Origin of the sequence: Jeotgalicoccus marinus DSM 19772, assembly GCF_000425825.1 — a bacterium.
Classification (GTDB): domain Bacteria; phylum Bacillota; class Bacilli; order Staphylococcales; family Salinicoccaceae; genus Jeotgalicoccus; species Jeotgalicoccus marinus.
In genome coordinates, this window is sequence record NZ_AUEE01000009.1 from 57,672 (window position 1) to 101,474 (window position 43,803).

At 38.2% G+C, this 43,803-nt stretch carries 42 protein-coding genes and 1 tRNA gene (1 of these 43 cut by a window edge); 39 read left to right on the forward strand and 4 right to left on the reverse strand.

What is annotated here, in order from left to right; translation table 11 throughout:
• From pyk to H624_RS0106625, 38 genes are all read left to right on the forward strand, one after another.
• On the forward strand, positions 1 to 530 hold the 3' portion of the coding sequence (gene pyk, locus H624_RS0106440; protein ID WP_026866860.1) for a pyruvate kinase. Its footprint begins 1,231 nt before the window's first position; only the last 530 of its 1,761 coding nucleotides appear in the window; the start codon falls outside the window, past its left edge; it ends in the stop codon at positions 528 to 530.
• A gap of 18 nt (positions 531 to 548) precedes the next feature.
• Positions 549 to 1,298: a putative periplasmic lipoprotein gene (locus H624_RS0106445; protein WP_026866861.1), complete on the forward strand. Its 750-nt coding sequence runs from the start codon at positions 549 to 551 to the stop codon at positions 1,296 to 1,298.
• A 419-nt stretch (positions 1,299 to 1,717) separates the two neighbouring features.
• The gene (citZ, locus tag H624_RS0106450; protein WP_026866862.1) at positions 1,718 to 2,833 is read left to right on the forward strand and encodes a citrate synthase; all 1,116 of its coding nucleotides are present in this window, start codon (positions 1,718 to 1,720) and stop codon (positions 2,831 to 2,833) included.
• Between the two features lie 17 nt (positions 2,834 to 2,850).
• Positions 2,851 to 4,116, forward strand: a complete 1,266-nt coding sequence (gene icd / locus H624_RS0106455) for an NADP-dependent isocitrate dehydrogenase (protein WP_026866863.1) — start codon at positions 2,851 to 2,853, stop codon at positions 4,114 to 4,116.
• A 97-nt stretch (positions 4,117 to 4,213) separates the two neighbouring features.
• Positions 4,214 to 5,788 carry an AbgT family transporter gene (locus tag H624_RS0106460; protein ID WP_026866864.1) on the forward strand — a complete coding sequence of 525 codons (1,575 nt, stop codon included), beginning with the start codon at positions 4,214 to 4,216 and terminating at the stop codon, positions 5,786 to 5,788.
• A gap of 132 nt (positions 5,789 to 5,920) precedes the next feature.
• Entirely contained in the window at positions 5,921 to 8,524 is a 2,604-nt protein-coding gene (gene polA, locus H624_RS0106465; protein ID WP_026866865.1) for a DNA polymerase I, read from the forward strand.
• 9 nt (positions 8,525 to 8,533) lie between these two features.
• Entirely contained in the window at positions 8,534 to 9,397 is an 864-nt protein-coding gene (gene mutM / locus H624_RS0106470; RefSeq protein WP_026866866.1) for a bifunctional DNA-formamidopyrimidine glycosylase/DNA-(apurinic or apyrimidinic site) lyase, read from the forward strand.
• 5 nt (positions 9,398 to 9,402) lie between these two features.
• Positions 9,403 to 9,996, forward strand: a complete 594-nt coding sequence (gene coaE, locus H624_RS0106475) for a dephospho-CoA kinase (protein WP_026866867.1) — start codon at positions 9,403 to 9,405, stop codon at positions 9,994 to 9,996.
• Positions 9,997 to 10,065: 69 nt separating this feature from the next.
• Positions 10,066 to 11,073, forward strand: a complete 1,008-nt coding sequence (gap, locus tag H624_RS0106480) for a type I glyceraldehyde-3-phosphate dehydrogenase (RefSeq protein ID WP_156889157.1) — start codon at positions 10,066 to 10,068, stop codon at positions 11,071 to 11,073.
• 80 nt (positions 11,074 to 11,153) lie between these two features.
• Positions 11,154 to 11,573 carry an antibiotic biosynthesis monooxygenase family protein gene (locus tag H624_RS0106485; protein ID WP_026866869.1) on the forward strand — a complete coding sequence of 140 codons (420 nt, stop codon included), beginning with the start codon at positions 11,154 to 11,156 and terminating at the stop codon, positions 11,571 to 11,573.
• 120 nt (positions 11,574 to 11,693) lie between these two features.
• The gene (nrdR, locus tag H624_RS0106490; protein WP_026866870.1) at positions 11,694 to 12,164 is read left to right on the forward strand and encodes a transcriptional regulator NrdR; all 471 of its coding nucleotides are present in this window, start codon (positions 11,694 to 11,696) and stop codon (positions 12,162 to 12,164) included.
• Entirely contained in the window at positions 12,154 to 13,476 is a 1,323-nt protein-coding gene (locus tag H624_RS0106495; RefSeq protein ID WP_026866871.1) for a replication initiation and membrane attachment family protein, read from the forward strand. Before nrdR ends, H624_RS0106495 begins: the two co-directional genes overlap by 11 nt.
• 8 nt (positions 13,477 to 13,484) lie before the next feature.
• Positions 13,485 to 14,405 (forward strand): primosomal protein DnaI, encoded by a 921-nt coding sequence (gene dnaI, locus H624_RS0106500; protein ID WP_026866872.1) that lies wholly within the window; start codon positions 13,485 to 13,487, stop codon positions 14,403 to 14,405.
• A gap of 293 nt (positions 14,406 to 14,698) precedes the next feature.
• Complete coding sequence (thrS, locus tag H624_RS0106505; protein ID WP_035856299.1) at positions 14,699 to 16,630, forward strand: threonine--tRNA ligase; 1,932 nt, start codon at positions 14,699 to 14,701, stop codon at positions 16,628 to 16,630.
• A gap of 196 nt (positions 16,631 to 16,826) precedes the next feature.
• Positions 16,827 to 17,357, forward strand: a complete 531-nt coding sequence (infC, locus tag H624_RS0106510) for a translation initiation factor IF-3 (RefSeq protein ID WP_156889158.1) — start codon at positions 16,827 to 16,829, stop codon at positions 17,355 to 17,357.
• A 22-nt stretch (positions 17,358 to 17,379) separates the two neighbouring features.
• A complete protein-coding gene (gene rpmI, locus H624_RS0106515) occupies positions 17,380 to 17,583 on the forward strand; it encodes a 50S ribosomal protein L35 (RefSeq protein WP_026866875.1) in 204 nt (67 codons plus the stop codon).
• 23 nt (positions 17,584 to 17,606) lie between these two features.
• Positions 17,607 to 17,963: a 50S ribosomal protein L20 gene (gene rplT / locus H624_RS0106520; protein WP_026866876.1), complete on the forward strand. Its 357-nt coding sequence runs from the start codon at positions 17,607 to 17,609 to the stop codon at positions 17,961 to 17,963.
• Between the two features lie 62 nt (positions 17,964 to 18,025).
• Complete coding sequence (locus tag H624_RS0106525) at positions 18,026 to 18,805, forward strand: YhfC family intramembrane metalloprotease (protein WP_026866877.1); 780 nt, start codon at positions 18,026 to 18,028, stop codon at positions 18,803 to 18,805.
• A 246-nt stretch (positions 18,806 to 19,051) separates the two neighbouring features.
• A complete protein-coding gene (locus H624_RS0106530; protein ID WP_026866878.1) occupies positions 19,052 to 20,611 on the forward strand; it encodes an alanine/glycine:cation symporter family protein in 1,560 nt (519 codons plus the stop codon).
• Between the two features lie 90 nt (positions 20,612 to 20,701).
• On the forward strand, positions 20,702 to 21,778 hold the full coding sequence (locus H624_RS0106535; RefSeq protein ID WP_026866879.1) for a M42 family metallopeptidase: 1,077 nt from the start codon (positions 20,702 to 20,704) through the stop codon (positions 21,776 to 21,778).
• Positions 21,772 to 22,515 carry a TrmH family RNA methyltransferase gene (locus tag H624_RS0106540; RefSeq protein WP_026866880.1) on the forward strand — a complete coding sequence of 248 codons (744 nt, stop codon included), beginning with the start codon at positions 21,772 to 21,774 and terminating at the stop codon, positions 22,513 to 22,515. Before H624_RS0106535 ends, H624_RS0106540 begins: the two co-directional genes overlap by 7 nt.
• A gap of 287 nt (positions 22,516 to 22,802) precedes the next feature.
• The gene (gene pheS, locus H624_RS0106545) at positions 22,803 to 23,867 is read left to right on the forward strand and encodes a phenylalanine--tRNA ligase subunit alpha (protein ID WP_035856301.1); all 1,065 of its coding nucleotides are present in this window, start codon (positions 22,803 to 22,805) and stop codon (positions 23,865 to 23,867) included.
• Positions 23,854 to 26,253, forward strand: coding sequence for a phenylalanine--tRNA ligase subunit beta (gene pheT / locus H624_RS0106550; RefSeq protein ID WP_026866882.1), 2,400 nt, complete (start codon positions 23,854 to 23,856; stop codon positions 26,251 to 26,253). The genes pheS and pheT overlap by 14 nt, the downstream gene beginning before the upstream one ends.
• 139 nt (positions 26,254 to 26,392) lie before the next feature.
• Complete coding sequence (gene zapA / locus H624_RS0106555) at positions 26,393 to 26,656, forward strand: cell division protein ZapA (RefSeq protein ID WP_026866883.1); 264 nt, start codon at positions 26,393 to 26,395, stop codon at positions 26,654 to 26,656.
• A gap of 3 nt (positions 26,657 to 26,659) precedes the next feature.
• Positions 26,660 to 27,187, forward strand: a complete 528-nt coding sequence (locus H624_RS0106560; protein WP_026866884.1) for a CvpA family protein — start codon at positions 26,660 to 26,662, stop codon at positions 27,185 to 27,187.
• A 28-nt stretch (positions 27,188 to 27,215) separates the two neighbouring features.
• Entirely contained in the window at positions 27,216 to 28,928 is a 1,713-nt protein-coding gene (polX, locus tag H624_RS0106565; protein ID WP_026866885.1) for a DNA polymerase/3'-5' exonuclease PolX, read from the forward strand.
• Entirely contained in the window at positions 28,921 to 31,248 is a 2,328-nt protein-coding gene (locus H624_RS0106570) for an endonuclease MutS2 (protein WP_026866886.1), read from the forward strand. Before polX ends, H624_RS0106570 begins: the two co-directional genes overlap by 8 nt.
• A gap of 176 nt (positions 31,249 to 31,424) precedes the next feature.
• On the forward strand, positions 31,425 to 31,739 hold the full coding sequence (gene trxA, locus H624_RS0106575) for a thioredoxin (protein WP_026866887.1): 315 nt from the start codon (positions 31,425 to 31,427) through the stop codon (positions 31,737 to 31,739).
• Positions 31,740 to 31,780: 41 nt separating this feature from the next.
• A complete protein-coding gene (gene uvrC / locus H624_RS0106580) occupies positions 31,781 to 33,550 on the forward strand; it encodes an excinuclease ABC subunit UvrC (RefSeq protein WP_026866888.1) in 1,770 nt (589 codons plus the stop codon).
• Positions 33,551 to 33,669: 119 nt separating this feature from the next.
• On the forward strand, positions 33,670 to 34,281 hold the full coding sequence (locus H624_RS0106585; protein ID WP_026866889.1) for a succinate dehydrogenase cytochrome b558 subunit: 612 nt from the start codon (positions 33,670 to 33,672) through the stop codon (positions 34,279 to 34,281).
• Between the two features lie 14 nt (positions 34,282 to 34,295).
• On the forward strand, positions 34,296 to 36,047 hold the full coding sequence (sdhA, locus tag H624_RS0106590) for a succinate dehydrogenase flavoprotein subunit (protein ID WP_026866890.1): 1,752 nt from the start codon (positions 34,296 to 34,298) through the stop codon (positions 36,045 to 36,047).
• Positions 36,048 to 36,064: 17 nt separating this feature from the next.
• A complete protein-coding gene (gene sdhB / locus H624_RS0106595) occupies positions 36,065 to 36,841 on the forward strand; it encodes a succinate dehydrogenase iron-sulfur subunit (protein ID WP_051220509.1) in 777 nt (258 codons plus the stop codon).
• 178 nt (positions 36,842 to 37,019) lie between these two features.
• Entirely contained in the window at positions 37,020 to 37,463 is a 444-nt protein-coding gene (locus tag H624_RS0106600; RefSeq protein WP_026866892.1) for a MarR family winged helix-turn-helix transcriptional regulator, read from the forward strand.
• Positions 37,456 to 38,274: a glutamate racemase gene (gene murI, locus H624_RS0106605; protein ID WP_026866893.1), complete on the forward strand. Its 819-nt coding sequence runs from the start codon at positions 37,456 to 37,458 to the stop codon at positions 38,272 to 38,274. Before H624_RS0106600 ends, murI begins: the two co-directional genes overlap by 8 nt.
• Positions 38,267 to 38,857: an XTP/dITP diphosphatase gene (locus H624_RS0106610; RefSeq protein ID WP_026866894.1), complete on the forward strand. Its 591-nt coding sequence runs from the start codon at positions 38,267 to 38,269 to the stop codon at positions 38,855 to 38,857. Before murI ends, H624_RS0106610 begins: the two co-directional genes overlap by 8 nt.
• Positions 38,858 to 38,870: 13 nt before the next feature.
• Positions 38,871 to 39,356, forward strand: coding sequence for a metallophosphoesterase family protein (locus H624_RS0106615; protein ID WP_026866895.1), 486 nt, complete (start codon positions 38,871 to 38,873; stop codon positions 39,354 to 39,356).
• A gap of 11 nt (positions 39,357 to 39,367) precedes the next feature.
• Positions 39,368 to 39,913 carry a GNAT family N-acetyltransferase gene (locus H624_RS0106620; protein WP_026866896.1) on the forward strand — a complete coding sequence of 182 codons (546 nt, stop codon included), beginning with the start codon at positions 39,368 to 39,370 and terminating at the stop codon, positions 39,911 to 39,913.
• A gap of 81 nt (positions 39,914 to 39,994) precedes the next feature.
• Positions 39,995 to 40,068 (forward strand) — tRNA-Arg (locus H624_RS0106625).
• 134 nt (positions 40,069 to 40,202) lie between these two features.
• On the opposite strand, the gene H624_RS0106630 is transcribed toward H624_RS0106625, so the two are convergent.
• From H624_RS0106630 to H624_RS0106645, 4 genes are all read right to left on the reverse strand, one after another.
• A complete protein-coding gene (locus H624_RS0106630) occupies positions 40,203 to 41,243 on the reverse strand; it encodes a tyrosine-type recombinase/integrase (protein WP_026866897.1) in 1,041 nt (346 codons plus the stop codon).
• Between the two features lie 10 nt (positions 41,244 to 41,253).
• Positions 41,254 to 41,703 carry an ImmA/IrrE family metallo-endopeptidase gene (locus H624_RS0106635; protein WP_026866898.1) on the reverse strand — a complete coding sequence of 150 codons (450 nt, stop codon included), beginning with the start codon at positions 41,701 to 41,703 and terminating at the stop codon, positions 41,254 to 41,256.
• An 88-nt stretch (positions 41,704 to 41,791) separates the two neighbouring features.
• Positions 41,792 to 42,178: a hypothetical protein gene (locus H624_RS11725; RefSeq protein WP_235678882.1), complete on the reverse strand. Its 387-nt coding sequence runs from the start codon at positions 42,176 to 42,178 to the stop codon at positions 41,792 to 41,794.
• An 8-nt stretch (positions 42,179 to 42,186) separates the two neighbouring features.
• On the reverse strand, positions 42,187 to 42,534 hold the full coding sequence (locus H624_RS0106645) for a helix-turn-helix domain-containing protein (protein WP_026866899.1): 348 nt from the start codon (positions 42,532 to 42,534) through the stop codon (positions 42,187 to 42,189).
• A gap of 184 nt (positions 42,535 to 42,718) precedes the next feature.
• Here H624_RS0106645 and H624_RS12860 point away from each other — a divergent pair, with 184 nt between their 5' ends.
• Complete coding sequence (locus tag H624_RS12860) at positions 42,719 to 43,420, forward strand: SH3 domain-containing protein (RefSeq protein WP_051220510.1); 702 nt, start codon at positions 42,719 to 42,721, stop codon at positions 43,418 to 43,420.
• The last annotated feature ends 383 nt before the right edge of the window (positions 43,421 to 43,803 follow it).

Sequence of the window (43,803 nt, forward strand, 5' to 3'; positions counted from 1 at the left end):
TAAACTTAGTATGGGGTGTGCATCCAATTGTTAAGGTGGGTCAAAAGAATACAGATGATCTATTAAATACTTCAGTAACTGCTACGCTTGAAAAAGGTTATGCAAATGAAGGTGATTTAATTATTATTACTGCAGGCGTACCAGCAGGTCGAGCAGGTACAACTAACTTAATGAAACTTCACGTCGTTGGTGATACATTGATTAAAGCACAAGGTATTGGTACGAAAAGCGCAGTAGGAGAAGTTGTTACAGCTCGTAATTTCAGTGAATTAGAGAAGAAAGATACGACAGATAAGATTGTCGTTGTTCAATCTGTCGATGCATTGATGACACCGCTGTTAATTAAAGCAGCAGGGCTTGTAACTATAGAAGGTGGACTGACAAGTCAAGGTGCAATCGTTGGCTTGAACCTAGAATTACCAACTATTGTCGGTGCGACTGATGCCTTTGATGTCTTACAAGATGGAATGCTTGTGACACTTGATAGTGAACAAAGCGTCGTCTATAGTGGACATGCACACGTGTTATAAAGATTAGAGGTGTAAGAGATGAAGAAGACGCTCAGTATATTATTTCTTAGCATGTTCCTTTTAGCTGGATGTAATGCAGGTGGGAATAATGGAGAACAAGAGAACAGTGAACAAGATGAATCAGCAAATGATGCTGAACAAACAGAAGAATCCGCTGGCAATGACGGTGAGATAACAGCAGACCAACTGATTCAAAATGCCGTCAGTAACAGTGAAGGTGTTTTATCTTACACTGGGAATCAGGAATTCACTGTAGAACAAGGTGAAGAGACTACAAGTTTTCAAAGTGTCATCAATTATGATGATCAAAATGAGATGAAACTATCGGTTGATCATGATGGACAAGTGACATCTCACTACATGATTGACGGTTCACATTATATTTATGACAACAATCAATTAAACGAAATGGACAGTACAGATTCATTAGAAGCGAATAGCTACGAGGCGGTAGTCAGCAGTTTATCTGACTATCCAGCTGGGGAGTTAAGCAGTCTAGAAGAAGGCTATGCGATTACTGTCAACATTGATGATATGTCTACCATAGAACCACTTTTAAACGAAAGTACGAGTGAAATCGCATCATCATTTGACAGTGTTAATGGGACACTGCAGTTGTACTTTGATGCAGAAGAACGCTTTACCGGTAGTCAGTTAGAAGCGACCGTTACAGGAGAAGGCGAAGAAGCGACAATTCAAGCAGCTGCTGATTATACAAATATTGGCGGCATCGAGGCAATCGAAATTCCACAAAATTTAAATGAATAGGTTATTTGATAGGTAGGACTCTTTTGAGCTCTACCTTTTTTGTGTTTAGGTGATTATCGAGAGTATCGGGTCGCTGTGGTATTGACAGCGGACCGCTAGCGAAATATCGGCTCGTTGTAGTACTGACAGCGGTCTGTTAGCTGAGTATCGGGTCGCTCTGATATTGACAGTGGACCGCTACAAAATAACAACTTCAAAATATAAACTTATTCTTATTTATTATTATAAGATAATTAATTTCAACTTATGGATGTGTTAAATTAAATATAATGGGTATAGAAAACAAGAAGTGATAAGTGTTGACGAGTATTTTTGAATATTATTTCACAAAAATGATTGAAATTACTCGAATATCATAACTGTCACAATTTTGTTATACTTGCCTTAAACATTCTGTTGCATATATAGGAGGGGGATTTATGACTGGAAACAGCGGTTTAGAAGGTGTTGTAATTGGTGAATCTAGAATCAGTTCAATTATCGGCACACAGCTGACTTATTGCGGTTATGAAATTGATGATTTAGCAGAAAATGCAGAATTTGAAGAGGTTGTCTACTTATTGTGGCATGATAAGCTACCAAATTCTGAAGAGTTATCAAACTTTAAGAAGGAATTGTTTAATCATGCACATCTTACGGATGATGCAAAAAACTTCTACAAAACTTTTGTAGATAAATCAGTCCATCCGATGAGTGCTTTACGTACGGCAGTTTCATTATTATCTCATACGGATGAACGTGCAGAAGAACAAGTTGAGGAAGCGACTTTACTTAAAGCAATTCGCATTCAAGCGAAGATTCCTTCAATTGTTGCGGCTATCGCACGTACGCGTCAAGGGTTAGGTGTAATTGATCCGAATCCGGATTATGGTTATGCAAAAAACTTCTTGTACATGTTAAATGGAGAAGAGCCGACTGAAGTACAAATTGAAGCGATGAACAAAGCGCTAATATTACATGCAGACCATGAAATTAATGCATCAACATTTGCAGCTCGTGTCATCGTTGCTACACTATCAGATATGTACTCAGGTGTCACTGGTGCAATTGGTGCACTTAAAGGACCATTGCATGGTGGAGCCAATGAGAAAGTGATGGCGATGCTTGAGGAAATCGGTTCTCTAGATAAGGTCGATGACTATATCGAGGAAAAATTAGCAAACAAAGAAAAAATTATGGGTATTGGTCACCGTGTTTATAAAGATGGTGACCCACGTGCGAAGTATCTAGAGGATATGGCACGCCGTCTTACTGAAGAAAATGGAGAACCTGAACTTTACGAAATGTCAGTTAAAATTGCAGAAATTATCGAACGTGAAAAAGGGCTCTTACCAAATGTGGACTTCTTTAGTGCTTCGGTTTACCACTCTTTAGGTATCGAACATGAATTGTTCACACCAATCTTTGCGGTAAGTAGAACTTCAGGTTGGATTGCTCACATTTTTGAGCAGTATGAAAACAATCGTTTAATCCGTCCACGTGCGGAATACAACGGTCATACAGATAGAAAATACGAACCAATCGAAAACAGATAAGATACGGGGGTAAAAAAATGGCAGGAAAAAAGATTGAAACTAAAAATGGTGTATTAAATGTACCAAATGAACCGATTATACCTTTCATCGAAGGTGATGGAATTGGACCAGATATCTGGGCAGCAGCAAGTCGTGTAATCGATGCAGCTGTTGAAAAAGCTTATAATGGTGAAAAGAAAATAGAATGGACAGAAGTACTTGCTGGACAAAAGGCATTTGACCAAACTGGTGAATGGCTACCTCAAGAAACTTTAGATAAAATCGATGAGTACCTCATCGCAATTAAAGGACCGTTAACTACACCAATCGGTGGTGGTTTCCGTTCTCTAAACGTAACATTACGTCAGGAGTTAGACTTATTCGCTTGTCTACGACCAGTTAGACATTACAGTGGTGTACCATCTCCGGTTAAACACCCTGAACACTGTGATATGCAAATCTTTAGAGAAAATACTGAAGATATTTACGCAGGTATAGAATTTAAAGAAGGTACGCCAGAAGTTAAAAAAGTTATCGACTTCTTACAAGATGAAATGGCTGTTGAAAATATTCGTTTCCCAGAATCATCTTCAATCGCAATTAAACCAGTATCAAAAGAAGGTACTGAGCGCTTAGTACGTTCTGCTATTAACTATGCGATTGAGCATAACAAACCATCTGTTACACTTGTTCATAAAGGTAACATCATGAAATTCACAGAAGGCGGATTTAAGAACTGGGGTTATGAACTCGCACGTACTGAATTCAAAGATCAGACATTTACTTGGGCTGAATATGATGAAATTGTAGAAAAAGAAGGTAAAGATAAGGCGAACGAAGTTCAAGACCAAGCGGTTGCTGACGGCAAGATTATCATTAAAGATTCAATTGCCGACATCTTCTTACAACAGATTTTAACGCGCCCTAAAGAGTTCGATGTTGTTGCAACAATGAACTTAAACGGGGACTACATTTCTGATGCACTTGCTGCACAGGTAGGTGGTATCGGTATTGCACCTGGTGCAAACATTAACTATGAATCAGGTCACGCAATCTTTGAAGCGACTCACGGTACTGCACCGAAGTATGCTGGACAAGATAAAGTAAACCCATCATCTGTTTTACTTTCAGGTGTGTTGATGTTAGAACACTTAGGTTGGCAGGAAGCTGCTGACTTAGTGAACAAAGCCATTGAAAAAACGATAGCTAAAAAAGTTGTAACTTACGACTTTGCTCGTCTAATGGACGGCGCAACAGAAGTTAAGACTTCTGAATTCGGTGATGCATTAATTGAAAATATGTAATCTTCATTGAATTGTATAGAACTTCATATTATACTTGAAAGGGCTGTCATGGGATGACAGCCCTTAATTTATTTTATCAAATGGGAGGATTATTCTCGTGGAAGATTCAAACAAGAAACATGGATTGTTTCAGAAATTCCTAGATTTTGTCGAGTGGCTCGGTAATAAATTACCACATCCAGTGACTTTATTTATCTTGCTTGCTTTACTTACTTTAGTCGCTTCGACATTATTTTCTGTCCTAGGTGTATCTGTTACACACCCAGGAGAAGGTAACGAGACGGTTACTGTTAACAACTTATTAAACGCTGAGGGTATCAGTTACATATTTGAAACGATGACTGATAATTTCATAAATTTCGCACCGCTTGGTGTAGTATTAATGACGATGCTTGGTATTGGTGTTGCTGAGCGTTCTGGTTTAATCGGTGCCGCTTTAAAAGGTTTTGTGTTATCGATTCCAAAAAACTTAATTACTGCAGGTCTAGTGTTTGCAGGTATTATGTCGTCAGTAGCGTCTGATGCTGGTTATGTTGTTTTACCACCACTTGGTGCACTACTCTACCTTGCTTTAGGTAGACACCCACTAGCAGGCTTAGCAGCTGCATTCGCCGGTGTATCTGCAGGATTCTCTGCAAACTTACTCTTAAGTGGTACAGATGTAATGCTCGCAGAAATTACTGTTGCAGCAGCATCAGTAATAGATCCAGCATACGCAGATACGATTAATGTCGCGATGAACTGGTACTTCATTGCTTTAAGTGTGTTCTTACTGACATTAGTCGGTTGGTTTGTATCTGCTAGAATTGTTGAACCACGTTTAGGTTCATTCAAAATGACTAAGGAACAAGAAGAAGAGTTAATGGGTGAAGAAACTGATGATATGCAGACACTTAAACCGGTTGAGAAAAAAGGTTTAATCTGGGCTGGAGTATCAGTAGTTATCAGTTTTGCCTTAGCCTTACTATTAGTTGTTCTACCAAACTCACCAATGCGTGGATCAGATGACTTAGGTAACTACATGGATACGATTATCCAATCACCATTCATGAGTTCACTTGTACCAATTATTGCGATACTTTTCTTCGTTCCAGGTGTCGTGTACGGTATCGTAACGAAGAGTATTAAAAACGATAAGGACGTAGCCGGTCAAATGAGTGATACGATGGCGTCTATGGGTATGTTTATTGTTTTAGCATTTGCAGCAGGTCAGTTTGTTGCATACTTCACAGAATCTAACCTTGGAATCGTAATTGGTGTTTACGGTGCTGAATTATTAGAAAGTATGAACTTAACGGGTATTCCACTCTTAGTTGGCTTTATGTTAATTACAGCACTAATTAACCTGTTCATTGGTAGTGCAAGTGCGAAATGGGCTATGATGGCACCAATCTTCGTACCAATTCTAATGCAATTGGGTTACTCACCAGAGATGACGACGATGGCATATCGTGTTGCAGACTCTAGTACAAACATCATTACACCATTGATGACGTACTTTGCAATTATTATTGCCTTTGCTCAAAAATACGATAAGAATATCGGTATCGGTACATTGATTTCAGTGATGTTACCATACTCAATTTTCTTCTTTGTATTCTGGGCAATCATGTTGATAGTATGGAGCCTACTTGGTATGCCACTCGGTCCAGATTCACCAATACTTTACTAACATAAATATGTTACTTATAGTAGATGTTATGAATGCACCTCTTGTTTAATACAGGAGGTGTATTTTTATTTGGCTAAACCCTATAATGAACGGTATACTTTAAAGTAAGAATGCAATTCAAAGGAGACTATTATGGCGAAATTAATTCTCATGGACGGTAACAGTATCGCATTCCGTGCATTTTACGGATTGCCACTGTTAACGAATAAAAGTGGCTTGCATACCAACGCTGTATTTGGCTATGCACGCCTCTTAGAAAAAGTAATCAAAGAAGAGAATCCAGACTATTTCTTAGTGGCATTTGATGCCGGTAAGTCTACTTTTCGACATAAGCAATACGAGGAATATAAGGGTGGCAGACAGAAGACACCACCTGAATTAGGGGAACAGTTTGCGCCGATTAGAAAGTTAATTGATGCATATGGTATAAAACGTTTTGAACATGAAGACTATGAGGCCGATGATATTATTGGTTCATGGACCAAACTTGCAGATGAAGCAGGCTTTGAAACGATTGTCATAACAGGTGATAAGGACTTAACTCAACTCGCATCTGATCATACTAAAGTTTACATTACTAAAAAAGGTGTCACGGACATTGAAGTATATACACCTGAACAAGTTGCGGAAGTGTATGATGGTTTAAAGCCAGAGCAAATCATAGACTTAAAAGGATTGATGGGAGATAAGTCAGACAATATCCCAGGTGTGCCAGGTGTAGGGGAGAAGACAGCAGTCAAACTCTTGAAAGAACACGGTAGTGTTGAAAATGTAATAGAAAATTTAGATCAGGTCACTGCTAAAAAGTTAAATGAAAATTTAAGCAACAACAAAGATATCGCCTTATTAAGTAAGGAACTTGCTACAATATATCGTGAGATGACTTTTGACTTTAACCTTGAAAGTCTGAAATTTAAAAATGAAGATTCAGAAGAGAAATATGACTTGTTTAAAGAGATGGAGTTCAATTCGCTCTTAGATAATATGGAAGCGACAGAAGTCGATGAAGTTGAAGCTTTTACTGCAAAAGAAACAGATCATCTTAATGACTTTTCAAAAGATATCAGTGTATTTTTAGAAGTTCATGGTGATAATTATATTAAATTAAAACCGGAATTTATCAGTATTACAGATGGTGAACATGTATTTGTAAAAGCTATTTCAGAAATCGATAACAAAGCTTTGGCTGAGTTTTTACATTCTAGGGAATCCGTAAATACCTATGATTTAAAAAGACAAATCGCACTTTTACATCACTTAGATATTGATTTTGAGGACTTTACTGAAGACATAATGCTCGCTAGTTTTCTCATTAATCCATCTAAGAAAATCATCGATGTTGCTGAAACAGTTGCGGACTTTAACATTTCTATCAATAGCGATGACTTCCACTACGGTAAGGGCCGTAAGAAAAAGACACCGACAGAAGAAGAAACGCTTAACTTTTTAGCGGATAAGGTCCAAGCCATTCATCAAGTTAAAAATGTAATGACTGATAAGTTAAAAGCTGATGAGATGTATGATTTATGGCATGATCTTGAAATTCCGCTATCTAAAGTATTAGTTCAGATGGAATTAAAAGGTATAAAGGTAGAAAAAGAGCGCCTAGAAAAAATGGAGGCAGAACTTGCCGGTCAGCTAGAGGAAATTGAAGCTAAAATATATGAACTTGCTGGTGAGACTTTCAATATTAATTCTCCAAAACAACTCGGTGTTATTCTATTTGAGAAGCTCGAATTACCTGTAATTAAAAAGACAAAGACCGGTTATTCAACGGCAGTGGATGTACTTGAACAACTACAAGATAAGCATGAAATCATTGAATACATCTTACACTACAGAACGATTTCCAAGCTACAGTCTACCTATGTTATTGGTCTGCAGAGTGAAGTTTCTGAGGACGGTCGCATTCATACGCGTTTTAACCAGACCTTAGCTCAGACTGGACGCTTATCTAGTATTGAACCAAACCTACAAAACATACCGATTCGTTTAGAAGAAGGTAGAAAAATTAGACAAGCCTTTGTGCCAAAACAGGAAGGTAATGTCTTACTCGGACTCGACTACTCGCAAATTGAGTTGCGTGTACTTGCCGCAATTACTAAAGATGAATCAATGATGGAAGCCTTTACCAATGACATTGATATCCATACGAAGACTGCCATGGAGGTCTACGGCGTTGATTTAGATGATGTTACGCCTCTCATGAGAAGAAATGCTAAAGCAGTAAACTTTGGGATTGTTTACGGTATTAGTGACTATGGACTGAGTCAAAATCTTGGTATTACAAGAAAAGAAGCTGGGCAGTTTATTGAGACATATTTGAATTCATTTAAAGAAGTGAAGACCTTCATGCATGATGTGGTTCAAGATGCGAAAAGAGATGGTTATGTAACGACTCTCTTACACAGACGCCGCTATTTACCTGATATAAATAGCCGTAATTTTAACGCGCGGTCATTTGCTGAAAGAACAGCAATGAATTCACCGATTCAAGGGTCAGCTGCTGATATTATTAAACTTGCAATGGTCAAGTTTGCTAATAGTGAAGCAGCGAAGGACTTTGATGTTGAATTGCTCTTACAAATCCATGATGAATTGATCTTTGATATTCCAGAAGACCAAGTTGAAGCATTCATACCAATAATTACTGAAATTATGGAAGATGCTTTAGATATTGGTGTACCACTGAAAGTGGATGCGGGCTATGGTAAAGATTGGTACGAAGTAAAGTAGGTGTAGCAAATGCCGGAATTACCGGAAGTTGAATTGGTAAAAAGAGAATTAGACCCCATACGTAGTCTAAAGATTAATGATGTAGAATTATCTCAGTATATTTATAATGGATACGTGAGTGGAAAGCGGACGATTGTTAAAGAGGACTTAGATCACTTTATAAACAAAGTAAAAGGTAAGACGATTATTCATACTGGTCGGCGTGGTAAATATCTGTACTTTTTATTATCAGATGAATATGAGACGACCCATCTGGTCAGCCATTTGGGAATGTCAGGTGCCTATTTTGTAGTGAATCAGCTTGATGATATTCAAGAGATTAACTTCAAAAAACATGCTCAAGTTATTTTCTCACTTGATAACGGACAAAAATTGATCTACTCAGACATTAGACGATTCGGTGAGATGCATACGCATGATCAGTTAAGTGAGTTTCCTCCATTTATGAGAATGGCACCAGAGTATACTGATGAACATAGTCAGGCACACTTTATAGAGACCTTAAGAACGAAGCGATTTAGTGAAAAAGCTATAAAAGCAGCAATTATGGATAGTAGTGTGATTCCAGGTGTCGGTAATATCTACGCCGTTGAAAGTCTGTACTTAGCGCATATTTTACCGACTAGAAAGGTTAAAAACGTTTCAAATAAACGACTGAATGAACTTTTCGATAAAATTACTGAAGTCTTTGAACTTTCCTTATCACACGGGGGTTCAACGATTTCTGACTACCGCAGTGTTACAGGTGGAAAAGGTGAAATGCAGCACAGTTTCAAGGTGTACGGGCGAGACACTTGTCCGCTTGGTCACCCTTTAAAAACGAAAGTGATCAATACTAGAAACACATACTATTGCACAACTTGTCAGAGGTGACCGAAATGTATAAAGTAATTGGCTTAACTGGCGGCATTGCGAGCGGTAAAACGACGGTCAGTAACTACTTAAAAGATCAAGGATTTACTGTGCTTGATGCTGACGTTTACTCCAGAAAGACAACTGAAAAAAATGGGCCTGCAATTCCCGAAATCATTGAAGAATTTGGTGAAGATATCGTCGATGAGTCAGGGAATTTAAACCGAAAAAAACTTGGTAACATCATCTTTAATGATGAGGGAAAGCGGAAGAAATTAAATGCCATTGTACATCCTTTAATTCGTCAGATGATGAATAGTGACGAAAAGAAATTTAAAGAAAAAGGTCATGTCTTTTTAGATATTCCACTCTTATTTGAAAATGGTCTCGATTCACGATGCGATCTTATCCTAACGGTTTACGTGGACCGAGAAGTTCAAATTGAGCGTCTAAGTGAGAGAAATAATCTCAACCGCTCCGATGCGGTCTCAAGAATTGATAGTCAGATGCCTTTATGTGATAAGGCGAGTAAAAGTGATATCGTCTTTGACAACAACGGTACACTTGATGAGTTGTATGAACAGGTTAATAAATTTTTAGAGACATTAAAAACTATGTGAAAACGCGTTCAATGATAGCTTTAAATGTGTTATACTATTTATGAAAAATGAACTTTTAAAGGAGCTCTAGTGATGAAAAAAGTTGCAATTAATGGTTTAGGTAGAATTGGTAGAATGGTCTTCAGAATCGTTAGCGAATCTGAAGAACTTGAACTTGTTGCAGTTAACGCGACACACCCTGCAAGTACTATGGCACATCTTATTAACTACGATTCAACTCATGGTAAATGGGACAAGCATGTTGAAGTTTCAGGCGACAACTTACTTGTTGGTGGTAAAGAAGTCATTGTTACAAGTGACCGCAATCCTGAAAACTTACCATGGAAAGATCTTGGCATCGATGTTGTTATTGAAGCAACAGGTGTATTTAACCATGGAGACAAAGCACAAGCACATATTACTGCGGGTGCTAAAAAAGTCTTACTTACAGGACCATCTAAAGGTGGTAACGTACAAACACTCGTACGCGGTGTAAACTGTGCGACTTTAGATACGTCATCATATGATGTTTTCTCAAATGCTTCATGTACGACGAACTGTTTAGCACCAGTTGCTAAAGTATTGAACGATGAGTTTGGAATCGACAATGGTCTCGTGACAACAGTTCACGCTTATACAAATGACCAACAAAATCTCGATAACCCGCACAAGGACTTACGTCGTGCGCGTTCAGCTGCAGAGAATATTATTCCAACATCAACAGGTGCTGCAAAAGCAACTGCACTTGTTTTACCTGAACTTGAAGGTAAATTAGATGGTATGGCACTTCGTGTACCTGTACCAAACGTATCACTTGTTGACCTAGTTGTAGATCTTAAAAAAGAGGTCACTAAAGAAGAAGTCAATGAAGTATTCAAAAAACATGAATCAGATCAAATGAAAGGTATTCTTGGTGTAAGTGAACAACCATTAGTATCTAGAGATTTCAATACAGATCCACGTAGCTCAATTGTTGACGCTGACCTTACAATGGTTATGAATGGTAACAAAGTTAAAGTACTTTCATGGTACGATAATGAGTGGGGCTACTCAGTGAGATGTGTTGAACTTGCTGAAATGATTGCTAAAGATATTTAACAAATTCGACATGGGAGAGCAGCTGAGACTGCTCTCTTTTTTTTGTTATAATAGAAGTAACAAATAACGGAGGTAGAGACATGAAACTTATCAATTCAGACGGTCAGAATACAGTACTCGAACTTAATGAATCCAGTGTGACTTATAAGGATGATACTTACGATATCATCATCTACGACGGTGATATTTCACAAGCTGGTCACATTGCGACGAATAACTTTGTCGTAAAACCGGATCGTGTTGAGACACTCATTGAACGCTTCTCTAACCGTAAAGGAAACGTCGACAATTACCAAGGGTTTACTGGCTTCATGCTCATTAAAAATGAACAAAAACTCACTGTTTTAACAGGCTGGAAGACAATAGAAGACTTCAATGCTTGGGTGAATTCTGAAGCCTTTCAAAACTCTCATGTTAAGAAAGAAAATCGTGTTAAAGAAAAAGGTAGTGAGCATCTAGAAGCAATGCCAGTTAGAGAAAATTACACAGTAGAAGCTTAAGTATTACTTACAAACGGTAAATTCCGAGGTGCTCGGTGTTTATCGTTTTTTACTTTTTAAGTTTATGTACTTCAGTGTTATAATAGGTTAAGTATTTATATCAAAAGAGGTGAACATCATATGAGATGTCCAAATTGCAGACATACCAGTTCAAAAGTTGTGGACTCGAGACATGCAGATGAGATGAATGCAATTCGCCGTCGACGAGAGTGTGACAACTGTGGGGCACGTTTTACAACTTTTGAAAGAATGGAACTGTCACCCTTAATTGTAATTAAAAAAGATGGGACGAGGGAAGTGTTCGACCGAGCAAAAGTACTTGATGGTCTTTTAAAAGCTTGTGAGAAACGGGCCATTCCCTATGAAGAAATAGAAAAACGTGCTGATAATGTAGAAGCAACTTTAAGAAATTTAAATAAATCAGAAGTTTCATCAAATGATATTGGTGAATCTGTTATAGACGAACTCATTACACTCGATCAAGTCGCGTATGTTCGCTTTGCATCAGTCTACAGAGAATTTAAAGATATCGATCAGTTGATGGATATCGTGAAAAATCTTGAAAAGGGTAAGACCGATAATGAAATTTAATGACCGTCTAAAACCAAACACGGAATTTATTGTCTATAAATCATTTAGGTTGTCAGAGGATCAATACGATATTTTAAGTATGATATATTTGCCACTGATTGGACCGACAACTTTTTCAATCTATATGTATTTACACCAATCTACAAGGCAGACAGAACCTTTAGATATTAGATTCCATAGAGAATTTATGGATGAATTGTCCATGACCTTAACTGATTTTGAAGGTGATCTTGATAAACTAGAGGCAATTGGTTTGCTTAGAACTTACGTTTCAAATGAAGCACATTCAGACCGTTTCATTTACAGGCTCCAACAGCCACTGACAGCTGAAGAATTCTTTAAGGATCCTATGTTGTCTATGTATCTCTATAGTCAGGTCGGTTCTGAGAAATATAATAGTAAAAAGAAAGAACTGACATATCCTTCATTACCAGATGATCACACAGAGGTGACTAAAAAGTTCACTGATGTTTTTCACCATACGAGCCAGGAAGGGTTTAGGGTTTCAAATGAGAACTTTAAACAGAATGACAAAAGCCGTGGACCGACTATTGATCTAGATGATTTTGACTTCGAGGTATTGTTCACTCACCTTAAGGGTACGAGAATAGATAAGCAGTTTTTCTCTAAAGATGTTAAGAAGTTGATTGTACAACTGAGTCAATTATTTAATCTAAATGCCTATGATCTTAAACAGGTTTTACTGCAGTCAACGAGCCCACAATTTGGGATTGACCAAGAACAGTTAAAGCGAGAAGCGAGAAAATATTATCAAAAAGAATACGGTAGAGTCGTACCGACCTTTAAAACATCGACTGATGACCAGGTAGAAGATGACGATCTCGGTTATCTGGAAAATTTAGATAAGGTAAGTCCACTTGATCGAATTAATGATTTAAGAAATTATAAACCTTCCGAAAATGATCTTAAAGTGGTCACAGAGGTGATCACTAAAACAGGTTTAGAAAATGGAGTCATCAACATGCTCTTAGAGTATACATTTCAAATGAAAGACGGGGACCTACCGCTTCGTTATGTGATGACGATTGCTGAAAACTGGGAAAAAGAAGGTTATAGAACAGCGGCTGAGGCTTATAAATCGATTATGGACTTTCGTGAGGCTAAGGTTCAGGAACAGTCTAAATATAAGAAACAAAGATTTGCTCAAGGTGAAACAGATCCATCTTGGTTAAAAGAGAAGAAAGAGAATACTAAGAGAAAACCAGAAACAAAAAAAACTGATGAACCACCAAAAACTTTAAAAGATGATAAGAGTTTTAGTGATTTAATTAAAAAATTTAGAGAGAATTAGGTGAGTCGATGGAACCCTTAAGTAACTATTTAAAAAACTCACAAAAGATAACTGAAAATAATGAAAGAATCTATGAAGAAGTAGTCAATCATCCGAAGATGCAGGCATTTATGCATGAACATGAAGGTGAAATCACGCGTTCAATGATCCAAAATGATCTGATGATTCTTAAGCATTATATCAATCAAAAAAACGAATGCGAACCTACTGAAAATGGAAAGTGTAAGAGTCATCCCGACGGCTATATCTTTAACTTAGAAATTCGACAAGGGCGCTTCAATATGGTCTATAAAAAATGCCCAGTTAGAAAAAAATACGAAGAATTCCTAAAGAGAGAAAGCCTAATCCAAAGTTTTCATATTCCACGTGATGTCCGAGAAGCGACCTTTGAAACGATTTACTTAAATGATGACCGACGTGAAATTTTAGAAAATGCTATTGGACGTGCTGCAAAAATTGCACGTGGTGAGGACTACCGTGGACTTTATATATATGGTGAGTTTGGTATTGGTAAATCTTATATACTTGGCTGTATTGCCAATGAGCTTAAGGAAAAGTCCATCTCTTCTATGATGATTTACGTCCCGGAAATTTTAAGAGACTTAAAAGCTGGATTTAACGATGGGTCTTCAAATGCACGTTATGAAGCTATAAGAAACGCCGAAGTTTTAATCCTCGATGACCTTGGTGCTGAAGATGTAACGGCTTGGTCCAGAGACGAAGTAATCACAAGTATTTTAAACTATCGTATGGTGGAGCAACTCCCGACCTTTATTAGTTCTAATTTTGCGATTGACGAGCTTAAAGGACGCTATAGTTATACAAAAACAAATGGCAGAGAAGAGACTAAGGCACTCCGTATGATTGAGCGTATTCGTGCCTTGTGTGAAGAAGTGAAACTTACTGGTGACAACTTAAGACAGTCATAGCTTGATTTACATTAAAAATCGTGTATAATGAACCTTACATTTCATTAATGTATCCAAAGGACAAGACAATTTTTATAAGTTTATTTTAGAGAGTGTATGATGTGCTGAGACATGCATATAAACTGCGGATTGTTACTACCTTTGATTTTGTTTCCTTAATCGGAAGCCGGCCTGGACCGTTATCTCCAAGCTGAGGCATACTGTTGTATGTGAATCAGGGTGGTACCGCGTAAAAACGCCCCTATATTTTATATAGGGGCGTTTTTTTATTTAAATTTGAAAGGATGATTAAAATGACTGAACAAATTGAAATTAGATTTCCAGATGGTAATGTAAAATCTTTTGATTTTGGTGTAACTGCTGAAGAAATTGCCGCATCAATTAGTCCTGGATTAAAGAAAGCATCACTAGCTGCTAAAGTGGATGGTGAACTTTTTGATTTGACACGCCCCTTAGAACAGGGTGCAGAAGTTGAATTGATTACAAACAAAAGTGAGGAAGGATTAGAAATTCTCCGTCATTCTACTGCACACCTTATGGCGCAAGCACTAAAACGCCTTTATGGTGATGTACATTTCGGTGTTGGTCCAGTCATTGAAGAAGGTTTCTATTACGACTTCGACATCGATAAAAATATCTCATCAGAAGACTTTCCTAAAATTGAAAAAGAAATGAAACGTATTGTCGATGAGAACATTCCGATTGAGCGTAAAGTTTTATCGAGAGATGAAGCAAAAACTTTCTTTGAAAATGATCCTTATAAACAAGAACTCATCGATGCCATTCCTGAAGATGAGCTCGTTACAGTCTATAGCCAAGGTGAATTTACAGACCTGTGCCGCGGCGTACATGTGCCACGCACTTCTAAGATCAAGGTCTTTAAGTTACTTTCTACAGCAGGTGCTTACTGGCGCGGGGACTCAAATAACAAGATGCTACAACGTATTTACGGGACAGCATTTTTCGATAAAAAAGAATTATCAGCCTATATGGACTTAATTGAAGAGCGTCGTGAACGTGATCACCGTAAGATTGGTAAAGAGATGAAACTCTTTGAGAACAACCAACTTGTCGGTGCTGGCTTACCACTTTGGCTACCAAATGGGGCGACAATCCGTCGTGAAATCGAACGCTATATTGTGGATAAGGAAGTGTCACTTGGCTACAATCACGTCTACACACCGATTATGGCAAACTCTAACTTATATAAGACAAGTGGACACTGGGATCACTATCAAGACGATATGTTCCCACCGATGGAAGTGGGTAATGAAGAGCTTGTGCTCCGTCCTATGAACTGCCCGCACCATATGATGATTTATAAAAATGAACGTCACTCTTATCGTGAATTGCCAATTAGAATTGCAGAACTTGGTATGATGCATCGCTATGAAGCGAGTGGGGCAGTGAGTGGTTTACAACGTGTACGTGGTATGGTCTTAAATGATGCACACGTCTTCGTTCGCCCAGATCAAATTAAAGAAGAATTTATTAGGGTCGTTGAGTTAATCCAAGAAGTTTATAAAGACTTCAAGATTGAAGATTATAAATTCCGCCTGAGTTACCGAGATCCAGAGGATAAGGAAAAATACTTCGACGATGACGATATGTGGCAACGCGCGGAAGCAATGTTAAAAGAAGCGGTCGACGAAATGGGTCTGACTTACATTGAAGCAGTCGGTGAAGCGGCCTTCTATGGACCAAAGCTAGATATCCAAGTTAAAACTGCCCTAGGTAAGGAAGAAACACTATCAACTGTACAACTCGATTTCCTCTTACCAGAACGATTTGACCTGACTTACATTGGTAAAGACGGGGAAGAACATCGTCCAGTCGTAATTCACCGTGGTGTTGTTTCCACAATGGAACGCTTTGTTGCCTTCTTAACAGAAGAATATAAAGGTAACTTCCCTTTATGGCTTGCACCAAATCAAGTGGAAATCATTCCAGTAAACGTCGATCTTCATTACGATTATGCTAGAGAAATCTATGATGATATGAAGAGCCAAGGAATCCGTGTCCACATTGATGACCGTAATGAGAAGATGGGCTATAAGATTAGAGACGCTCAGATGAAGAAAATTCCTTATCAAGTTGTTGTCGGCGACCAAGAGAAAGACAACTCTGAAGTCAACGTGCGTAAGTACGGTGAAGAGAAACAAGAATCACACGATAAAGAAGAATTTGTATACCAGCTAGTTGATGAAATTAGATTGAAAAAATAAAATTGACAATCCGAAACTCTTCGTGTATAGTATTAAGAGTTGAAAGAAACGGACAAGTTGAAGCTCCCGCTTCACACCCTTGAACGCTTGAGTGACTGGGTAAATTGGGAAAGAGATGCAATAACGATTGTATCTCTACTTCTGAAGCGGGTGCATGATGATGCACTCGCTTTTTTGTTCGTTAAATATTATGGAGGTGCTAAACATAGCTAAAGATCAAACACTGATCAATAACCGTATTCGCGCTAAAGAAGTTCGTTTAATCGGTCCTGATGGTTCACAGATGGGAATCAAAGACACTAGAGAAGCGATGGAAATCGCAGAGAGAGCAAATCTCGATGTTGTTTTAGTCGCTCCGAATGCTAAACCACCAGTTGCACGTATCATGGACTACGGCAAGTATAAGTATGAGCAACAGAAGAAAGAAAAAGAAGCTCGTAAAAAACAAAAGGTCATTAACCTTAAAGAAATTCGCTTATCACCAACGATTGAAGAACACGACTTTAATACGAAATTAGGTCATGCAAAAAAATTCCTTGCTAAAGAAGACAAGGTAAAAGTTTCAATTCGCTTTAAAGGGCGTGCAATTACGCACAAGGATATCGGTCGTAAAGTACTTGAGCGCTTCGCTGAAGCACTTAAAGAAGACGGTCAGATTGAACAGCGTCCTAAAATGGAAGGTCGTTCAATGTTCCTAGTCGTTGCACCATTTCAGGACAAAAAATAATATATAATCGGAGGGTTTTATCATGCCAAAAATGAAGACTCATAAAGGCTATGCTAAACGAATTAAGAAAACTGGTACAGGCAAATTCAAACGTTCACAAGCTTTCACAAGTCACTTATTTGCTAACAAAACAACTAAACAAAAACGCCACTTAAGAAAATCTGCATTAGTTGCTAAATCTGATGCGAAACGCTTAGTACACTTATTAGCTAAATCTGCAAAATAATATATTAAAAGGAGGAGTTAGAAATGGCTCGCGTAAAAAATGGTTTAACTTCACGTAAAAGACGTAAAAAAGTATTAAAACAAGCAAAAGGTTATTTTGGTGCGAAGAGCACTTTATATAGAACAGCGAAACAAGCTGTCATCAAATCAGGTCAGTATGCATACCGTGACCGTAAACAGAAGAAAAGCGAATTCCGTAAATTATGGATTTCACGTATCAACGCTGCTGCACGTAACCACGACATCAGCTACAGCCGTCTAATGAACGGTCTTAAAGTTGCTGGCATCGATATCAACAGAAAAATGCTTTCTGAAATTGCAATTTCAGATGATAAGGCATTTGGTGAAATCGTAGAACAAGCTAAAAAAGCTTTAAACTAATATAATTTTAAGCTCCCATTGTTGGGAGCTTTTTTGTTATGCTTTTAAATGGAGGTATACATATGATTGAGAACTCAGAAATAATGATGATGGGCATCACCGCATTGGTTACGGTCCTGTTACCATTTATCTTCATACTTGTATTACGTTTTAAATTTAAAACACGGTGGCTTCCTATCTTAATAGGGACTCTAGTATTTGTCGTATTTGCTTTAGTATTAGAGCAAATTTTACATATGATTGTACTCAATCCCGGAGTAGATGATAGTGTGTCCTTAAGAGATAATTCACCATGGCTATTTGTTTTATATGGTGTACTTGCAGCAGGAATATTTGAAGAAACAGGAAGATTTCTTGCCTTTTTAATCACAAAGAAATGGTATAAAGACATCGACAGTGCCATCTCTTACGGTATCGGACACGGTGGGATTGAAGCTATATTAGTCGTCGGACTTGCTATGGTGAATTCTATTATTATTGCCTTTATGGTGAATTCCGGATCACCACTATTAAATGACATACCGATTCCAAGAGAGGAATTAATCAATAGCCAAGCATGGTATATGTATTTACTAGCAATTTTTGAACGCATCATCGCTATGAGTCTACACATCGCGCTGTCTGTCATTGTCTTTTGCGCGGTCATGATGAAAGGAAAATGGTATTTATACCCACTTGCGATATTGCTACACGCACTCGCAAATGTTACAGCTGCAATGATGCAGGCAGGCCTGCTAACTAACCCTTGGCTCATGTATAGTGGCTTAATTGTCGTAACAGCTATCGTTATATTTATTGCCTTTAGATTAATTAAAAACTATCAGCGTGATCCCTTGATTTAAAATCAAGGGATTTTTAGTGGAATTCAGTGATTTTGTGAGAACTCGTGAAAAATACGATTTCAACCATCCACCAAAGCGCGAAATCCCTCAATCGTACACTAGGCTTGTGATTGAAGAATTCCTTTATATATCAACATTGTAAGCGATAACAAAATTTCGAAAAATCTATAGACATGAGCGATTAAATGGACTATATTTGAAAGGTAATTTGATATATAAATAAAGGGAGAAACAAAGGGGAGTCTTATTATGGAGACAATAGTATCGTTTTTAAACGATATAGTTTGGAGCTGGCCACTGCCTGTCTTATTAGTGGTCGTCGGACTATATTTCTCGCTTAGAATGAAATTTTTCCAAGTGAGATATTTAAAAGACATGTTGCGTCTTATGTTAAAAGGGGAGAAATCTGATCAAGGAATCTCAAGTTTTCAGGCAATCGCTGTAACACTAGCTGGACGAGTGGGTACAGGTAACATCGTTGGTGTATCAACAGCAATTTTCCTTGGTGGTCCGGGTGCAGTGTTCTGGATGTGGCTGATAGCATTTTTAGGTGCGGGTAGTGCCTTCGCTGAATCGACGCTCGCGCAAGTTTATAAGCAAAGGGAAGACGCACAGTACCGCGGGGGACCGGCTTACTATCTAGAAAAGGGGATAGGTGGTACGTTCGGTAAGATATACGGTATGTTGTTTGCGGTGGTTACAGTTATTTCTTGTGGTATTCTCTTACCTGGGATTCAGTCAAATTCAATCGCAAGTTCTGCAGTCAACGCTTTTCCAATTGATAATTGGATGATTGGAGTATTTATTGCTTTAATATTAGGTGCTGTTATCTTTGGTGGAATCAAGTCAATTGCAAATGTTGCTACAATCTTAGTACCGTTCATGGCTGTTGCTTACATAATAGTAGCTGTCATCATTGTAATTATGAACATCTCTGAAGTACCGGCATTACTTGCATTGATTTTTAGAAGTGCTTTTGGCCTAGAACAACAGTTTGCAGGTATACTTGGTGCCATGATTATGATCGGTATCAAACGTGGTCTATATTCAAACGAAGCAGGGCAAGGTACAGGCGCACACGCTGCTGGTGCAACTGAAGTATCTCACCCAGCTAAACAAGGGTTAGTACAATCATTTTCTGTATATATTGACACATTATTTGTATGTACTGCGACTGCCTTAATGATTTTAATGACAGGAATGTACAACGTATCAGATGATAACGGTGGACTCATAGTGGACAATGGGGTATATCAAGAAGCAGCGGATGGTAGCCGAGATGTCAGTGGAACAGTTGCCTTTACTCAAGCCAGTATCGATAAAGCCTTCTCAAGCCAAGATTCATTCAATATTGATTTTATAGGCTTTGGCTCATACTTTATTGCTTTTGCCTTACTGTTCTTCTGTTATACAACGATATTGGCCTACTACTATATTGCAGAAACCAACGTTATGTATATTACTAGAGGTAAGATGACTTGGTTAAAACCAGTATTAGGTGTCGCTCTAATTGCGTCAGCAGTGTACGGTACACTATCAACAGCTGATGTTGCATGGATGATGGGTGATGCCGGGGTCGGTATGATGGCTTGGATTAACGTCATCGGTATCATCATTCTTCAAAAACCGACACTAGCAATCTTCAAGGACTACGAGCGGCAATACAAACTTAAGAAACAAGGTAAGCTTGAAGGTGAGATTATTTATCGACCAGGTGAGAATGATGGCCTTAAAGGTGAAACATTCTGGCATAGACGTGTTCATGAAGTAGAAAATAAAGCTGAATATGGCTATCCTAAATCCTAGGAAAATACAATAAGCGCCCTAATCAGGGTGCTTATAACTTTTATAAATATGATAAACTACAAATAAGGAATTAAAAAGGAGCATTATTAAATGGATAAACAACTTGAAATGTTAAAAGATTTAACAGATGTCAATGGTATTGCTGGCTTTGAATCAGCAGTCAAAGGCAAGGTTAAAGCCTATATTGAGCCTTTAAGTGATGAAATTATTGAAGACAACTTAGGTGGAATCTTTGGTAAGAAACGTAGTGAGTCGGGTACTAAGACGATTTTAGTTGGTGGCCACTTAGATGAAATCGGCTTTATGGTCACTGAAATTGATGATAATGGATTCTTAAAATTCTCACCTGTCGGTGGCTGGTGGAACCAAGTCATGTTATCACAGCGCATGACTATCACAACAGGTGAAGGAAAACAGCTGACTGGTGTGATTGGATCAAAACCCCCACATGTACTCACGGCTGAAGAAAGAAAAAAACCAGTTGAAATCAAAGATATGTTTATTGATATCGGTGTCGCTTCAAAAGAAGAAGCAAGAGAAGCGGGTGTAGAGCTTGGAGATATGGTGACACCATATACTGAGTTTACCGAGCTTGCTAATGAATATTACCTGCTTGCAAAAGCTTGGGACAACCGCTTTGGGACTGCACTATCCATTGATTTATTAAAATCTGTAAAGGATGACAACTTAAATATTAACTTAGTCTCAGGTGCGACAGTACAAGAAGAAGTCGGCCTACGTGGTGCAAAAGTTGCTGCAAACAAGGTAAAGCCTGACCTTGCGATCGCAGTTGATGTTGGACTTGCAATGGATACACCAGGAATGAAGTCATCGAATGGTACAGGTGATTTAGGTAAAGGCCCACTTCTACTTTTACTTGACGGCTCAAACATTGGCCACGTACCATTTAGAAAACACATTCAAAAAGTCGCAGCAGAAAAAGACATTCCATATCAACTTCAAGTCATCCAAGGTGGCGGTACTGATGCGGGTTCTTTCCATGTGTCTAACGAAGGTGTACCATCAGTTGCGATCGGTGTACCCCTTCGTTATATGCACTCAAACGTCTCTATTATGCACCGTGAGGACTACCAAAATGCAGTCAAGCTTGTTGCGGAAGTTGTCAAATCACTCGATGACAGTAAGGTGGACGAAATCATTTGGTAAAAGAAGTTATCTCCTCAAAGGATAATAAACAAGTAAAAAACTACCGTAAACTGAACACGAGACAAGGCCGTAAAAAATCAGGCTTGTATCTAGTTGAAGGAGTACACCTAGTAGAAGAAGCTCTTAAAAGCCAGATTGATATTGAAATAATCATTGTTACTGACGGCTTTAAACATGGCTTATACTTATCAAATCAACGCACGATGTTTGTGACCGATGAAGTGATGAAGTCACTGTCAACCTTAGATACACCACCTGGTATTGTTGCAGTATTAAAGGAAAGTAAAGCGACTGGTTTGTCATATAAACGCGTCTTACTTCTAGAAGATGTTCAGGATCCTGGTAATCTCGGAACCTTAATTCGAACTGCTGATGCTTTTGGTTTTAAGACAATAATTCTAACACCAAAAGCTGCAGATCCATTTAATCCTAAAGTACTAAGAGCAGCTCAAGGTAGCCATTTTCATTTAAATATTATCACTCGGGAGGTTTCAGAAGCAGCAATGGCCTTTAAAGGGATTAAGATAGGTACAGCGCTAGACAATGCAGTGTACATTGATAGCTTCCAACAACCGGATGATGATATCATGCTCGTTTTAGGAAATGAAGGCAACGGCTTATCTTCTGAAGCCCTCGAGTTGATGGACATCAATGCAAAAATTGATATGACTGGTGACAGTGAAAGTTTGAATGTAGCGATTGCTGGTGCCATACTCATGCATCACTTTAAATCTTGATTTTAAGTCACAATTAGTTATAATTATAGTATCAACTTTATAGACATACTTCGGTAGAAGTCAGAAATAAATGATTATAGAGACCGTCAAAGAGAACATTAATAGAGCTGAAAATTAATGTACGGTTTTAATCAGTGTTCATCTGATTGATGAAGTTATGGGGTGTGCGTCACCTTATATAGATGCGTTTAAGTGTCTGCTTCATGCAGAAAATTAGGTGGTACCACGGAACTCCGTCCTTTTATATAAGGACGGAGTTTTATTTTTTAATGAGGAGATGAAGGGCAATGACAGATACTATGTCAACGTTGTATAAAGAATTTGAAGAACAGTTAAAAAGTGTTTCTTCAAGACAAGAACTGACTCAACTAAAAGTTGAATATCTCGGTAAAAAAGGTCATGTGACTGGATTAATGAAAGAAATGAAAAATCTTTCTAATGAAGAAAAACCTGCCTATGGTCAGAAGGTAAATGAATTAAGAACTTCAATAGAAAGTGAAATTGATGAACTTGAAGCTGAATTAAAAGCTGAGGCTCTCAATGAAAAGCTTGCCAATGAAACAATTGATGTGACGCTTCCTGGTCGTTCTACAGAAATTGGAGGCGCCCATCCGATTACGCGAATCATCGATGATATTGAAGATTTCTTTATTGGTTTAGGTTATGAAATTAAAGAAGGCTATGAAGTCGAACAGGATTACTATAACTTTGAAGCGCTAAATCTTCCAAAAGCACACCCTGCAAGAGATATGCAAGATAGCTTCTACATATCTGAAGATATATTACTGCGTACGCATACTTCACCCGTTCAAGCACGTACGCTCGAAGCGAGCAATGGCGTCGGACCTGTGAAAATAATTTGTCCAGGTAAAGTGTACCGACGTGATAGTGATGATGCAACACACTCTCACCAATTTACGCAAATCGAAGGTTTGGTAGTGGATAAGAACATCCACCTGTCAGATTTAAAAGGGACCTTAGAGTTATTCGCTAAGGAAATGTTCGGTGAAGACCGTGAGGTCAGACTCCGTCCGAGTTACTTCCCATTCACTGAGCCAAGTGTCGAAGTAGATATTTCATGCTTCAAGTGTAAAGGGTCAGGTTGTAACGTATGTAAAAAGACAGGTTGGATTGAAATATTAGGTGCCGGTATGGTTCATCCAAATGTTCTAGAGATGGCTGGCTTTGACTCGAAAGAATATTCAGGCTTTGCTTTTGGTATGGGTCCAGACCGTGTTGCGATGCTAAAATACGGAATAGAGGATATTAGACATTTATATACCAATGACCTTAGATTCATTGATCAATTTATTCCGACAGAAGATGGAGGTCAAAAAGATGAGAGTATCTAGAGAATGGTTAGAAACATTTATAGACATTAATGTATCGACTGATGAACTTTCAGAAACGATTACACGCGGTGGAATTGAAGTCGATAGCATTGACGACTATACATTAGATGTTAATAATCTCGTTGTTGGTTACGTCAAATCAGTCGAGCCGCATCCAGAGGCAGATAGACTGAATCTATGTCAAGTTGATGTTGGAGAAGAAACAGTCCAGATTGTCTGCGGGGCACCGAATGTCAAGGAAGATTCATACGTTGCTGCTGTACTTCCAGGCGGTCGTTTACCTGGTGGCGTAAAAATTAAACGTGCGAAACTCCGCGGTGAAAAATCAGAGGGTATGATTTGTTCACTTCAAGAACTCGGTATTAAAGAAGAATTCGTACCTGAAGAATATAAGCATGGTATCTTCATGTTTAACACTAAACAAACACCAGGTGAAGATGCATTAAAAGCATTATATTTAAGTGATCAAGTCCTTGATTTTGATTTAACACCAAACCGTAAGGACGCCTTATCTATGATTGGTGCAGCTTATGAAACTAGCGCACTATTCGGTGGTGAAGTAAAAGCACCGAATATTAGTGTTAATGAAGCAGATGAAACAGTAACGACTAGTGTGAAGAACGAAGACTCTAGTGCAGTACCGTTTTATGCCCTTCGTGAAGTTAAAGACATTGTGATTCAACCGGCGCCACTCTGGATGCAAGTGCGTTTAATTAAAGCAGGTATTCGACCAATTAACAACGTTGTTGATATTTCAAACTATGTTCTTTTAGAGTTTGGCCAACCCTTACACATGTTCGATAAAAACCGAATTCAAGCAGATGAAATCGTGACACGACGTGCCGAGGAAAATGAGAAATTCACTACATTAGATGGTAAAGAGCGAGTTTTATCAGCTGAAGATATTGTTATCACTAATGGTGAATATCCAATCGCCTTAGCGGGTGTCATGGGGGGATTAAATACTGAGGTAACGGATCAGACAACTAACGTTGTTATTGAATCTGCCCTGTTTGATCCCGTAAGAGTTAGAAAAACAAGTAGCCGCCTTAACCTTCGTAGTGAAGCGTCTCAACGTTTTGAAAAGGGCCCTTCTCATGAGTTTGTGCTTGCTGCATTAAATAGAGCCGCTTATCTCTTAGAAAAATATGCGAGTGCGACAACACTTAACGGTATCAGTAGTGATGGTGTACTTAATCTCGAGAACAGTGTAATCACAACATCTTCAGACTTCATCAACAACCGTCTCGGTACGGATTTACCGTCGAGTGAAATCTTAAATACTTTAGAGCGACTTGGTCTAGGCGCTAAAAAGACAGGAGACATGATTGAAGTCATTGTCCCATCTCGCCGAGATGATTTAAAAATTCCTGAGGACATTTCTGAAGAAGTCGCACGTATTTATGGTTACGACAATGTACCATCTTCACTACCTAAATACAGTGAGATTACACCAGGGCGTCTGACAGATGAGCAAGCAAAAACACGTGTTATTAAACGCCAACTCAACGCTCATGGCCTCTCTGAAGCAATCAATTATGCACTGACTAGTGAAGATAGAATCGGAGAGTTTACACAAATTAAAGAAGGCCTAAAATTACTTATGCCGATGAGTGAAGACCGTTCGATATTAAGAACGTCACTCATTCCACACTTAGTCGACAACGCGACGTATAATGTGAACCGCCAACAAAAGAATGTTGCCATATTTGAAATCGGCAATATCTTTGTTACAAACGGTCAAGATAAGCTCCCTGATGAAGTGTTGAAAATTGCAGGTCTTATGACTGGTGTTCATCACCAGACGCAATGGGAGAAATCTGGTCAAGCCTCAGATTTCTATACTTTAAAAGGAATTGTTGAAGCAATTTTTGAAAAACTGAATTTAAGTAATCGAGTCAATTATCACAGTGCAAGTCATTTTGATGAATTACACCCAGGTCGTAGCGCTGAAATTACTTTAGATAATAAAGTCGTTGGTCTAATTGGTGAGCTTCATCCAACTTATGGTGAAGCACATGACCTCGGTCAAACGGTTGTTTTTGAGCTGAATCTAGAAGAAATATTCTCATACAAGACCGGAAATATCTTATATGAGTTTCTACCAAAATACCCATCAATTTCTAGAGATATCGCCTTAGAAGTGGAAGATTCAGTGAGCGTTCAAACCATCATTGATACGATGAAATCAAATGCATCGAAACATCTCATCGATGTGTATCCTTTTGATGTTTACCAAGGTGAGCATATTGAAGAAGGTAAAAAATCAATTGCACTCCATCTAACTTATTTAGATCGAGAACAAACCCTAACGGATAAGGATGTCGAAGCACTTCATCAACCAGTCATCGATGCGCTCGTTGACAAGGGATATACAATTAGATAATAATGATTTCGCACTTACTGACCACGGTTAGTGAGTGCGATTCTACTTCTTCTGTCTTGAATAAACAAAATAGGATAAGTATAATGTGAATAAACTAAAATAGTGTGTGACATGACTAAAGATTAGGGGGCGAAGTCGAATGAGTGAACAGAAAAACCGCATATCTGTAAGAATTTACAACGAGAATTATACCTTAGTAGGCTCTGAGGACGAGGCACATTTAAGGCACATAGCCGAAGAGGTTAATGATAAGATTACAGCGATTGCAAAGATGAGCCCAGGACTAGATACAACTAGAAAAGCAGTACTTACGGCTTGTAATATAATGGACGATTATATAAAGTTAAAAGAAAAATGCGATGCACTCGAAAGAGAAGTGGACGCGCTTAAAAAAGGGAACTAAACTATGACATTTATAATATTAATCATTCTGTTGATTGGGTTAATTGTAGGGTATCGTAGAGGTATTATCCTACAATCCTTACATTTTATTGGCACCATTGCTGCAGTGATTATTGCAGCCACTAATTATGAAACACTCGGTAGTCGTTTTTACCTGGTGATGCCTTATCCATCGACAGCAGCTCCAAACCCAGTATTAGAAAACGTGGCGAATCAAGAATATGCTTACTACTATATGTTTGCTTTCTTCATTATCTTTATTATTAGTAAGATTATCATTCAGATTATTGTCAGTGGGTTTGATTACTTCCAACAAGTGGCTTCTGGTGGTCTAATTACAAGTATCATCGGTAGTATAATTGGTTTAATCGAAGTCATTTACGTACTCGCAGTTATCTTGTTCTTCGTTGCTACAGTACCATTTGCACCAGTTCAAGAAGCAATTGTTGAATCTGGCCTTGCTAACTTTATAATGGATCACACATTTATTATTTCCGATAAGTTAATAGAATGGATACAAGTAGAGTCATAGAAATATGGCTCTTTTTTTGGAGGAAACTATGGTAAAAAAAGATGTGATTAGACTCTTAGAAACAATCGCAGTCTATATGGAATTAAACCTTGAAAATAGCTTTAAAGTGTCAGCTTATAGAAAAGCTGCAGCTGCACTAGAAAGTGATGAACGGACACTGAAAGAAATTGATAATGTTTCATCAATTAAAGGCATCGGAAAAGGGACCTCAGCAGTTATCAATGAATTTATTGAAAGTGGACAATCGACCGTCTTAAAAGAACTGGAAGATAAAGTACCAAACGGTCTAGTGCGCATGTTAAAAATACCGAATCTTGGCCCAAAGAGAATTGCAAAAATTCATGAAGCACTCGGTATCGATAGTCTAGAAGCATTAAAAAAAGCCTGCCAAAACAATGAAATTAGTAATATGCCAGGTTTTGGTAATAAAACTGAAGAGAATATATTAAAATCCATCGATCTCGTGATCAGTCGACCTGAGCGTTACCCAATCGATAAGATTCTCAAATTTAAGACACTGATTACAAAGACGATTGATGAGATGGACCAGGTTGTTCAATACGATATGGCAGGGAGTTCAAGACGCCTAAAAGAGACGTCTAGGGACTTGGACTTTATCGTTAAGACAAATGATATTGAGGGCTTTACCCACCATATTTTACAAGCGGACTTTGTGAGTGATGTCGTAAGCCGTGGTGACAAGAAATTATCAATTGAGATTGAACATGACTTTGATAAGATCAATGTGGATTTTAGATTCGTTCAAGGTGATGAATATATTTCGACACTGCAGCACTTTACAGGGTCAAAAGACCACAATGTTAAAATGCGTCAAATTGCGAAAGCGCGTGGCGAGAAGATTAGTGAGTATGGTGTGGAAACTAAAGATGGCCTAAAAACATTTGAATCTGAAGCGGCATTTTACGATTATTTCGGTCTGCCTTTTATTCCGCCGAGTATGAGAGAAACAGGTAAAGAAACGGAAATTGATATCAGTGAAATTATTTCAGAAGACGATATCAATGGTGATCTCCATATGCATACAATCGCTAGTGATGGTGCGAATTCCATCGTCGAGATGGTTGAGAAGGCTAGGGAGAAAAATTATAGCTATATTGTCATTACCGACCATTCAAAGAGTTTGATTGTGGCAAATGGTCTATCAGAAGCACGCTTGTTAGCTCAAGTAGAAGAAATTAAAAAGATTAACGCGCAATACGATGATATTGATGTGTATAGTGGTATCGAGATGGATATTTTAGCAGATGGTCGCCTCGATTATGATGATGAAGTATTGAAGCAACTAGACTATGTTATCGCTGCGATCCATTCTAGTTTTCAGCAGAGTGAAGACGAGATTATGAAGCGTTTGAAAAATGCGATGGATAATCCTTACGTCAGACATATTGCCCATCCGACTGGCCGCCTGATTGGTCAAAGAACGGGTTATCCTGTTAATATGGAAGCACTATTTGACTATGCTAAAAAGACGGGCACTGTTTTAGAAATAAATGCGAATCCAAAACGACTCGATCTTTCGAGTGCTGTTATTTCTAATAAAGACAACCTGTTCACTGTGAATACAGATGCCCATCACACAGACCATTTTGATTTTATGAAGTACGGTGTTGCGACCCTACAAAAAGGTTTTGTTCATAAGTCTCAAGTGATCAATACGATGAACCGTCAGGCATTTAAAGATTTTATTAATAAAGGTAAGCAGAGTGATATAAATGAATGAAAAAACATTTAAGACTTTAGAATTCGATAAAATTCTCGAGACACTTAAAACGTTCGCTATCTCTAAAAAGACAAGCGAAGCGCTTGATTTCTCTATAGTTGAGCGAGACCGTGACTTAATTGAGCGAAACATTTTAGAAGTGGACGATGCTTCTACTATGATTCGCCATCGTCACGTTGAACTCGCTGGAATTAGTGATATCAAACCTTACATCAAGCGAGCGGAAATCGGCAGTATTTTAGGTGTAAGTGAATTTAATAGCATTAGAAGTATATTAAATCGTAAAAAGATGCTAGAAAATTTAATTCGCTCTTTTGAAGAGGATGAAATATTTTTAGAACATATTAAAGGTTACATTGAAAATCTTGAAGATATTCATGTCTTGTACAAGAGAATTACTGAAACGGTTGATGAAGTCGCAGTCTTAGATCATGCTTCTTCTGAGCTCTTAAGAATTCGCCGTAAAATCGGGTCAGAAGAACAAAAGGTTAAAGATCGTCTAAATGATATCGTCAGAAAGAACCAAAGAAAACTAAGTGACAGTATAATAACGACTCGGAATGGCCGCTATGTGATTCCTGTTAATGTAGACTATCGTAGTGAATTTAAAGGGATTGTGCATGACTCATCACAGAGTGGACAAACCATTTATGTCGAGCCGACTGCGATTGTCGAATTGACGAATAATATTTCACAGCTAAAAGAAAAAGAACAAGTTGAAGTGACTAAAATACTGAGTGACTTAACGAATGAAACAGCTGGCTATGCCGACGTACTTTATCAGCATGATGAAAATTTACATCATATAGATATGGTCTTTACTAAGGCGAAGTACGGGGCTTCAATTAAAGGGACTAAGCCGACGATTATCGATGATCAATCGATTCGACTCATCAGTGCCTATCATCCGCTTTTAGATGCAGAAACAGCAGTTAAGAATGATATCGTTATTGATCAAAAGACACAAGCAGTTATCATTACTGGACCCAATACCGGTGGTAAAACGGTGACGATTAAAACGGCAGGTCTGTCAGTATTAATGGCACAGGCTGGGATTCCTATACCTGCTAGGGATGGCTCTGAAATATCGATATTTAAGGAAGTCTATGCAGATATTGGTGATGAGCAATCTATAGAGCAATCCCTGTCAACCTTTTCGAGTCACATGGTGAACATATCTGATATTTTAAGGCGGGTAAACAGTGATTCACTCGTTATCCTTGATGAGCTTGGTGCAGGGACAGATCCAGAAGAAGGTGCAGCGCTCGCGATTAGTATTATTGAATACTTACTGGCTAATCAAGCGAAAGTCATAGCGACAACGCACTACCCACAGCTTAAATCCTTCTCTTATACGCGTGAAGATGTTTTGAATGCGAGTATGGAGTTTGACGTAGAAAGTCTTTCTCCAACTTATCGATTGTTGATGGGGATTCCAGGTAAGTCAAATGCCTTTGAAATCTCATCTAAACTCGGTTTAGAAGAAACGGTGATTGAACGTGCAAGAACTTTAACTGGCCGAGATAATATGGAAGTCAATGAGATGATTTCTGCCCTTGAACGTCATACTTCTAAAGTACGTGATTCAGAAATTGAAACGACTGAGTTACTAAAAGAATCAGAGCGTCTGTATCAAGACCTTCGTAATCAATATGAACAGTACAATCAAATGAAAGAGAAGATGATTGATAAGGCACAAGAAGAAGCCAATCGTATTGTTAAACAAAGAGAACTAGAAGCAGAAGAAATAATCAAAGAGCTTGAAATGATGAAAGAATTAGGTGTAGATAGCATTCAAGAACATGAACTTATCGATAAGAAAAAAGCCTTATCTGATGCCTATTATCAAAAGGATATTAAGAAAGATATTCGAAATGAAAAAGTCGAAACGCTTGAGGTTGGTGATGAGGTGGACGTATTAACCTACGGTCAAAAAGGTGAAATTATCGATGTAAGTGATGATGAAGTCACCGTTCAAATGGGTATTATCAAGATGAAGCTAGATAAGTCTGAAGTGAAGAAAAGGAAAGCCAAAAAGGTTGAAAAACCAGTGACTATCCGTCAAAATAAAACTCAAGTCAATCGAACATTGGACCTTCGGGGTGAGCGGTATGAGGATGCGCTAATTAAATTAGAGCAGTACCTAGATCAAGTCTTGCTCTCTAACTATGCTGAAGTAGAAATTATCCATGGTAAGGGAACAGGTGCACTTCAAAAAGGTGTCCAGCAGTACTTGAGACGCCATCCCAAGGTCGCGTCCTTTAGAGGTGGGATGCCTTCAGAAGGTGGTTTTGGTGTGACGATTGTAGAAATGAAATAGGTGAATGTATGGATAATTTTGATATGTACAAACTGGCTAAAATACTGATAGCCGTAGGTATAATCATGTTTTTAAGCGGTATTGTGTACTTGGTTTTCCTCGTCTAAGCAATACCGTTGAGTGAGAAAATAAATTGTTGTATACTTAAACCAATATAAAAATGGAGGTAGTTTTAGATGGCTATTATTGAAGTAAACGATTCAAGTTTTAAAGAAGAAGTTGGCAGTGGATTAACACTAGTAGATTTTTGGGCACCATGGTGCGGGCCTTGTAAAATGATCGCTCCAATTTTAGAAGAATTAGCACCTGAAGTTGAAGGAAAAGCAAACATTGCTAAATTAAATGTTGATGATAACCAAGCAACTGCAAGTGAGTATGAAGTAATGAGTATTCCAACTTTAATTCTTTTCAAAGACGGCGAGCCTGTTGACAAAGTAGTTGGATTCCAACCTAAAGAACAGCTTTCAGCTTTAATTGAAAAACACGCATAAGTCGCCATTCGGCGGCTTTTTTTATATAAAGAAGGGATTATATGAGCGAATTAAAACTAAAACTATCCGTTTTGCCGACTGAACCTGGTTGTTACCTAATGAAAAATAAGGACCAGGAAATTATATACGTTGGTAAGGCGAAAAATTTAAGAAACAGAGTGCGTTCTTATTTTTCTGGTGCACATGATGAAAAAACCATGCGTCTCGTCCAAGATATTACAGACTTCGACTATATAGTTACAGGCTCAGAAATTGAATCATTGCTCCTAGAAAACACTCTGATTAAAAAGCATTTACCGAGATACAATATCCTCTTAAAAGACGATAAGAGTTACCCCTTTATAAAGATTACAAAAGAAGAGCATCCAAAGCTCGTCGTGACACGGACCGTAAAGCCGAATTCAGGTAAATACTTTGGACCCTATCCAAATGCCTACAGTGCACATGAAACAAAAAAACTGTTAGACAGAATTTATCCCCTAAGAAAGTGCAATGTCATGCCAGATAAATTATGTCTGTACTATCACATCGGACAATGTCTCGGCCCTTGTGTATTCAATGTGACAGAAGAACAAAACCAGAAGATGATTGATGGCATCACGAGTTTTTTAAACGGCGAAACCGACGAAGTGATGAAAGAATTACAAGAGAAGATGGAAACAGCAGCAGAAGCCTTAGAATTTGAAAAGGCTAAAGAATATCGTGATCTGATGGGGCATATTGAAAACACGATGTTAAAACAAAATGTACTCACCAATGATATGACAGCAAGAGACTGTTTCGGTTACGCGGTTGAGAACGGCTGGATGTCTGTATCAGTACTCTTTATAAGAAGCGGTAAACTCATCGAGAAGAAAGCTGAGATGTTTCCTTTAAACGATGACATAGAAGAAGAGTTCTTTAGATTCATCGTTCATTTCTATGATGTAAAATCGAACTTAATGCCTAAGGAAATTCATATTCCTAAAAACTTCAATGTAGAGTTGTTAAATGAAGCCTTACCCGTTAATGTTAAAGCGCCACAAAGAGGTGCCAAAAAAGAAATGGTGGACCTTGCGAGTAAAAATGCGAACATCGCGATCGGTAATAAATTCGAAATGATCAAAAGAGACGAAGCACGTACGATTCATGCGATTGATACACTCGGAGAACTGATGAATATTGAAACGCCGAGGAGAATTGAAGCCTTTGATAACTCCAATATTCAAGGTGTGGATCCTGTCAGTGTAATGGTGTCCTTTATAGACGGTAAACCTTCTAAAAAAGACTACAGAAAATATAAGATTAAAACTGTGGAAGGTCCGGATGATTATGCTTCAATGGCTGAGGTCGTGAGAAGAAGGTATACAAGAGTCTTAAAAGAAAGTTTACCACTACCAGACTTGATCATCGTTGACGGGGGTGTTGGCCATATGAACACGGTTAAAGGTGTCTTATTAAATGAATTGTCCCTAGACATTCCAGTTGCAGGACTAAGGAAAGATGATAAGCACTCGACAGCTGAATTATTATACGGAGAACAAGCTGAAGTCGTACCGATGAAAAAGAATTCACAGAGTTTCTATTTACTCCAGAGAATACAAGATGAAGTACACAGATTTGCAATTTCTTTCCATAGGAACACAAGGCGGAAGACAACCATTGCTTCACAGCTAGATAATATTGAAGGGGTCGGCCCCTCTAGAAAACGAAAATTGCTCAAAGAATTTGGTTCTGTGAAAAAGATGAAAGAGAAAAATACAGAGGATTTTATGGCCATCGGAATACCCAAAAATGTAGCTGAGAATATTTCTCAAAAGCTAGGTGAATAAAGGATTCTAAAAGAATGTAAGTATATTACACAAATGCCCAAAGTCGCCTTGATTTGTTTTTTAACAAAGAGTAAAATGATAAGTAAAGTTTATTGACAATTAGTTAGGGGGGGTCTTTTGTGTCGAATCAGGATTCAGGTTTTTACATTCGCAGATTACATTCATTACTTGGAGTTATTCCGTTGGGCGTATTTTTAATCCAGCACTTGTTGGTTAACTTTACGGCTACATACAGTGAAGAGGCTTTTAACTTTGCTGCAGGGATTATGGGTAACCTGCCATTTGTTATTTTGCTAGAAATTTTCATCATTTATTTACCAATACTTTTCCATGGTATTTACGGTATTTACATCGCATTTACTGCTAAGATGAACGTTGGTCATTATAGCACTTACCGAAACTGGATGTTTGTTCTGCAAAGAATTTCAGGGGTTATTGCATTTATTTTTATTGCAGTTCACGTTTACCAGACGCGTTTCCAAGTGTTCTTAGGTGAAGAAGTGAATTTCCAAATGGTTGAAGAAGTCGTTGCCAATCCATTCTGGTTAGTATTTTGGATTGTTGGTGTGGTAGCAACTGTCTTCCACTTTGCCAACGGTTTATGGTCATTCATGATTACATGGGGTATTACGCAATCTAACAAATCACAGCAGCTTATGTCTTACGTCGCAATTTTAGTATTCTTAGTGATCAGCACAATTGGTTTAATGGCAATATTTGCGTTTGTATAAAAGGAGTGTAAATAATGGCGGATAATAAAGTAATCGTTGTCGGCGGGGGTCTCGCTGGTTTAATGGCAACGATCAAAGCAGCAGAATCAGGAGCGAATATCGATCTTTTCTCAATCGTTCCTGTTAAAAGATCACACTCAGTGTGCGCACAAGGTGGAATTAACGGTGCGGTAAATACGAAGGGTGAAGGTGACTCACCGCTTATTCACTTCGATGATACCGTTTACGGTGGAGACTTTTTAGCGAACCAGCCTCCAGTTAAAGCGATGACAGAAGCAGCACCGAAAATTATTCACTTACTTGACCGTATGGGTGTAATGTTTAACAGAACATCTGAAGGACTTTTAGACTTTAGACGTTTTGGTGGAACGCTTCACCACCGTACAGCTTATGCTGGTGCAACAACAGGTCAGCAATTACTGTACGCGCTAGATGAGCAAGTGAGAAGTTATGAAGTTAAAGGACAGGTAGATAAATACGAAGGTTGGGAATTCCTTGGTGTCGTTATCGACGATGAAGGGAAAGCACGTGGTATTACTGCCCAGGAGATTACATCTGGAGAGATTAAAACCTTTAAAGCAGATGCAGTTATCATGGCAACTGGTGGACCAGGAATTATCTTCGGTAAATCAACAAACTCTATGATCAATACAGGTTCTGCAGCATCGATCGTTTATCAGCAAGGTGCAGTCTATGCGAATGGTGAGTTCATCCAAATTCACCCAACTGCCATTCCTGGTGACGACAAGTTACGTCTGATGAGTGAATCGGCACGTGGTGAAGGTGGTCGTGTTTGGACCTATAAAGACGGTAAGCCTTGGTACTTCCTAGAGGAAAAATACCCGGATTACGGTAACCTAGTGCCACGTGATATTGCGACACGTGAAATCTTTGATGTGTGCGTGAATCAGAAGTTAGGTATTAACGGTGAAAACATGGTATACCTAGACCTTTCTCACAAGGACCCACATGAACTGGATGTCAAACTTGGTGGTATCATAGAAATCTATGAGAAATTCACTGGTGATGACCCAAGAAAGGTACCAATGAAGATCTTCCCAGCAGTGCACTACTCTATGGGTGGTTTATATGTTGACTACGATCAAATGACTTCAGTACCTGGTTTATTTGCTGCAGGTGAATGTGATTATTCACAACACGGTGGTAACCGCCTGGGTGCGAACTCATTACTATCTGCAATTTACGGTGGTATGGTTGCTGGACCAAAAGCGATTGAATACGTTAACGGTCTAGATAAGTCTTATGAAGACTTAGATGAGTCATTATATGAAAAACACGCTCAGGTAGAGCAGGAGAAATTCGACAACATCCTAGCGATGGACGGTACAGAGAATGCATATGTAATCCATAAGGAACTCGGTGAAATTATGACAGCGAATGTAACTGTTGTACGTCACAACGACAAATTGCTTGAAACTGATAAGAAAATCGTTGAATTGATGGAACGTTACAAAAACATCAATATTAATGACACTCAAAAATGGTCGAACCAAGCTGCTTTCTTTACACGTCAGCTATGGAACATGTTAGTCTTGGCTCGAGTGATTACGATTGGTGCATACAACCGTAATGAATCACGTGGGGCTCACTTTAAACCTGAATTCCCAGACCGTAACGATGAAGAATGGTTGAAAACGACAAAAGCGTCATACGATGGACCGACAAATGCGCCTAAGTTCGAATACGAAGATGTGGACGTAAGTTTAATTCCACCACGTATCCGTGACTATTCTACTAAACATTAAGAAAGGGATGGCTGAAAATGAGTAATGCAACTGATACAAAAACAATTAAGTTAAGCATAAAGCGTCAAGAAAACCAAGAAGCATCAAGCTATTGGGAAGAGTTTGAAATTCCATATCGCCCGAATATGAACGTGATCAGTGCCTTAATGGAAATTCAAAGAAACCCAGTTAATGCTAAGGGGCAAAAAACAACTGCGGTTACTTGGGACTCAAGCTGTCTTGAGGAAGTCTGCGGTGCGTGTTCTATGGTGATTAACGGCAGTGCCCGTCAATCATGTACAGCACTAATTGATCAGTTCGAACAACCGATTAAATTAGAGCCAATGAGTACTTTCCCAGTAATCAGAGATTTACAAGTCGATCGTTCATTTATGTTCGATAACTTAAAACGTGTGAAAGCTTGGGTACCAATCGATGGTACATACGACCTTGGTCCAGGACCAAGAATGCCTGAGAAAAAACGCCAGGTTGCTTATGAACTCTCTAAATGTATGTCATGTGGTGTATGTTTAGAAGTATGTCCAAACGTTAATAGTAAATCTAAATTCATGGGTGCAGCACCAATTTCACAAGTTAGATTATTTAACCTACACCCAACAGGTAGTATGACTAAAAACGAACGCCTAGATGCTCTAATGGGTACAGGTGGTATTGCTGAATGTGGTATGGCACAGAACTGTGTTGAAGCTTGTCCTAAAGGGATTCCTTTAACGACTTCAATCGCTTCAATGCAACGTGAAACTACTTTCCATATGTTTAAATCATTCTTTGGTTCAGACCACCAAGTAAACTAAGTTTACGGTTGGATTGAAGGTTAAAATAAGCTCACTATTTAACAGCTACGGTTAGTTTTGACCGTGCTAAAAGTAGTGAGCTTTTTACCTTTGTGGATTGGATAAGTATTGAACTGATTGGCTTAGACGCCTTGTTTTGTTATTATATTAATAATGACACATAAGGGGACTAGAAATTATGTACGGAGAAGCTGAGATTATTTCAATAGAAAAATCCTTACGCTACATTGCTGCTAGAGTGAGGGCAAATGGTCGTGAGATTTTAAAGGATCACGAAATCTCTCCACTTCAATTTATTGCACTGCAATGGGTTGGAGATAAGGAAGGGATTACTATTGGTGAGCTGTCGAATAGGTTGTATTTAGCGCACTCAACAACAACTGATATCGTAGATAAATTAGAACGCTCAAATTACGTTAAACGTCAGCGCTCTACAAAAGATAAGCGTCTAGTCTTAGTGAGTATGGAAGAACGTGGGCGAACACTGATTCAATTAGTGATCGATAAGCGAGTGGAATACATTTCTAAAATTACAGGTGACTTAAGTGAGGACAAAAAAGCAATCTTACCTGTTGTTTTAGAAGAGGTTTTACAAGAAAGTGAGCGATATATTAATGATTAAACCGATTGGCATTATGGATTCAGGCGTCGGTGGATTAACCGTAGCGAGTGAAGTCATGCACGCTTTGCCTTCGGAGACAATCTACTACTTCGCTGATACAATTAACTGTCCATACGGACCAAAAGACACAGCCGCTGTGTATAGACATACTAAAGCGGCTGTTCAATTTTTAATAGAACAAGGTGTCAAAGCAATTATCATTGCATGTAACACTGCTACAGCTGCAGTCATGCCAGAACTGCAAAAAGAGGTGGACATCCCACTCTATGGTGTAATTACCCCTGGTGCACTCGGTGCAGTCAGGAAGAGTAAGAACAGTGAAATACTCCTCTTAGCGACAGAAGGCACAGTAAAATCAGGTGAGTATGAAAAGGCAATTTTTGACTTTGATAGTGAAGTCACAGTGCATAGTCTCGCCTGTCCTGAATTTGTGACCTTAATCGAAAGTGGAGACTATAAAAATCACAAGCTTACTCAAGAAGTGATTGAACAGTCACTTAAAGCTTATAAAGATACAAGAGCAGATACTGTAATTTTAGGCTGTACACACTTTCCTTTAATCGAACGTGAAATCGATAAATTTTTCGATGGCAAAAAAGAAATTGTCGATGCAGGCTTTGAGACTGTCAATATTGCCTTAAACCAAATGTATCGCCAGGATTTGTTGATCTCAGAAAAACATCAACCTGTGCATCAATTTTTTATTCATGGGGAAAATTACACTTTTGAAACCATTCTAACAAGTTGGATCAAAGATATAGATTATAAAATAAAATATATATGGCTAAGTGAGGAGAACGAATATGAGTAAAATTGTGATTGCGAGTGGAAACCAAGGTAAGATCAATGACTTTAAAGCAATTTTTTCTGACTATGAAGTTGTCGGGATCAAAGAAATTTTACCGAATTTTGATGTCGAAGAAACCGGCGTGACATTTAGAGAAAATGCGGTATTAAAAAGTGAAGCAGCCGCAAAAGCCTTAAATCTACCGGTTATTAGTGATGACTCAGGACTATCAGTTGAAGCCCTAGACGGCCGTCCAGGCGTCTATTCTGCACGCTATTCAGGTGAACATGGCAACGACCAGAAAAACAATGAAAAGCTACTTAATGAATTATCAGGTGTAGAAAATAGAGCCGCTTACTTTACTTGTGTTTTAGCCTTAACGATTCCAGGAGAAGAAACTCGTACCTACGAAGGCACACTCCTAGGTGAAATTCTAACAGAAGCACATGGTGAAGGTGGCTTTGGTTACGATCCACTCTTTAAAACTTTAGATGGGATTTACCTTGGTGAGATTAATTCTGAAGAAAAAGGGAAGATAAGTCATAGAGGAAAAGCTTTAGAAAAATTAATAAATGATGAAGCAGTATTTGAAAAGCTAAAGAAATGAGAGGTTGAGTTCGATGAGAGTATTAGTCATTAGTGATAATCACAGTGAAAAAAATATTCTGACTGAAGTGTATGAGACAGTAAAACCAGATGAGGCAATTCATTTAGGGGATAGTGAATTTCCATACGACGATGAAGAAATGCAGCAATTTTTAAGAGTTACAGGTAACACAGATAAAGATTCAGCGTATCCAAAAGAAGGACTCTTAGAAGAAACATCGATGTTCTATACACATGGACATTTATATGGCATTAAATCAAACCGAAATGAACTTGCAGCTAAAGCAGAAGAAGTCGGTGCGAAGTATGCCTTATATGGACACTCACATGTGGCTAAAATAGAGAAGATTAATGGAGTCTTTGCCATTAATCCAGGCAGTATTTCATCCTCACGTAACGAGTATCCAGAAAGTTATTTAGTCATTGATACAGAGAGTAAAATTGCGTCATACTATAGTAGAAAACATCAGTTGATGGATGAATTTAACTTAAACAACTAAGGATTGAGTGTATGAAAGTACAAATCGATGAAACGTTAATGCTGAGACAGCTAAAAGTACGTGAATATCAGACCATGTTTGATCTTGTAGATAAGAACCGAGAACAACTAAGAGAATGGTTGCCTTGGGTAGATTATGTTACCGAAGCAGAAAGCTATAAGAAGACGATTCAGGCTTGGATAGAGTCGAATGATGCCAACCAGTCGATGACCTTAGGTGTGTACCTAGAAGGTCATCTCGTCGGTATGTGTGGCTTCAATACAATCGATCTATTGAATAAAAGAGGTGCCATAGGTTATTGGTTAGCCGAAGGCTATAATGGGCAAGGTATCATGACACGTGCCGTAAGAGGACTCGTGGATTATGGCTTTAAACAACTCGAGCTTCATAGAGTAGAAATCTCTGCAGGAGTAGAAAATGTAAAGAGTCGTAAAATTCCTGAGCGATTAGGCTTTGAAGAAGAAGCACTGTTGAAAGAATATGAATTTTTGTATGATCACTTTCACGATTTAGTCCAATATCGTATGATGAAAAGAGACTGGTTAACGAAAAATTAACATTGGTTACAAAAAATCAAAAAATGCATTGACTTTCACTATGCACTTTGATTATAATAGAACTTGTGTTAATTAAGTCGTGTCCTGGTAGCTCAGCAGGATAGAGCAATGGCCTTCTAAGCCATCGGTCGGGGGTTCGAATCCCTCCCAGGACGTCTGAATACTTTTTTAAACCCTATTAATCATCGTTAATCGTTGATTTAATAGGGTTTTTATTTTTTCGTCATGTGATTTAAAGTGATTAAAAGTGAATATAGATGTCAATATTCTGCCAACGAAACACATACCCTTATGGGGTATCATTATTTTCTATAGAATTTAGGATATCTTTAACGACACTTTCTGATTGTTCTTTTGAACTATTAAAACGATGTCCATAGAATTCACGTGTAATATTTATGTTCGCATGTCCAACACGTTTTGATACATGTTCATCATCGACACCTTTATCGATTAAGTAGGTAATGTGTGTATGTCTGAGAGAGTGTAGGACTTTATGTCCTTTGATGTCACCATTGTCTAATGCTTTTCTAAAGTGCTGTTTAATAGCAGTGTTAGATCGTTTGAGGAATGTGCCATTTAAATTGATTTTAAGAGCTTCTATTTGTTCTTTAATATATTTGCTATCTTCATATGATAATTCCACTGTGCGCTTAGCATTTATCGTTTTACCACCACGTATAAATATCGTTTCCTTTTCAAAATCAAAATCTTCATATCTTAGATTACTTACTTCACCAAATCTAGCACCTGTGACATGTAAGATGAATAAAAATAATCCGCTTGGTGTATTCATTTCTTTAATGACTTCTTTTAACTTCTCGTACTCAAAATCTTCCATAAACTTAACATGTCCAGGCATATCTTCAATCTCACTTTCTAAACGAGCATTAAATGTAGGATTACGTTTTGCGATTCCATCGTAGACTGCCTGCTCATAACATGCTCTGATTGCTTGATGATCTTTCTTCATGGTACCTAATGTATATTGTTCGCCTAGTTGATTAATATACTCTTGATATTCACGTTGTGTGACATCATTAGGACGTACATTATCACCAAAGTAGAGTAGGAACTTTCTAAGAGCATTAAAGTATCTCAAATAGGTTTTATGAGTGACGTACTTCTCTTTATACGTTTCTACCCACAAGGTAAAGTATTGAGCGAAGTTTAGATGAGCATATTTATTTTGTTGTTTAATAGGATTTTCTAGTATCTTTTCTATAACCATTTTAGCTTCTTTCTTAGTCGCAAAACCTTGCTGTCTATACCGTTTGTTTTTATATGAAAAATCAAATCCCCACTTACCATTTATCTTCTTCGGTTCCATTGTATCCCTCCTAAAACTGTATTCCAGAGACTTTAGAATGATTGACTAGCATATCTATCCTTTTAAGTGCAACGTCCTCACAAACGCCAAAATACGCCATTAAATCCGTTGCCTGATAGAGTCTATTTTTGGTGATTAGCTTTTCTGGCATCTGTAGGAGTAGTCCAAACTTTTCAGCTTCTGCTTCTTGGTACTCGTTGTATGCTCTAGGCATATTGTGTTGATGTGTGGCGTGTAAAAACATGTGTCCTGCTTCATGGCAGAATGCTTTGAACATCTCATGCTTTTTATCGAATTTAAGCCCGATAATGTCTACGCTTGCCTTCTGTACATAAAAGTTGGATTGGTGGTTATACAGTATGTGTACATCAAACATGTACGCTAGGTGTTCTATATTCAGATCGTGTACATCTAATATGGATAAATCCACGATGTCATTAACTTTCTGTTCGATTCTCATGTCAAAACCCCTTTATTTTAGAACATATGTTCGGTTTAAAGTTTAAAAAATTACTGACCACTGTATAAAACCAATGGTCAGTTGGTTGTTACTTATCAGCTATTTGGCTTAATAGGTTGATGATTTCATCATTTTGTTCAATTATTTTATCGTTCTGCTTAATCAATTCATCGTTCTGTGCAGCTAACATAAATGATTGTTTAAGTTGATTGTTGTAGTAATTGAATGTGGCTTGCTTTTCCATATTGAATGTCAACATACCAAAAGCATTATAAAATTTATCGAACGAAGCCATCATATTCTGTGATTGGTAAGAGTGTTTAGTTACGTCGGTAGGGTTATCAAATCCGTGTTTATTTAATGGTTCTTTCTTGTTTTCTACACGTTTATTCTTTTCGTATTCACGAACTTCTTTAAAAGAAACTTTTTCATTCTTTTGTGTGGTTTCACCTTTAGAAAACTTTTTCCAATCCATACAAACACCTACTTATCTTTATTCTGCTTATACTTCAAGAACTCAATCTTCTCATTAATCTCACGGATCAATTCTTTCTTCACATCATCTGGTAGGCTATCGAATGCTTCTTTGTTGTCGAACATGAAGGAGTCGAAGTCGTCAGATGAAAAGTTTTCACTATCAGTTTTACCTAATAAATAATCTGTAGTCACATCGTAGAGTTCGGATATCTTCACTAGCATCTCATTGTCAGGCTTACGATGACCGTACTCATAACCAGAATATGTGCTATTGGCAATGTTCAAACGTCTAGCAGCTTCTGTCTTAGACCACCCTTTACCTTCTCTTAAAGAAATCAAACGATTAACATCCATATTTAACACTCTTTCATATGTGAATTTACTCTTATTGTAGCGTTTTAATGCGTATAGAGAAATATATTTTTCAAAAAGCGTAATAAAAGTGTTGACTTACGCAAAACGCATAAGTATAATACTAATTAAGAGTTACGCATTACGAGTAATAATTGGTCGCCGATATGATGGATATCTAGCGAAAGTGAGCTATCATGTAGCTATTGACGATAAAGAAGCAGTACAACTTATCCCGTTTAATCGCACAGCCTGGCACTCAGGGGATGGTATGGGTAATGGGAATATGCGTTCAATCGGTATCGAAATTTGTTACTCAATGGATAATGGATATTCAGGCTCTAAATCAGCCAGATATAAAGCGGCAGAGGAAAACGCAGCACTATATATCGCTCACGTGCTTAAACAATACGGTTGGGAAATGGATAGACTGAAAAGACACTATGACTGGTCAGGCAAAGACTGTCCACACAAGATGCACGCTACAGGCACTTATCAAGCATTCAGAAACCGTGTACAAGCACATCTCAATGCGTTAAATAAAGGTACAGTGGCTAGTAAGCCATCTGCTAAACCGGCAAGCAAGAAGGAATTAGTGAATACTGGTGGCTGGAAGAAAAATAAATATGGTACACAGTATATGAAGAAAAAAGGCACATGGAAAAACGGTAGCACTAGAGTTATGAGTCGCTTTGGCAGTCCATTTAGATCAGCACCTGAAGGTGGTTGGGCGAATCCTGGTTGGAAGTGTAACTATGACGAGATTGTTCGTCAGGACGGTCACATTTGGTTAGGTTACACGGTAAGTGGTAAACGTAAGTATATTCCAGTGAAAACATGGAATAGTAAAACTGGCGAAGTTGGTAAAGACTGGGGTACATTTAGTTAAACAAACACATTACACAAGTATTTTAAGGGTATTCGGATTATCGTGTGGAAAAACATTATAGCTGGTAGATTTTTGCTAAACTAAGGTCAGGCTAGTTGAAGAGTATCTTTTATTTTCTAAGTAATTGTGGTAGCATAAAAATGAACTAGAAAACTGTAGCTAGGGTTCCGCTATCTAGGTAGGTCAGTGACCGAGGGCTACATCTTTTACAATATGTAAAAGGCACCTATTGACATAAAAGGTCCGAGGGGGAAGGTTCAGCGTAGTTGTTATGCGTTGAAATCTTTCTCTTCGGCTCTTTTTTTATTATTTAGGAGGTATTTATCGTATGAAAAGGATCGATGATTTGAAAGCTGGTGTTGCAGTTATTATTTTGAATGAGG

Bases quoted from the DNA above. Each gene is read 5' to 3' on its own strand.
- H624_RS0106445 (WP_026866861.1), top strand. From the start codon at position 549: ATGAAGAAGACGCTCAGTATATTATTTCTTAGCATGTTCCTTTTAGCT.
- citZ (WP_026866862.1), top strand. From the start codon at position 1,718: ATGACTGGAAACAGCGGTTTAGAAGGTGTTGTAATTGGTGAATCTAGA.
- icd (WP_026866863.1), top strand. From the start codon at position 2,851: ATGGCAGGAAAAAAGATTGAAACTAAAAATGGTGTATTAAATGTACCA.
- polA (WP_026866865.1), top strand. From the start codon at position 5,921: ATGGCGAAATTAATTCTCATGGACGGTAACAGTATCGCATTCCGTGCA.
- mutM (WP_026866866.1), top strand. From the start codon at position 8,534: ATGCCGGAATTACCGGAAGTTGAATTGGTAAAAAGAGAATTAGACCCC.
- coaE (WP_026866867.1), top strand. From the start codon at position 9,403: ATGTATAAAGTAATTGGCTTAACTGGCGGCATTGCGAGCGGTAAAACG.
- H624_RS0106485 (WP_026866869.1), top strand. From the start codon at position 11,154: ATGAAACTTATCAATTCAGACGGTCAGAATACAGTACTCGAACTTAAT.
- nrdR (WP_026866870.1), top strand. From the start codon at position 11,694: ATGAGATGTCCAAATTGCAGACATACCAGTTCAAAAGTTGTGGACTCG.
- H624_RS0106495 (WP_026866871.1), top strand. From the start codon at position 12,154: ATGAAATTTAATGACCGTCTAAAACCAAACACGGAATTTATTGTCTAT.
- dnaI (WP_026866872.1), top strand. From the start codon at position 13,485: ATGGAACCCTTAAGTAACTATTTAAAAAACTCACAAAAGATAACTGAA.
- thrS (WP_035856299.1), top strand. From the start codon at position 14,699: ATGACTGAACAAATTGAAATTAGATTTCCAGATGGTAATGTAAAATCT.
- rpmI (WP_026866875.1), top strand. From the start codon at position 17,380: ATGCCAAAAATGAAGACTCATAAAGGCTATGCTAAACGAATTAAGAAA.
- rplT (WP_026866876.1), top strand. From the start codon at position 17,607: ATGGCTCGCGTAAAAAATGGTTTAACTTCACGTAAAAGACGTAAAAAA.
- H624_RS0106525 (WP_026866877.1), top strand. From the start codon at position 18,026: ATGATTGAGAACTCAGAAATAATGATGATGGGCATCACCGCATTGGTT.
- H624_RS0106535 (WP_026866879.1), top strand. From the start codon at position 20,702: ATGGATAAACAACTTGAAATGTTAAAAGATTTAACAGATGTCAATGGT.
- pheS (WP_035856301.1), top strand. From the start codon at position 22,803: ATGACAGATACTATGTCAACGTTGTATAAAGAATTTGAAGAACAGTTA.
- pheT (WP_026866882.1), top strand. From the start codon at position 23,854: ATGAGAGTATCTAGAGAATGGTTAGAAACATTTATAGACATTAATGTA.
- zapA (WP_026866883.1), top strand. From the start codon at position 26,393: ATGAGTGAACAGAAAAACCGCATATCTGTAAGAATTTACAACGAGAAT.
- H624_RS0106560 (WP_026866884.1), top strand. From the start codon at position 26,660: ATGACATTTATAATATTAATCATTCTGTTGATTGGGTTAATTGTAGGG.
- polX (WP_026866885.1), top strand. From the start codon at position 27,216: ATGGTAAAAAAAGATGTGATTAGACTCTTAGAAACAATCGCAGTCTAT.
- H624_RS0106570 (WP_026866886.1), top strand. From the start codon at position 28,921: ATGAATGAAAAAACATTTAAGACTTTAGAATTCGATAAAATTCTCGAG.
- trxA (WP_026866887.1), top strand. From the start codon at position 31,425: ATGGCTATTATTGAAGTAAACGATTCAAGTTTTAAAGAAGAAGTTGGC.
- uvrC (WP_026866888.1), top strand. From the start codon at position 31,781: ATGAGCGAATTAAAACTAAAACTATCCGTTTTGCCGACTGAACCTGGT.
- sdhA (WP_026866890.1), top strand. From the start codon at position 34,296: ATGGCGGATAATAAAGTAATCGTTGTCGGCGGGGGTCTCGCTGGTTTA.
- sdhB (WP_051220509.1), top strand. From the start codon at position 36,065: ATGAGTAATGCAACTGATACAAAAACAATTAAGTTAAGCATAAAGCGT.
- H624_RS0106600 (WP_026866892.1), top strand. From the start codon at position 37,020: ATGTACGGAGAAGCTGAGATTATTTCAATAGAAAAATCCTTACGCTAC.
- murI (WP_026866893.1), top strand. From the start codon at position 37,456: ATGATTAAACCGATTGGCATTATGGATTCAGGCGTCGGTGGATTAACC.
- H624_RS0106610 (WP_026866894.1), top strand. From the start codon at position 38,267: ATGAGTAAAATTGTGATTGCGAGTGGAAACCAAGGTAAGATCAATGAC.
- H624_RS0106615 (WP_026866895.1), top strand. From the start codon at position 38,871: ATGAGAGTATTAGTCATTAGTGATAATCACAGTGAAAAAAATATTCTG.
- H624_RS0106620 (WP_026866896.1), top strand. From the start codon at position 39,368: ATGAAAGTACAAATCGATGAAACGTTAATGCTGAGACAGCTAAAAGTA.
- H624_RS0106630 (WP_026866897.1), bottom strand. From the start codon at position 41,243: ATGGAACCGAAGAAGATAAATGGTAAGTGGGGATTTGATTTTTCATAT.
- H624_RS0106635 (WP_026866898.1), bottom strand. From the start codon at position 41,703: ATGAGAATCGAACAGAAAGTTAATGACATCGTGGATTTATCCATATTA.
- H624_RS11725 (WP_235678882.1), bottom strand. From the start codon at position 42,178: ATGGATTGGAAAAAGTTTTCTAAAGGTGAAACCACACAAAAGAATGAA.
- H624_RS0106645 (WP_026866899.1), bottom strand. From the start codon at position 42,534: ATGGATGTTAATCGTTTGATTTCTTTAAGAGAAGGTAAAGGGTGGTCT.